53 protein-coding genes and 2 pseudogenes (2 of these 55 only partly in view) are annotated in these 57,083 nt (G+C 55.7%); 26 read left to right on the forward strand and 29 right to left on the reverse strand.

The features are described from left to right. Positions 1–298: the 3' portion of an O-methyltransferase gene (locus EGY08_RS01790; RefSeq protein WP_049115430.1), read on the forward strand. The gene continues 362 nt to the left of window position 1, outside the view; only the last 298 of its 660 coding nucleotides appear in the window; the start codon falls outside the window, past its left edge; its stop codon occupies positions 296–298. A gap of 144 nt (positions 299–442) precedes the next feature. On the opposite strand, the gene EGY08_RS01795 is transcribed toward EGY08_RS01790, so the two are convergent. After that, positions 443–1,288 carry a hypothetical protein gene (locus tag EGY08_RS01795; protein ID WP_123828116.1) on the reverse strand — a complete coding sequence of 282 codons (846 nt, stop codon included), beginning with the start codon at positions 1,286–1,288 and terminating at the stop codon, positions 443–445. Between the two features lie 199 nt (positions 1,289–1,487). Continuing rightward, positions 1,488–5,333 (reverse strand): ATP-dependent RNA helicase HrpA, encoded by a 3,846-nt coding sequence (gene hrpA, locus EGY08_RS01800; RefSeq protein ID WP_232391414.1) that lies wholly within the window; start codon positions 5,331–5,333, stop codon positions 1,488–1,490. A gap of 261 nt (positions 5,334–5,594) precedes the next feature. Between hrpA and azoR the strand changes: the two genes are divergently transcribed. Further along, positions 5,595–6,200 (forward strand): FMN-dependent NADH-azoreductase, encoded by a 606-nt coding sequence (gene azoR, locus EGY08_RS01805; protein WP_004120936.1) that lies wholly within the window; start codon positions 5,595–5,597, stop codon positions 6,198–6,200. Between the two features lie 35 nt (positions 6,201–6,235). On the opposite strand, the gene EGY08_RS01810 is transcribed toward azoR, so the two are convergent. From EGY08_RS01810 to paaA, 14 genes are all read right to left on the reverse strand, one after another. After that, positions 6,236–6,646, reverse strand: a complete 411-nt coding sequence (locus tag EGY08_RS01810) for a GFA family protein (protein ID WP_029669679.1) — start codon at positions 6,644–6,646, stop codon at positions 6,236–6,238. An 8-nt stretch (positions 6,647–6,654) separates the two neighbouring features. After that, positions 6,655–7,251, reverse strand: coding sequence for a phenylacetic acid degradation protein PaaY (gene paaY / locus EGY08_RS01815; RefSeq protein ID WP_004120943.1), 597 nt, complete (start codon positions 7,249–7,251; stop codon positions 6,655–6,657). A gap of 9 nt (positions 7,252–7,260) precedes the next feature. Further along, complete coding sequence (gene paaX, locus EGY08_RS01820) at positions 7,261–8,187, reverse strand: phenylacetic acid degradation operon negative regulatory protein PaaX (protein WP_177447568.1); 927 nt, start codon at positions 8,185–8,187, stop codon at positions 7,261–7,263. A gap of 236 nt (positions 8,188–8,423) precedes the next feature. Next, positions 8,424–9,740 (reverse strand): phenylacetate--CoA ligase PaaK, encoded by a 1,317-nt coding sequence (gene paaK / locus EGY08_RS01825; protein ID WP_004120947.1) that lies wholly within the window; start codon positions 9,738–9,740, stop codon positions 8,424–8,426. Positions 9,741–9,768: 28 nt separating this feature from the next. Then, a complete protein-coding gene (pcaF, locus tag EGY08_RS01830; protein ID WP_112165183.1) occupies positions 9,769–10,974 on the reverse strand; it encodes a 3-oxoadipyl-CoA thiolase in 1,206 nt (401 codons plus the stop codon). Continuing rightward, positions 10,974–11,396, reverse strand: coding sequence for a hydroxyphenylacetyl-CoA thioesterase PaaI (gene paaI, locus EGY08_RS01835; protein WP_004120952.1), 423 nt, complete (start codon positions 11,394–11,396; stop codon positions 10,974–10,976). The genes pcaF and paaI overlap by 1 nt, the downstream gene beginning before the upstream one ends. Continuing rightward, entirely contained in the window at positions 11,386–12,807 is a 1,422-nt protein-coding gene (locus tag EGY08_RS01840) for a 3-hydroxyacyl-CoA dehydrogenase (RefSeq protein WP_123828118.1), read from the reverse strand. The genes paaI and EGY08_RS01840 overlap by 11 nt, the downstream gene beginning before the upstream one ends. A 3-nt stretch (positions 12,808–12,810) precedes the next feature. Continuing rightward, positions 12,811–13,599, reverse strand: a complete 789-nt coding sequence (gene paaG / locus EGY08_RS01845) for a 2-(1,2-epoxy-1,2-dihydrophenyl)acetyl-CoA isomerase PaaG (protein WP_123828119.1) — start codon at positions 13,597–13,599, stop codon at positions 12,811–12,813. 2 nt (positions 13,600–13,601) lie between these two features. Continuing rightward, positions 13,602–14,369: a 2,3-dehydroadipyl-CoA hydratase PaaF gene (gene paaF, locus EGY08_RS01850; RefSeq protein ID WP_049115392.1), complete on the reverse strand. Its 768-nt coding sequence runs from the start codon at positions 14,367–14,369 to the stop codon at positions 13,602–13,604. After that, positions 14,366–15,436 (reverse strand): 1,2-phenylacetyl-CoA epoxidase subunit PaaE, encoded by a 1,071-nt coding sequence (gene paaE, locus EGY08_RS01855; protein WP_004120966.1) that lies wholly within the window; start codon positions 15,434–15,436, stop codon positions 14,366–14,368. The genes paaF and paaE overlap by 4 nt, the downstream gene beginning before the upstream one ends. 7 nt (positions 15,437–15,443) lie before the next feature. After that, positions 15,444–15,941 carry a 1,2-phenylacetyl-CoA epoxidase subunit PaaD gene (paaD, locus tag EGY08_RS01860; RefSeq protein ID WP_049115389.1) on the reverse strand — a complete coding sequence of 166 codons (498 nt, stop codon included), beginning with the start codon at positions 15,939–15,941 and terminating at the stop codon, positions 15,444–15,446. A 12-nt stretch (positions 15,942–15,953) separates the two neighbouring features. Beyond that, the gene (paaC, locus tag EGY08_RS01865; RefSeq protein ID WP_087829489.1) at positions 15,954–16,709 is read right to left on the reverse strand and encodes a 1,2-phenylacetyl-CoA epoxidase subunit PaaC; all 756 of its coding nucleotides are present in this window, start codon (positions 16,707–16,709) and stop codon (positions 15,954–15,956) included. 7 nt (positions 16,710–16,716) lie between these two features. Then, positions 16,717–17,004: a 1,2-phenylacetyl-CoA epoxidase subunit PaaB gene (paaB, locus tag EGY08_RS01870; RefSeq protein WP_004120976.1), complete on the reverse strand. Its 288-nt coding sequence runs from the start codon at positions 17,002–17,004 to the stop codon at positions 16,717–16,719. Between the two features lie 11 nt (positions 17,005–17,015). Beyond that, positions 17,016–17,945: a 1,2-phenylacetyl-CoA epoxidase subunit PaaA gene (paaA, locus tag EGY08_RS01875; RefSeq protein WP_049115385.1), complete on the reverse strand. Its 930-nt coding sequence runs from the start codon at positions 17,943–17,945 to the stop codon at positions 17,016–17,018. Between the two features lie 286 nt (positions 17,946–18,231). Between paaA and paaZ the strand changes: the two genes are divergently transcribed. After that, the gene (gene paaZ, locus EGY08_RS01880) at positions 18,232–20,277 is read left to right on the forward strand and encodes a phenylacetic acid degradation bifunctional protein PaaZ (RefSeq protein WP_087829491.1); all 2,046 of its coding nucleotides are present in this window, start codon (positions 18,232–18,234) and stop codon (positions 20,275–20,277) included. Positions 20,278–20,482: 205 nt separating this feature from the next. Then, positions 20,483–22,741, forward strand: a complete 2,259-nt coding sequence (tynA, locus tag EGY08_RS01885) for a primary-amine oxidase (protein WP_049115381.1) — start codon at positions 20,483–20,485, stop codon at positions 22,739–22,741. A 144-nt stretch (positions 22,742–22,885) separates the two neighbouring features. On the opposite strand, the gene EGY08_RS01890 is transcribed toward tynA, so the two are convergent. Next, positions 22,886–23,761 (reverse strand): LysR family transcriptional regulator, encoded by an 876-nt coding sequence (locus EGY08_RS01890; protein WP_004120983.1) that lies wholly within the window; start codon positions 23,759–23,761, stop codon positions 22,886–22,888. 120 nt (positions 23,762–23,881) lie between these two features. Here EGY08_RS01890 and gstA point away from each other — a divergent pair, with 120 nt between their 5' ends. The 3 genes from gstA to EGY08_RS01905 all read left to right on the forward strand — a co-directional run bounded on the left by gstA (position 23,882) and on the right by EGY08_RS01905 (position 25,841). Beyond that, positions 23,882–24,487: a glutathione transferase GstA gene (gene gstA, locus EGY08_RS01895; protein ID WP_123828120.1), complete on the forward strand. Its 606-nt coding sequence runs from the start codon at positions 23,882–23,884 to the stop codon at positions 24,485–24,487. 452 nt (positions 24,488–24,939) lie between these two features. Beyond that, a complete protein-coding gene (locus EGY08_RS01900; protein WP_087829498.1) occupies positions 24,940–25,335 on the forward strand; it encodes a prolyl endopeptidase in 396 nt (131 codons plus the stop codon). Between the two features lie 281 nt (positions 25,336–25,616). After that, positions 25,617–25,841 (forward strand): hypothetical protein, encoded by a 225-nt coding sequence (locus tag EGY08_RS01905; protein WP_071988219.1) that lies wholly within the window; start codon positions 25,617–25,619, stop codon positions 25,839–25,841. Here EGY08_RS01905 and EGY08_RS01910 read toward each other — a convergent pair. Continuing rightward, positions 25,828–26,169: a DHCW motif cupin fold protein gene (locus tag EGY08_RS01910; protein WP_123828121.1), complete on the reverse strand. Its 342-nt coding sequence runs from the start codon at positions 26,167–26,169 to the stop codon at positions 25,828–25,830. The genes EGY08_RS01905 and EGY08_RS01910 overlap by 14 nt on opposite strands. Before the next feature lie 184 nt (positions 26,170–26,353). Beyond that, on the reverse strand, positions 26,354–27,343 hold the full coding sequence (locus EGY08_RS01915; RefSeq protein WP_123828122.1) for an NAD-dependent epimerase/dehydratase family protein: 990 nt from the start codon (positions 27,341–27,343) through the stop codon (positions 26,354–26,356). Positions 27,344–27,439: 96 nt separating this feature from the next. Here EGY08_RS01915 and EGY08_RS01920 point away from each other — a divergent pair, with 96 nt between their 5' ends. The 3 genes from EGY08_RS01920 to EGY08_RS01930 all read left to right on the forward strand — a co-directional run bounded on the left by EGY08_RS01920 (position 27,440) and on the right by EGY08_RS01930 (position 29,622). After that, positions 27,440–28,351: a LysR family transcriptional regulator gene (locus EGY08_RS01920; RefSeq protein ID WP_004120988.1), complete on the forward strand. Its 912-nt coding sequence runs from the start codon at positions 27,440–27,442 to the stop codon at positions 28,349–28,351. Between the two features lie 233 nt (positions 28,352–28,584). Then, entirely contained in the window at positions 28,585–28,665 is an 81-nt protein-coding gene (locus EGY08_RS31380; RefSeq protein WP_416381355.1) for a hypothetical protein, read from the forward strand. A 36-nt stretch (positions 28,666–28,701) separates the two neighbouring features. Then, positions 28,702–29,622, forward strand: a complete 921-nt coding sequence (locus tag EGY08_RS01930; protein WP_049078941.1) for a LysR family transcriptional regulator — start codon at positions 28,702–28,704, stop codon at positions 29,620–29,622. Here EGY08_RS01930 and EGY08_RS01935 read toward each other — a convergent pair. Further along, the gene (locus tag EGY08_RS01935; RefSeq protein ID WP_004120992.1) at positions 29,619–31,313 is read right to left on the reverse strand and encodes a thiamine pyrophosphate-binding protein; all 1,695 of its coding nucleotides are present in this window, start codon (positions 31,311–31,313) and stop codon (positions 29,619–29,621) included. The genes EGY08_RS01930 and EGY08_RS01935 overlap by 4 nt on opposite strands. 304 nt (positions 31,314–31,617) lie before the next feature. On the opposite strand from EGY08_RS01935, the gene EGY08_RS01940 reads away from it, so the two are divergent. Continuing rightward, a complete protein-coding gene (locus EGY08_RS01940) occupies positions 31,618–32,601 on the forward strand; it encodes an alpha/beta hydrolase (RefSeq protein WP_112165206.1) in 984 nt (327 codons plus the stop codon). 169 nt (positions 32,602–32,770) lie between these two features. Here the strand turns inward: EGY08_RS01940 and EGY08_RS01945 are convergent, their stop codons facing one another. Continuing rightward, complete coding sequence (locus tag EGY08_RS01945) at positions 32,771–33,418, reverse strand: GntR family transcriptional regulator (protein ID WP_049115550.1); 648 nt, start codon at positions 33,416–33,418, stop codon at positions 32,771–32,773. Between the two features lie 122 nt (positions 33,419–33,540). Here EGY08_RS01945 and EGY08_RS01950 point away from each other — a divergent pair, with 122 nt between their 5' ends. From EGY08_RS01950 to gap, 3 genes are all read left to right on the forward strand, one after another. Beyond that, positions 33,541–34,017, forward strand: coding sequence for an OsmC family protein (locus EGY08_RS01950; RefSeq protein WP_123828123.1), 477 nt, complete (start codon positions 33,541–33,543; stop codon positions 34,015–34,017). 273 nt (positions 34,018–34,290) lie between these two features. After that, positions 34,291–35,271: a GlxA family transcriptional regulator gene (locus tag EGY08_RS01955; protein WP_123828124.1), complete on the forward strand. Its 981-nt coding sequence runs from the start codon at positions 34,291–34,293 to the stop codon at positions 35,269–35,271. A gap of 78 nt (positions 35,272–35,349) precedes the next feature. Continuing rightward, a complete protein-coding gene (gene gap, locus EGY08_RS01960; RefSeq protein WP_123828125.1) occupies positions 35,350–36,360 on the forward strand; it encodes a type I glyceraldehyde-3-phosphate dehydrogenase in 1,011 nt (336 codons plus the stop codon). Positions 36,361–36,652: 292 nt separating this feature from the next. On the opposite strand, the gene EGY08_RS01965 is transcribed toward gap, so the two are convergent. Both EGY08_RS01965 and EGY08_RS01970 read right to left on the reverse strand, forming a co-directional pair. Next, entirely contained in the window at positions 36,653–37,624 is a 972-nt protein-coding gene (locus tag EGY08_RS01965; protein ID WP_004121006.1) for a hypothetical protein, read from the reverse strand. A gap of 596 nt (positions 37,625–38,220) precedes the next feature. After that, positions 38,221–38,988 (reverse strand): arylamine N-acetyltransferase family protein, encoded by a 768-nt coding sequence (locus tag EGY08_RS01970; protein WP_004121008.1) that lies wholly within the window; start codon positions 38,986–38,988, stop codon positions 38,221–38,223. 98 nt (positions 38,989–39,086) lie between these two features. On the opposite strand from EGY08_RS01970, the gene EGY08_RS01975 reads away from it, so the two are divergent. Then, positions 39,087–40,523 carry a PLP-dependent aminotransferase family protein gene (locus tag EGY08_RS01975; RefSeq protein WP_370516904.1) on the forward strand — a complete coding sequence of 479 codons (1,437 nt, stop codon included), beginning with the start codon at positions 39,087–39,089 and terminating at the stop codon, positions 40,521–40,523. A gap of 201 nt (positions 40,524–40,724) precedes the next feature. Then, entirely contained in the window at positions 40,725–41,621 is an 897-nt protein-coding gene (locus tag EGY08_RS01980; protein WP_004121011.1) for a LysR family transcriptional regulator, read from the forward strand. A gap of 78 nt (positions 41,622–41,699) precedes the next feature. Here EGY08_RS01980 and EGY08_RS01985 read toward each other — a convergent pair whose 3' ends face one another. The 3 genes and pseudogenes from EGY08_RS01985 to EGY08_RS01995 all read right to left on the reverse strand — a co-directional run. After that, a complete protein-coding gene (locus tag EGY08_RS01985; protein WP_004121012.1) occupies positions 41,700–42,287 on the reverse strand; it encodes a LysE family translocator in 588 nt (195 codons plus the stop codon). 415 nt (positions 42,288–42,702) lie between these two features. Further along, positions 42,703–43,011: pseudogene (locus EGY08_RS01990) on the reverse strand (sigma factor); the annotation flags it as partial. A gap of 28 nt (positions 43,012–43,039) precedes the next feature. Then, positions 43,040–43,285: pseudogene (locus EGY08_RS01995) on the reverse strand (tetratricopeptide repeat protein); the annotation flags it as partial. 129 nt (positions 43,286–43,414) lie between these two features. Between EGY08_RS01995 and EGY08_RS02000 the strand changes: the two are divergent. From EGY08_RS02000 to EGY08_RS02010, 3 genes are all read left to right on the forward strand, one after another. Further along, complete coding sequence (locus tag EGY08_RS02000) at positions 43,415–43,804, forward strand: DUF4440 domain-containing protein (RefSeq protein WP_211172091.1); 390 nt, start codon at positions 43,415–43,417, stop codon at positions 43,802–43,804. Positions 43,805–43,873: 69 nt separating this feature from the next. Beyond that, positions 43,874–44,494 (forward strand): histidine phosphatase family protein, encoded by a 621-nt coding sequence (locus tag EGY08_RS02005; protein WP_004121014.1) that lies wholly within the window; start codon positions 43,874–43,876, stop codon positions 44,492–44,494. Between the two features lie 268 nt (positions 44,495–44,762). Further along, positions 44,763–45,242: an RrF2 family transcriptional regulator gene (locus tag EGY08_RS02010; protein WP_004121015.1), complete on the forward strand. Its 480-nt coding sequence runs from the start codon at positions 44,763–44,765 to the stop codon at positions 45,240–45,242. Positions 45,243–45,306: 64 nt separating this feature from the next. Here the strand turns inward: EGY08_RS02010 and oqxB are convergent, their stop codons facing one another. Both oqxB and EGY08_RS02020 read right to left on the reverse strand, forming a co-directional pair. Then, positions 45,307–48,459 (reverse strand): multidrug efflux RND transporter permease subunit OqxB, encoded by a 3,153-nt coding sequence (gene oqxB, locus EGY08_RS02015; RefSeq protein ID WP_004121016.1) that lies wholly within the window; start codon positions 48,457–48,459, stop codon positions 45,307–45,309. 23 nt (positions 48,460–48,482) lie between these two features. Continuing rightward, on the reverse strand, positions 48,483–49,658 hold the full coding sequence (locus tag EGY08_RS02020) for an efflux RND transporter periplasmic adaptor subunit (protein WP_004121017.1): 1,176 nt from the start codon (positions 49,656–49,658) through the stop codon (positions 48,483–48,485). Between the two features lie 334 nt (positions 49,659–49,992). Between EGY08_RS02020 and EGY08_RS02025 the strand changes: the two genes are divergently transcribed. Further along, the gene (locus tag EGY08_RS02025; RefSeq protein ID WP_004121018.1) at positions 49,993–50,388 is read left to right on the forward strand and encodes a helix-turn-helix domain-containing protein; all 396 of its coding nucleotides are present in this window, start codon (positions 49,993–49,995) and stop codon (positions 50,386–50,388) included. A 57-nt stretch (positions 50,389–50,445) separates the two neighbouring features. Here EGY08_RS02025 and EGY08_RS02030 read toward each other — a convergent pair whose 3' ends face one another. Then, positions 50,446–51,267, reverse strand: coding sequence for an AraC family transcriptional regulator (locus tag EGY08_RS02030; RefSeq protein ID WP_004121019.1), 822 nt, complete (start codon positions 51,265–51,267; stop codon positions 50,446–50,448). A gap of 77 nt (positions 51,268–51,344) precedes the next feature. Between EGY08_RS02030 and EGY08_RS02035 the strand changes: the two genes are divergently transcribed. From EGY08_RS02035 to EGY08_RS02060, 6 genes are all read left to right on the forward strand, one after another. After that, on the forward strand, positions 51,345–53,384 hold the full coding sequence (locus EGY08_RS02035) for an FUSC family protein (RefSeq protein WP_123828127.1): 2,040 nt from the start codon (positions 51,345–51,347) through the stop codon (positions 53,382–53,384). Further along, positions 53,374–53,589 carry a DUF1656 domain-containing protein gene (locus tag EGY08_RS02040; RefSeq protein WP_004121021.1) on the forward strand — a complete coding sequence of 72 codons (216 nt, stop codon included), beginning with the start codon at positions 53,374–53,376 and terminating at the stop codon, positions 53,587–53,589. Before EGY08_RS02035 ends, EGY08_RS02040 begins: the two co-directional genes overlap by 11 nt. Next, on the forward strand, positions 53,586–54,458 hold the full coding sequence (locus tag EGY08_RS02045; RefSeq protein WP_087829520.1) for an HlyD family secretion protein: 873 nt from the start codon (positions 53,586–53,588) through the stop codon (positions 54,456–54,458). Before EGY08_RS02040 ends, EGY08_RS02045 begins: the two co-directional genes overlap by 4 nt. A 162-nt stretch (positions 54,459–54,620) precedes the next feature. Beyond that, positions 54,621–55,421, forward strand: a complete 801-nt coding sequence (locus EGY08_RS02050; protein ID WP_049114494.1) for a hypothetical protein — start codon at positions 54,621–54,623, stop codon at positions 55,419–55,421. Positions 55,422–55,861: 440 nt separating this feature from the next. Next, complete coding sequence (locus EGY08_RS02055; RefSeq protein ID WP_004121027.1) at positions 55,862–56,431, forward strand: XRE family transcriptional regulator; 570 nt, start codon at positions 55,862–55,864, stop codon at positions 56,429–56,431. Positions 56,432–56,873: 442 nt separating this feature from the next. Continuing rightward, positions 56,874–57,083, forward strand: the 5' portion of a protein-coding gene (locus tag EGY08_RS02060) for a cupin domain-containing protein (RefSeq protein WP_004121031.1). It continues 153 nt past the right edge of the window; only the first 210 of its 363 coding nucleotides appear in the window; the start codon lies at positions 56,874–56,876; its stop codon lies off the right edge, out of view.

Genomic DNA, 57,083 nt, shown 5'->3' on the forward strand with positions numbered 1-57,083 from the left:
GGAAAAGCTGGGCGATCGCCCGCCGTTCGATCTCATTTTTATCGACGCGGATAAACCGAATAATCCTGGCTATCTGCGCTGGGCGTTGCGCTATTCTCGCCCGGGGACAGTGATTGTGGGCGATAACGTGGTGCGCGACGGCGAAGTGACGAACCCGGATAGCGAGGACGACCGGGTGCAGGGCGTCAGAGCGTTTATCGACATGATGGGCAGCGACCCGCGGCTGACGGTCACGGCCCTGCAAACGGTGGGCAGCAAAGGCTGGGACGGGTTCACCCTCGCGTGGGTGAACGAATAATGAGTCTGAAAATCCGGATTGCGGCGCGAAGCTACAATCCGGATCATGTTAGCTATGGTGATGGGTTAATTCTGATAATGGATTACATATCAGATTGCACATGTCTTTTGCATCAGTGAGTGACATCCTTGTTTACAGAACAAATCATTGAGAATGATTCGGCTGATATTCAATCTGATAATTTACCTCTATTTCCCTGTCGGCCCCCGCGCGAGCTGTATCAGCTTCCCACCTGTTCTCCTGCGTGCAGTTTCCGACAACATCCCACCTTACGCATTTTTCCTCGAAACGGGAGCGATTTTCAGCCGTCAGTCCCAGAAGCAGGCTCGACAGCCAGCGCCCTTGTCCGTCCCAGCGCAGGAGTCGGGAACGTGACTCTTCGGTAACATGTGCTAAACGCCCATTGATATCGTGGTAATAGTCGACGATGATTGCCGCCGGAGAACCCGTGGGCTTTATCACTTCACGAATCAGGCGATTTTGATCGTCATAAAGATATTCCCAGGTCGTGGTTTCCAGCAGTTTGTCATCCATTTTATATTGGCCTTCTGCGCGGACAATTCGGCCCAATTCGTCGGTATAGTAATGTCGGCTATCGATGCTGGCCTTATTCGGATAAAAGCCGTCGATTCTCATCTCCGTCAGCCAGCCCTTTTGTTTATCACGGATGACAGTCGTTGTGCTTCGCATTGTCTTATTATTACCAATATCACGCTCTTCCGTTTCAGCGCGACTTTCCAGTTGCCCGCAGTGAGAAAGTGACATCGTGCCGGATGATTCATAACGATAAAGTTTTCCTTTACCGGAAAAGTGCACGCTAAGAGACTTCTCGCCCGGCATCATGGGCGGCATTTTTGTCAGAATCATATAGTTTGAACTATTGATAAATAACTGTTTTTCTGCACAAGTCGTCGTGGTCTTTTCATTAGCAAAGGCCGAAGAGCACGCTGCGGTTAAAATTGAAATCATCGTGACGATTTTTATATTCATATAATATTTACATCCCTTTAAATAATTAGTTTTAGCAATACTTTATTTCATCCGAATTTATATGTTTTATACTACAGCATTAGCCGTTCTGGCTGTCGTTAAGATCAATAATATTAAGACGAACGCATAATGGATATTTAATAATTTGGCATGACGTTTCCATTCCCTGAAAGAGAATGAAAACGCCATTGCCGTAGTATCAGGCCACAATCGCGTCCATTGCCTGCAGCACTCGCTTGTCGGATATCGGATACGGCGTGCCGAGCTGCTGGGCGAACAGGCTGACGCGCAGCTCTTCAATCATCCAGCGGATCTCCTGCACGTCGTTATCCTGACGGCGCTGAGGCGGCAGCTTATTCAACCACTGCTGCCACGCCTGCTGGATGCTCTCCACCTTGAGCATCTGCGCGCGGTCACGGTGCGGATCGATCGCCATTTTCTCAAGCCGCTTTTCAATCGCCTGCAGATAGCGCAGCGTATCCCCAAGGCGGCGGAAGCCATTGCCGGTGACGAAACCGCGATACACCAGCCCGCTCATCTGCGATTTGATATCCGACAGCCCAAGCGCCATGGTCATATCCACGCGGCCTTTCAGGCGTTTATTGATATTGAACACCGCGGTCAGGATCTGCTCAACCTGTTTGGCGATTTCCACCACCGTCTCGTTGAGTTCAGCGCGCACCTTTTCATGCAGCGCGGCAAAGCCCTCTTCGGTCCATACCGGGCCGCCCGCTTCATCGATCAGCTTATCCACGCCGCAGGAGATACAGTCATCGATCAGATCCAGCACCTTGCCGTAGGGGTTGAAATAGAGCCCCAGCTTGGCTTTATTCGGCAGCTTCTCATGCAGGTATTTAATCGGCGACGGGATATTCAGCAGCAGCAGGCGACGCAGGCCGCGCCACATCTCCTGCTGCTGCTCCAGCGGGTTATCAAACAGCTTGATCGCCACGCTGTCGCGCTCGTCCACCAGCGCCGGCCAGGCCTTAACTTTGTAGTTGCCGCGCTTCTGCTCGTAGCTCTCCGGAAGCCGGCCAAAGCTCCAGATATGCAGCCCGCTCTGCTCGATACCGTCATCGGCAACCGCGGACAGCGTCTCCTGCACCTTACCTTTCAGCGCATCTTTCAGATCCTGCAGCGAGCGCCCTTCCTGCAGCTTCTTGTTTTTCTCGTCCACCACCCGGAAAGTGATTTTCAGATGATCGGGTACCTGATCCCATTGCCAGGCCTCGCGGTCGATAGTCACGCCGGTCATCCGCCGCAGCTCACGTTCAAGGGAATCCAGCAGCGGCAGCTCCAGCGGCGTCGCGCGGCCTAAAAACGCCTCCGCGTAGTTCGGCGCTGGAACGAAGTTACGCCGTACCGGCTTCGGCAGCGATTTAATCAGGGCGATAACCAGCTCGCGACGCAACCCCGGGATCTGCCACTCAAATCCGGCTTCTTCCACTTGGTTGAGCAGCGGCAGTGGAATATGCACCGTTACGCCGTCAGCGTCGGCGCCCGGTTCAAACTGATAGGTGAGACGCAGCTTCAGGTTGCCCTGGTGCCAGAAGTTCGGATAGTCGAGCTTACTGACCTGCTCCGCGCCTTCCTTAATCAGCATGCTCTTTTCAAAGTTGAGCAGATCCGGCGTCTCGCGGCTGGCCTGTTTCCACCACTTGTCAAAATGGCGCGCGGAGATGACGTCATGGCTGATACGCTGGTCGTAGAACTCAAACAGCGTTTCGTCGTCGACAAGAATATCGCGGCGGCGCGACTTATGCTCCAGCTCTTCAATCTCGTTGCGCAGCTTCAGGTTGTCACGGAAGAAGGCGTGACGAGTCTGCCAGTCGCCCTCCACCAGCGCATGGCGGATAAATAGCTCGCGGCACAGCGCCGGATCAATCTGGCTATAGTTGACCTTGCGGGCCGCCACAATCGGCAGCCCGTAAACGGTGACCTTTTCCGTCGCCATCACCGCGCCCTGCCCGCGCTCCCAGTGGGGTTCGCTGTACGAGCGTTTGATCAAATGCTGCGCCACCGGCTCGACCCACTCCGGCTCAATGCGCGCGGCGATACGCCCCCACAGGCGGCTGGTTTCCACCAGTTCGGCGACCATCGTCCATTTTGGCGGCTTTTTGAACAACCCCGATCCAGGGAAGATGGAGAAGCGAGCGTTGCGCGCGCCGGTAAACTCCTGCTTGTCGGCGTCTTTCATACCGATATGCGACAGCAGACCGGTCAGCAGCGCGGTGTGAATTTCGCGATACTCCGCCGGCTCGCTGTTCACCGGCAGCCCGAGCTCTTTCACCACCTGACGCAGCTGGGTATAGATATCCTGCCACTCGCGCACGCGCAGGTAGTTGAGGAAATCGACCCGGCACTGGCGGCGGAACTGGTTCGAGGAGAGCGCTTTTTGCTGCTCGCCCAGGTAGTTCCACAGGTTGACGAACGCCAGGAAGTCGGACTCTTTATCGTGGAAACGGCGATGTTTCTCGTCAGAGGCCTGCTGCTTGTCCATTGGCCGCTCGCGCGGGTCCTGAATGGAGAGCGCCGAGGTGATAATCATCGCCTCGCGCACGCAGCCGTGTTTTTGCGCTTCCAGCACCATGCGCGCCAGACGCGGGTCCACCGGTAGCTGGCTAAGCTGACGGCCCATCGGCGTCAGCTTATAAGCGGTCTGCTGTTCGTCGGTGGTAATCGCCCCCAGCTCTTCCAGCAGGCGAACGCCGTCCTGAATATTGCGTTTATCCGGCGCTTCAACAAACGGAAACGCGGCGATATCGCCCAGGCCCAGCGCGGTCATCTGCAGGATAACGGATGCCAGGTTGGTGCGCAGAATCTCCGGGTCGGTAAATGCCGGGCGCGACAGGAAGTCATCTTCCGAATAGAGACGAATACAGATCCCTTCCGACACGCGACCGCAGCGGCCTTTACGCTGGTTAGCCGACGCCTGGGAAACCGGCTCAATAGGCAGGCGCTGCACTTTGGTACGGAAGCTGTAGCGGCTGATACGCGCGGTACCCGGGTCAATAACGTACTTGATGCCCGGCACGGTCAGCGAGGTTTCGGCGACGTTGGTAGCCAGCACGATCCGCCGCCCGCTGTGGGCCTGGAACACACGGTTCTGTTCGCTATTGGAAAGCCGCGCATACAGAGGCAGCACTTCGGTATGGCGCAGATTCAGCTTATTGAGCGCATCGGCGGTATCGCGGATTTCACGCTCGCCGCTCATAAAGATAAGGATATCACCGGGGCTTTCGCGCCCGAGTTCATCAACGGCGTCAAATATCGCCTGCAGCTGATCGCGCTCGGTGTCGTCGGCGTCTTCAACGATGGGTCGATAGCGCACTTCTACCGGGTAGGTGCGCCCGGACACTTCGATAATCGGCGCGTTGTTAAAGTGGCGCGAGAAGCGTTCCGGATCGATGGTCGCCGAGGTGATTATAATTTTCAAATCCGGGCGACGGGGCAGCAGTTCCCGCAGGTAGCCAAGCAGGAAGTCGATATTGAGGCTGCGTTCGTGCGCTTCATCGATAATGATGGTGTCGTACTGCATCAGCAGCCGATCCTGCTGGATTTCCGCCAGCAGAATACCGTCGGTCATCAGCTTAACCATGGTGTTATCGCTGACGTGGTCGCTAAAGCGGACTTTATAGCCAATGCAGCCGCCCGGCTCCGTTTGCAGCTCTTCGGCGATACGGTTGGCGACGGTACGCGCGGCCAGACGACGCGGTTGCGTATGGCCAATTAAGCCTTTAACGCCGCGCCCCAGCTCCATACAAATTTTTGGCAGCTGGGTGGTTTTCCCCGAACCGGTTTCCCCCGCCACAATCACCACCTGGTGATCGCGCACGGCTTCGAGAATCTCCTGTTTTTTCTGGCTAACCGGCAGATTCTGCGGATAATCGATAGCCGGTCGGGCGGCTTCGCGCAGCAGGACTCTCCCTGCCGCCTGTTCAATTTCTTGCGCCATCTCCTGAAGGATGGCCTGCTGGGCATCAGGATTTTTAACCTTCTTCACGCCGTGCAGGCGACGGGCAAAGCGCGACTTATCGCGCAGCATCAGGCCATCCAGCCGTGCAAAGAGCTGAGAGAAGGTTATTTTTTGTTGTTCTGTCATAGCGTTATCGGGCAGCGCACTGCCGGGAAAAATCTCTTTTGATGTATTGCGTTAGAGTACCACATCCGCGCAATTCGTGCCTTGTTCAAAAAAACTGAATACAGAGTTCGATTTATTGCGCTTTCTCTGCGACATGATTGTGAATAGAGTGTCAACAAGCACCAGGGCAACGGCCCGTCAATCACATTAAAAAAGGAAACACCCATGAGCAAAGTATTAGTTCTGAAATCCAGTATTCTGGCAGGGTACTCGCAATCTGGTCAGCTGTCCGACTATTTTGTTGAACAATGGCGTGAAAAGCACGCGCAAGACGTTATCACCGTGCGCGACCTGGCTGCAAACCCCATTCCGGTTCTGGACGGCGAACTGGTTGGCGCTCTGCGTCCGAGCGATGCGCCGCTGACGCCGCGTCAGCAGGAAGCGCTGGCGCTTTCCGACGAACTGATCGCTGAACTGCAGGCGAATGATGTGATTGTTATCGCGGCGCCGATGTACAACTTCAACATCCCTACCCAGCTGAAAAACTACTTCGACCTGGTAGCACGCGCTGGCGTGACCTTCCGCTACACCGAGAAAGGGCCGGAAGGTCTGGTGAAAGGTAAACGCGCTGTCGTCGTCACCAGCCGCGGCGGTATCCATAAAGATACCCCGACGGACCTGGTAACGCCGTACCTGTCTACCTTCCTTGGCTTTATCGGCATCACCGACGTGAACTTCGTGTTCGCTGAAGGCATCGCCTACGGCCCGGAAGTTGCAGCGAAAGCGCAGACCGATGCGAAAGCCGCTATCGACAGCGTTGTTGCCGCATAAGAATTGACTCCTCCCGCCCCGGCGGGAGGAGAGTTTCACTTTTTCTCGTAGCGCAAATACCCCACCACGCCACCGCCGCCATCTTTTGGATGATTCACGCCGTCGTTGACCTCCACGCAGGGAAAATCAAAAGGCGACACGCCGTCTATGCAGGCCACATTCACGCCATATTGCTGCGGGTTTGAACGCCGTTGATGAAAAGTGTAGATCCCACACACGGAGCAGAAAAAGTGCACGGCTTGACCGGTATTAAAACGATATTCCGTGAGCTTATCCCGTCCGCGTATAACATCTATTCCTGAAAGCGGCGCGGAGACCGCGACCGCCCCACGCATCCGGCAATATGAACAGTTACAGCGGCGAACGGTGTTGAAGCCATCGCTAAGCTCAACGGTAAAGGCCACCGCGCCGCAGTGGCACTGAGCGGATAATTTCTCTGCCATGATTTACCCCCTCAGGATGATGATTTCGGCCGCAAATTCTCATCAAACGCCAGCCGCTTTCTGTCCGGCTCTGCTTCTTTGAGCGGTTCCACCTGATGCAGCGTCTGTTTGCAGCGCTCCACCAGCATCTGATACTCCCGCGTCCCCTGCTTCTTCCAGGCCAGCTCCCGTTCGCTTAATGTACGAATGGCTTTTGCCGGACTGCCGACAATCAGATGGTTAGCGGGCATTTCGGCGTTGGCTTTCACAAAGGCCGAAGCGCCGACAATGCTGTTTTCCCCAATGCTGGCCCCATCAATAATCACCGCGCTCATGCCCACCAGCGCGTTGCGCCCGATGGTGCAGCCGTGCAGAATCGCGCCGTGGCCGATATGCCCCTCTTCTTCCACGACCGTATCCTGGCCGGGAAAGCCGTGCATCACGCAGTTATCCTGAATGTTGGCGCCATCTTTCACCACGATACGGCCAAAATCGCCGCGCAGGCTGGCGTTAGGCCCGACGTAGACCCCTTTACCGAGGATCACGTCGCCAATTAGCACCGCGGTGGGATGAACGTAGCTCTCGTCCGGTACCACCGGCGTCATACCGTCAATTTGATAAATGGGCATAGCCTCTCCTTATACGCCTGTGAGTCCGCCAAAGCGCTGGAAATAGAGCGGTCCCGGCGCGGGAAGATCCCCCACCGAGCTTTCGCCCTTCTCGCTGACAAACGCCAGCGCGCCGGGCGCAACGCGTTGATAAATATTGATGCACAGCTGGCGCGCGGTTTGTCCGGCCCAGTGCGCGGGGAGCAGCTCTTCAGGCAGCAGCGGATCTTTCAGCACCACCCGGCGATAGAAGTGAATCAGCAGCAGCTGAATCTGGAAACTGCGTTCGGGCGTCAGCTCCGCGGGCTCGCAGTCGCGAAGCAGCGGCAGCAGCGGTCGAAACAGGGCGATAAACGTTTCATACATTGCGTTCTGGTCGGTAAGATGCCAGCACTCTTCAACGCGAGCGCGCAGCGCCGCCCGAGAGAGCGCCAGCGGGGAATGCGCTTCGAAACAGATAACGTTTTCCGCCACGCCCGCTTCATGCAGCAGAGACTGTACGTCCGCCAGCTTTTGTGATGGCGAAGCCAGCAGGCTCGGCGCAAGCGCGCCAAATCCCTGCCATAGCAGCTGTTTTTTGACTTCCGCCAGGGTGCTTTTTTCCAGCCCTTCCGACAGCAGCAGCAGCCAGGTCCCATCCCACTCCGGCGCGCTGGCGCGATAGATTTTATGCTCCGCCCGGCGGGTCAAACGCAGGCCTTTGTCGCTGAGGCGGTAGAAGCTGCGGCGGCCAATGCGCACCACATCGAGCCACTCTTCTTTATTCAGGCGGAACAGCGCGGTACGCACGAATCGTTCGCCGAATCCAAGCCCTTCCAGCAGCGCCGCCACGCTGCCGAGCCAGACCTCTCCGCCGCGCTGGAGCAAGGCGTCGCCATATAAAGAAGCAATAAGCGAGGTCCCGCTGATGGGCATCGCGGCGACGGCCTGCTGAATAAAGGTGTCGAGTTTACTCATCTGATTCATTCTGTTGTGATTTTTGTCCTTTTTGAATCATAGCACAGGAAATCGCGAGGCGGTGCTGCGCACCTGGCCGGGCTACCGGCCCGCAGACGACCATGGATACATCAACCCCGGCACACTCCCCGGGTCGCGGCGTAAACGCCATACCCGGGCTGCCACTGTCCGGGCTACGGGAGTTGTGTCGTCGGGTAGCCCGGACAGGCGCAATGCGCCGCCTCCGGGAGAAGGTGTTATCCGTTAGCGGCCGCCTTGCGCAAATCGAACACGCGGCAGGCCTTGCCCTCAGAGCGCGGGATGCTGCCGCAGTTAACAATGCTGATATCGGTCGAAATCCCCACCATCGACTTGATCCGGTGGCGCAGCTGATGACAAATCTGACAACGTTGTTCGTGGTTCAGCGCCAGACCGCTCTCTTTTAACTCCACGCGCACCGAAAGTGAATCAAGATGGCCCCGGCGGTTAACCTCCAGCTGATAGTGCGGCGCCAGATGTTCGAACTTGAGGATCTCCTCCTCCAGCTGCGACGGGAAGACATTCACGCCGCGGATAATCAGCATATCGTCACTGCGCCCGCTGATGCGATCCATCCGGCGCATAGTGCGGGCAGTCCCTGGCAGCAGACGGGTCAGGTCGCGGGTACGGTAGCGGATCACCGGCAGCGCTTCTTTGGTCAGGGTGGTGAACAGCAGCTCGCCATGTTCGCCGTCCGCCAGCGGCGTGCCGTTGTCCGGATTCACCACTTCAGGGTAGAAGTGATCTTCCCAGATCGTCGGACCGTCGGCGGTTTCCAGGCACTCCATCGCTACCCCGGGCCCCATCACCTCCGACAGGCCGTAAATATCCAGCGCCGAAATCCCCAGACGACGCTCGATTTCCGTACGCATCGCGCGGGTCCACGGCTCCGCGCCGAACACTCCCACCCGCAGTGAGCAGCCGCTGGCGTCGCCGCCCATCTGACGCTCCAGCTCTTCAATCAGATTCAGGCAGTAGGACGGCGTCACCATAATCATATCCGGCTTAAAATCGCGGATTAGCTGGGCCTGCTTTTCGGTCTGCCCGCCGGACATCGGTATCACCGTCGCGCCTAAACGCTCCGCGCCGTAGTGGGCGCCTAGCCCGCCGGTAAACAGACCATAGCCGTAGGCGACATGAATTTTGTCTTTTGCCGTCCCGCCCGCCGCGCGCAGGGAGCGGGCGACAATATTGGCCCAGTTATCAATATCGTTTTGCGTATAACCCACCACCGTCGGCTTGCCGGTGGTGCCCGAAGACGCGTGGATGCGCACCACCTGCTCCATCGGCACCGCAAAGGTATCAAACGGATAGTTGTCGCGCAGATCCTGCTTGGTGGTGCAGGGAAACTTGCTCAGATCGCTCAACTCATGAAAATCGTCCGGATGAACGCCCGCCGCGTCGAATTTGCGGCGATACATCGGCACATTGTCATAGGCGTGCTTCAGGGTCCACTTCAGACGCTGGGTTTGCAGGGCCTGCAGCTCGTCGCGCGATGCGCTTTCAATCGGGTCTAATTGCGTTATCGTTGTCATTTTGTAGGGTACTCGCAGGTAGATTCGCTCACACTCGCTCAAGGATCATGGCAATGCCCTGACCCACGCCAATACACATCGTACACAGCGCATAGCGCCCATTGCGGCGCTGTAGCTCCAGGCTGGCGCTCAATGCCAGCCGGGCTCCGCTCATCCCCAACGGGTGGCCTAAGGCGATGGCGCCGCCGTTGGGGTTAACATGCGGGGCGTCATCCGCCAGCCCCAGCTGTCTGAGCACGCCCAGCGCCTGGGCGGCGAAGGCCTCATTCAGCTCAATCAGATCCATATCGTTTATGTTCAGCCCGGCGCGCTCCAGCACTTTACGTACCGCCGGTACCGGTCCGAGCCCCATCAACTTCGGCTCGACGCCCGCCGTCGCCATCGCCACAATTCGTGCCCGCGGCGTCAGCCCCTGGGCGGTGGCCTGCCGCGAGCTGGCGATAATCAGCGCCGCGGCGCCGTCGTTGACGCCAGAGGCGTTTCCCGCGGTCACTACGCCGCCCTGGCGGAACGGCGTTTTTAGCCGCGAAAGCTGTTCAAGGGTGGTGTCCGCCCGCGGATGCTCGTCGTCACGCACGACGTTTACCGCCCCTTTCCGGTCGATAATCGGTACCGGCACGATCTCCTGCGCCAGAATGCCGTCGCGCTGGGCCTGGGCCGTACGCTGCTGGCTGCGGTACGCAAAAGCGTCCTGATCGGCGCGGCTGATATTTAACAATTCAGCTACATTCTCCGCCGTTTCCGGCATGCTGTCAGTGCCAAATCGCTGCTGCATGAGCGGGTTCACAAAACGCCAGCCGATAGTGGTATCAAACAGCTCGGCCTGGCGCTGATACGGGGCGCTGGCTTTGCCCATCACAAACGGCGCGCGCGACATCGACTCGACGCCGCCGGCGATCATCAGATCCGCCTCTCCGGCTTTGATCGCTCGGGCGGCGAAGCCGATAGCGTCGAGACCGGAGCCGCACAGGCGGTTAATAGTCGTGCCGGGTACGGTGTGCGGATAGCCCGCCAGCAGCGTCGCCATATGAGCCACATTGCGGTTATCTTCGCCGGCCTGGTTGGCGCAGCCGAGAATCACATCGTCAATCGATGCCGGGTCAAATTTCGGGTTACGGTTCAGCAGCTCGCGCAACGGGATAGCGGCCAGGTCGTCAGCGCGCACGCTGGCCAGCGCCCCGCCGTAGCGGCCAATCGGCGTGCGGATCCCGTCACAAATAAAGGCGTCGCGCATCAGACTTCTCCTGTGATTGTGCCGCCGATGCGGTGCGATTTACCGCGAAACAGGGCGACCACTTTTTGCTGTTGGTTAACGATTTCAATGTCATAGACCCCGGTCAGTTTGCCCTGATGCTTAACTCTCGCCGTCGCGGTCAGCAGCTCGCCGACAAAGGCTGGACGAAGAAAATCGATGCTCGCCGCTGAGGCGACCGCCGCCAGCCCCTGACTGTTGCAGGCGTAGGCAAAAGCGGTATCGGCGAGCGAAAACAGCTGTCCGCCGTGGCAGGAGTGGTGGCCGTTGAGCATGTTCGGGGTGACCGCCATGGTCATCTGCGCGTAGCCCTGGTCCATCTCGATAATTTCAATTCCCAGCGCTTTCGCACAGTTATCGTTCTCATACATCGCGCGGGCGTTGCGCCAGGCTTCATTGCTCATGATGTCTCTCCATCAGCGCCTTCTGACGCAGCAAGGAACAGGGGCGATAGCGCTCTTCGCCGTAATGCCGCTGCAGGTTTTCCAGCAGCCGCAGTACCCGGCCCCAGCCAAGTGATTCTCCCCACGCCAGCGGGCCGCGCGGGTAGTTGACGCCCAGACGCATGGCGGTATCGATATCCTCCGCGCCGGCGACGCCCTTCTGCAACGCGTCCAGCGCTTCGTTAACCAGCATCGCCACCGTCCGCCATACCAGCAGGCCGGGATAGTCGGCGATCCGCAGCACCTTTTTGCCCTGCTGCTGAAAATAGAAAGTTGCTTTATCGATCGCCGCCTGAGAGGTGGTTTCCGCGCTGGCCAGCACCACCGTATCGCCTGCGCTATGGTCGTAGACCACCACCGGACGGCCGTGCTTAAGGCTTAACGCCAGGGCGGTTTCACCGGTTGTTTCCAGCAGCAGCACCTCATCCAGCTCGGTGACAACGTCACGTTTTATGTGCTTTGCTGCGCGTTCTGCTGATACGGCGGCCAGCGCCAGGTCAGGCAGTGCGTCAGCAGGCCAGCAGTAGACCCCCTGCCCGCTTTTTTTGCCCAGCCGTCCGGCCAGCGCCAGCTCCTGCTGCAGCAGCGACGGCAGATAGCGACGGTCCTGCCAGAAGGCGTTAAATACCGAACAGGTCACCGCAAAGTTGACGTCCTGGCCAATCAGGTCGGTCAGCGCCAGCGGCCCCATGGGGAAACCACCGCCGTCGCGCAGGGCGGCGTCAATCACCTCCGGCGCGGCGACCTGCTCCTCCAGCGCCCGCCACGCTTCGGCATAAAACGGCCGCGCTACGCGGTTGACGATAAAACCGGGCGTTGAGCGGCAGCGAACCGGCTGTTTTCCCCAGTGGCTGACCCGCTGGCAGAGCTGTTCGACGACTTCCGCCGAGGTAGCCAGACCGCTGACCACTTCCACCAGCTTCATTACCGGGGCCGGGTTAAAGAAGTGCAGCCCGGCGACTCGCTCCGGGTGTTGTATCCCCGCGGCGATGGCGGTGATCGAAATCGATGACGTGTTGCTGACCAGCAGCGTCGACGGGGAGCAGATCGCCGCCAGTTGTTCGAACAATGCCTTTTTGACCTCCAGACGCTCGGAGGCCGCTTCGATAACCAGTTGCGCGCAGGCCAGAGCGCTCAGCGTCTCCGCCGGGGCCAGACGCGACAGCAGCACCCCGGCCTGTTCCGCGGCCAGCTTGCCGCGGCTGACGCGGGAGGCCAGCCGCTGGCGAATCCCGTCGATGGCGCGAACCACCGCCCCAGGAGCGATGTCGTAAATCAGTACCGGATGCCCTGCGGCGGCGGCCACTTCGGCAATGCCGGCGCCCATGGTGCCGCTGCCTATCACCGCGACGGTAGGTAACGTTGTGCTCATCGGCTATTTCCCGCTGAATTGAGGTGGACGCTTGGCCAGAAAAGCGCTGACGCCTTCGCGATAGTCTGCGCTGCGCCCGGCCAGACGCTGATAGTCGCGCTCAAGCTCAAGCTGCTGGTCCAGGGTCTGCGTTTCCGCCAGCCGCAGGGCTTTCTTAATCAGCCCGAGGCCATAGGTCGGCTGGGCGGCCAGATGACGCGCCAGCGCCAGGCCGGTGTCTTTCAGATCGGCGTCGTCCACCACCTGCCAGATCATCCCCCACTGCGCCGCCTGCTCTGCGCTCAGGCTATCGCCCAGCAGCGCTAACCCCATTGCGCGCGCGCGTCCCGACACCCGCGGCAGAAACCAGCTGCCGCCGCAGTCAGGTACCAGGCCGAGTTTGCTGAAGGCCATGACGAACTTCGCCGAACGCGCCGCCAGAACGATATCGCAGCCCAGCGCCAGCGTGGCTCCCGCGCCCGCCGCGACGCCGTTTACCGCGCAAATGACCGGTTTCGGCAGCGCCGCCAGACGGCGTACCAGCGGGTTATAGAAACGCTCGACCGATAGGCCGAGATCCGGTGCAGGACCGCTGGGGTCAACGTTGCGGTCATTTAAATCCTGTCCGGCGCAAAAGCCGCGCCCGGCGCCGGTCAGCAGTAAACTGCGCACGCTGTCGTCACGCTCGGCCTGTTTCAGGCACGCCGCCAGCTGCTGATGCATCAGGTCGTTAAAACTGTTCAGACGGTCCGGGCGATTAAGGGTAATCGTCATCACGCCCTGTTCCACTTCGCTGAGAATGAAAGCTTCCACGATTAGCGTCCTTTAAATTCCGCAGTACGTTTATGTAAAAAGGCGTCGATGCCTTCACGGCGATCTTCGGTCGCGCTCAGCAATGTAAACAGCTGGCGCTCCTGCTGAAGCCCGGCCTGCAGGCTCACCTCCTGCGACAGCCGCAAAGCCTGCTTAGCCGCGCGCAGCGCCAGCGGCGAGTGGCGAGCAACGGTTGCCGCCAGGCCAAGCGCATATTCATCGGTGAGCGCTGGCGGATAAACCTCGCATACCAGCCCCGCCCGTTGCGCCTGATGAGCATCAATGCTTTCGCCGCTCAAGACCATCCGGCTGGCCAGCGCCTTACCGACGGTGCGGATCAGACGCTGGGTGCCGCCCGCGCCCGGCATAATGCCGAGGGTGATTTCCGGCAGGCCGAAGCGGGCGTTATCGCCGGCAACAATCAGATCGCCCAGCAGCGCCAGCTCGCATCCGGCGCCGAGGGCATAGCCGTTAACCGAAGCAATCAGCGGTTTGCTGAAGGCGTCGATACGCGCCCACAGCCGCGGGCGAATATCATCGAGCGTGGCGGACAGATCTTTTTCCGCCATTTCGTTCAGGTCAGCGCCTGCGGCGAAAAAATGTGGGTTGCCGCTGATGACGCAGACGCCAACCGTCGGATCCAGCGCCGCCGCGTCGAGCGCGTCGGCGATCTGCGTCAGCAGCGCGTTATTCAGCGCGTTGCGCGCCTGCGGACGATTGAGCGTCAGCTGCAGTACGCGCGCGTGGCGAGCAATCAACAGTTCACTCATGCCATCCCCCGCGCGTCGAAGTCGACGATCACGTCGCCGCTGGTGGGAAGCGCCTGGCAGCTCAGCACGTAGCCTGCCGCCACTTCGTCGGCTTCAAGGCTGTAGTTAGCGGCCATCGCCACCTCGCCGCGCAGCACTTTGCATTTACAGGTGGCGCACACGCCGCCCTTACAGGCAAACGGCAGGTCCGCCCCCTGGCGTAGCGCGGCGTCAAGAATGCTGTCGTCCTCAGCGCTCAGGGCAATGATGCGGTCGCGGCCATCCTGACGAATCGTGACCGAGCGGCCCTCCGCCTGTACGCCAGCAGCCCGCCTGGCGCTGCTGCCCGGCGTATTGAAACGTTCCAGATGGATGGCTTTCTCCGGGACGCCCAGCTCGCGCAGGGTCATTTCCGCTTCATCCATCATCGCCGCCGGGCCGCAAATAAAAGCATGGTCAAAGCGGCTGAAGTCCAGCAGATGGTCGGCCAGTTCGCGCAGCTTGTCGCCATTGATGCGCCCCTGCAGCAGATCGCTGTCCATCGACTCTTGGCTGAACAGGTGCACCACCTGCAAACGCTGCGGATAGCGGTCTTTCAGGTCGGCCAGCGCCTGACGGAACATCATGCTGTGGCTGCTGCGGTTACCGTAAATCAGCGTGAAGCGGCTGTCGGTTTCGCTGGCGAGGGTGGCATCGATAATCGCCATCATCGGCGTAATCCCGGAGCCGGCGGCAATCGCCAGGTAGTCGGCCCGACGCCCGGCCTGCGGCTGGTAACCAAAGTGACCCTGCGGCACCATCACCTCCAGCGCCATCCCCGGTTGAATGTCGCTTTGGGCATAGCGCGAGAAGCGCCCGCCGTCGATAGCCTTCACCGCCACGCTGATTTCACCCGGCGCGCGGCTGCGGCAAATGGAGTAGCAGCGCCTAAGCTCTTCGCCGCCGAGGCGGGCTCTCAGCGTCAGATGCTGGCCCGGACGAAAGGCATAGGCGTCGCGCAGCGCGTCGGGTATGGCAAAGGTGATGGTGACCGCGTCGCGGGTTTCCGGTTCCACTTTCGCCACGGTAAGCGAATGAAATGTCGTCATCGCAACCTCAAATACATTTAAAGTAATCAAAGGGTTCCCGGCAGCTGTCGCAGCGATACAGCGCTTTGCAGGCCGTGGAACCGAATTCGCTAATTAGCGAGGTGTGTCGGCTAGCGCAGCGCGGGCAGATCACCTCGTCCGGCATATGGGCATGGCAGGCATGAGCCTGCGGCGGACTGATGCCGTACAGGCGCAGACGTTCCCGGGCCTCCGGCCCCATCCAGTCGGTAGTCCACGGCGGGTCCAGCTGCAGCACGATATGCACCGGCGCGTAGCCGTTTGCCGTCATCGCCGCGCGGATTTCTCCCAGCAGATGTTCGGTGGCCGGGCAGCCGGAATAGGTTGGCGTGAAGCCAATCACCCAGCCATCGCCTCGGCGTTCCACGCTGCGCACCATACCGAGGTCGGTAATCGTCAGCACCGGAACTTCCGGGTCAGGAATGGCGCTTAATACGTCCCAGACGGCGTGGATCTCCGGGGGAGCGATATCTACCAGACGTTGCATAATCCCCTCCTGCTACCAACGCTGACCGGGATAGGCGCGCTGTAAATACTGCATCTCCGCCAGCAGCGGCCCGAGATGCTCGCTGTGCAGCCCCTGCTTGCCGCCGTGGCGAAACGGCGCTTCCTCGGGGATCGACAAACCGGCATCGCTTAGCGCGGCGCGGACCGTCGCCTGCCATTCAGCCTGTAACTCGCGCGGGTCGACGGCGATGCCCTGCATGCTCAGCTCAATCTCCAGCGCATCGGCCTGGAATAGCTCGCCGGTAAAGCGCCACAGGTTATCGACCGCGTCCTGCGTTCTCTGCGCGGAAAGCGCCGTGCCGTTGCCCAGGCGTTCCAGCCAGCCGCGGCTAAAGCGCTGGTGATAACGCACCTCTTTCAGCGCCTTGGCGGCGATGGCGGCGAGCTGCGTATCGCGACTGCTGACCAGGCGGCCATAGAGCGCCACGTGCCAGACATCGATAAAAAACTGGCGAGCAATGGTGTCGGCAAAGTTGCCGTTTGGCTGCTCCGCCAACAGCAGATTGCAAAACTGGCGTTCGTCGCGGCCAAAGGCCAGAGTGTCTTCATCGCCGCTGCCGGCCAGGTCGGCGGCGTAGCTAAGAAAATTGCGCGCCTGCCCCAGCAGGTCGAGGCCGATATTGGCCAACGCCAGATCGATCTCCAGCTCCGGCGCGTGGCCGCACCACTCGCCAAGACGCTGAGCCAGCACCAGGCCGGTATCGCCGAGGCGCAGAGCATAAGCGGCAACGGGGTTGTCGTTGTTCATCGCCGCCTCACATATGTTCCATGCCATCGGGCACGGTGTAGAAGGTCGGATGGCGGTAGATTTTGCTCTCCGCCGGATCAAAAAATTCTTCACGCGCTTCGGGCTGCGAGGCGATAATTTCGCGGGCCTTCACCACCCAGATTGAGCAGCCTTCGCTGCGGCGGGTGTAGGCATCGCGGGCGTTTTCCAGCGCCATCCGGTCGTCGGCGGCGTGCAGGCTGCCGACGTGGCGGTGCGACAACCCCTGCTTGCTGCGAACGAACACTTCATATAACGGCCAGTCGTTTTTGCTCATCTTCCTTCTCCTTACGCGGCATCGCGGGCCCGTTGTTTTTGCGCGTGCGCCAGCGCGGCTTCCCGCACCCACGCGCCCTCTTCCCATGCCTTGCGTTTAGCGGCCAGGCGTTCGTGGTTGCAGATCCCGCGCCCGGCAATCGTCTCGTTAAATTCCTGCCAGTCGATGGCGCCAAAGCGGTAGTGGCCGGTGAACTCATCCAGCTGCAGATCCGGGTCCGGCACGGTCATGCCGAGGATCTCCACCTGCGGAATGGTGTTATCAACAAAGCGCTGGCGCAGTTCGTCATTCGAGTGGAGCTTGATTTTCCACGCCATACTGCGGGCGCTGTTTGGCGAGTTATCGTCGTTCGGCCCGAACATCATCAGCGCCGGCCACCAGAAACGGTTGATGGCGTCCTGCAGCATCTGCCGCTGCGCGTCGCTGCCCTGCGCCAGCGCCATGCAGGCTTCAAATCCCTGGCGCTGGTGAAAGCTCTCCTCTTTGCAGATCTTGACCATTGCCCGGGCGTAGGGTCCGTAGGAGGTCCGGCACAGCGCCACCTGATTGACGATGGCTGCGCCGTCCACCAGCCAGCCGATCACGCCGATATCCGCCCAGCTCAGGGTCGGGTAGTTGAAAATGGAGGAGTACTTCATCTTGCCGTCGAGCATTTTCTGATACAGGTCTTCGCGGGCGCAGCCGAGGGTTTCCGCCGCACTGTAGAGGTACAGGCCATGCCCGGCTTCATCCTGCACTTTCGCCAGCAGAATCGCTTTGCGCCTAAGGGTCGGCGCGCGAGCGATCCAGTTGCCTTCCGGCAGCATGCCGACAATTTCCGAGTGCGCGTGCTGGCCTATCTGGCGGATCAGCGTTTTGCGGTAGGCTTCCGGCATCCAGTCCTGCGGTTCAATGGCCGTCTCCTGCGCAATGCGCTGGTCAAAGCGTTGTTCTTCTGTCACGTCATCACCTTTATGATTCCAATAAATTCGATTTAAATTAATTTTCGAATCACTTTGTTTTATAAAAGTTACATTCGGGTTAAATAAAACCACAAATTTTGTTTATGTTTTTTGTGACAGTTACCGCAAAAGCTTTTGTAAAAACCATTATTAACAATTAATTAAGCCAGCCTCACCGAAAGACGGCGATCGCATTGTTAATAAATTATTAAATTCGAACTTGATTTTTATGATTCACCAAAGAACTATTTATAGATATTTCATGTAACATATCTGGAGATAAACCATGCAGCAGTTAGCCAGCTACTTGTCCGGCACGTGGCAGACCGGCCGGGGCCACGCACGCACCATCCATCACGCCATCAGCGGTGAAGCGCTATGGGAAGTCACCAGTGCGGGTCTGGATATGGCACAGGCGCGACGCTTCGCGATCGAGCGCGGCGGCAAGGCGCTGGGGGCGATGAGCTTTATTGAGCGCAGCGCGATGCTGAAGGCGCTCGCCAGATATTTGCTGGAGCAGAAGGCGGAGCTGTACGCGATCTCCGCCGAAACCGGCGCCACACGCGCCGATAGCTGGGTAGATATCGAAGGGGGCATTGGCACCCTTTTCACCTACGCCGGTCTCGGCAGCCGCGAGCTGCCGGACGATACCCTGTGGCCGGAAGATGAGCTGATCCCGCTGTCAAAACAGGGAGGCTTCGCCGCCCGCCACGTCCTGACCTCGAAGTCCGGCGTGGCGGTGCATATCAACGCGTTTAACTTTCCCTGCTGGGGGATGCTGGAAAAGCTGGCGCCCACCTGGCTTGCCGGGATGCCCGCCATCATCAAACCGGCTACCGCCACCGCGCAGTTGACGCAGGCGATGGTCAAAATGATTATCGACAGCGGACTGGTGCCGGAAGGCGCAATCAGCCTGATCTGTGGCGGCGCGGGCGATCTGCTCGACCATCTCGATGGCCAGGATGTCGTCACCTTTACCGGATCGGCCCATACCGGACAGCAGTTGCGGGTGCACCCCAACCTGGTCGCGAAGTCCATTCCCTTCACCATGGAAGCGGATTCGCTGAACTGTTGCGTACTCGGTGACGATGTCACGCCGGAGCAGCCGGAGTTCGCGCTATTTATTCGCGAAGTGGTACGAGAGATGACGGCAAAAGCCGGGCAAAAGTGCACCGCCATCCGCCGGATTATCGTGCCACAGGCGCAGGTGAAAGCGGTGAGCGACGCGCTTATTGCACGCCTGCAAAACGTGGTGGTTGGCGACCCGGCGCAGGAAGGCGTGAAGATGGGGGCGCTGGTGAACAACGAACAGCGTCAGGACGTGCAGGATAACGTCAATCGTCTGGTGGCCGCCGGATGCGACGTGCTGCTAGGCGGCCAGGCCGATCTCAGCGCCGCCGGGGCCTTCTTCCCGCCAACGCTGCTGTACTGCCCGCAGCCGGACGAAACCCCGGCGGTTCACGCTATTGAAGCGTTTGGTCCCGTCGCCACCCTGATACCGTATCAGACCGTTGAGCACGCCATGACCCTGGCGCGGGCCGGCGAAGGTAGCCTGGCCGGAACGCTGGTGACCGCTAGCGGCGAACTGGCGCGGACGTTTATTCTCGGCGCCGCCCGCGCCCACGGACGTATTCAGATACTGAACGAAGCCTCTTCTGCAGAATCGACCGGCCACGGCTCCCCGCTGCCGCAGCTGGTTCACGGCGGCCCGGGGCGCGCCGGCGGCGGCGAAGAGCTGGGCGGTCTGCGGGCGGTGAAGCACTATATGCAGCGCACCGCGATTCAGGGCAGCCCGACGATGCTCGCCGCTATCGGTCAGCAGTGGGTACGCGGCGCGCAGGTGGTGGAAGACCGCATTCACCCGTTCCGTAAATATTTTGAGGAGATCCAGCCGGGCGACAGCCTGCTGACGCCTCGCCGCACCCTGACCGAGGCGGATATCGTCAACTTCGCCTGCCTGAGCGGCGATCACTTTTACGCTCATATGGATAAGATTGCCGCCGCGGAGTCGATTTTTGGCGAGCGGGTGGTGCACGGCTATTTCCTGATTTCCGCCGCTGCCGGGCTGTTTGTTGACGCCGGAGTCGGTCCGGTGATCGCCAACTACGGGATGGAAAATCTGCGCTTTATCGAGCCGGTGAAGCCGGGCGATACCATCCAGGTACGCCTGACCTGCAAACGCAAAACGGTGAAACACCAGCGCAGCGCGGAGGAGAAAGCGACCGGCGTCGTCGAGTGGGCGGTAGAGATTTTTAACCAGCACCAGCAGGCGGTCGCGCTCTATTCCATTCTGACCCTGGTCGCCCGCCAGCGGGGAGATTTTGCCGGGTAAATATTGGAAATTCGCGCATTTTTGTCGCCCGGCAGGGCTTCGCCATATTCATGCCTCTGCGGAGGCATTTTTTGTAACTGGCAAAACTGACAAACAACCTGGCAAAAGCAGGCAAACGCCTGGGAGCAGAGCGCTGTTAGGTTAACGATACACAAGCCGACATTCGCAGCGGCACAGCACAACACAACAATAAGGTGAGGTCTCAATGGCGATTCTTTCTCCCCGCAAAACGGCTCTGGCGTTAGCTGTCGCTCTGTTCTGCGCCTGGCAAAGCCCGGCGTTCGCCCACGGCGGCGAAGCCGATATGGTCCCGATGGACAAAACCCTGCAGGATTTTGGCGCGGACGTTCAGTGGGATGACTACGCGCAGATGTTTACCCTGATTAAAGACGGCGCTTACGTAAAGGTAAAACCGGGGGCGAAAACGGCCATCGTCAATGGTAAAACCCTGGAGCTGCAGGTGCCGGTAGTGATGAAAGACGGCAAAGCGTGGGTTTCTGACACCTTTATCAACGACGTGTTTCAGTCCGGTCTTGACCAGACCTTCCAGGTGGAAAAACGCCCTCACCCGCTGAACTCGTTGTCAGCGGCGGAAATCAGCGCAGCGGTCGCCATTGTTAAAGCCGCGGTGGATTTCAAGCCCAATACCCGATTCACCGAGATCTCCCTGCGCGAGCCGGATAAAAAAGCGGTGTGGGATTTTGCCCTCAACGGCACGCCGGTCAACGCCCCGCGCGCCGCCGACGTGATCATGCTCGACGGCAAGCACGTTATTGAGGCGGTGGTGGATTTACAGAATAAAAAGGTCCTTTCATGGACGCCGATTAAAGACGCCCACGGCATGGTGCTGCTGGATGATTTCGCCAGCGTGCAGAACATCATCAACGCCAGCAGCGAATTTGCCGAAGTGTTGAAAAAACACGGCATCGACGACCCGAGCAAGGTGATTACCACCCCGCTGACCGTCGGCTACTTCGACGGTAAAGATGGCCTCAAGCAGGACGCGCGGCTGCTGAAAGTGGTCAGCTATCTCGACGTCGGCGACGGCAACTACTGGGCGCACCCGATTGAAAATCTGGTGGCGGTGGTCGACCTCGAGCAGAAGAAGATCATCAAAATCGAAGAGGGTCCGACGATCCCGGTGCCGATGGCGGCCCGCCCCTATGACGGCCGAGACCGCGTTGCGCCTACGGTGAAACCGCTGGAGATCATTGAGCCAGAGGGCAAAAACTACACCATCACCGGCGATATGATTCACTGGCGGAACTGGGATTTCCATCTGCGGATGAACTCCCGCGTCGGGCCGATTTTGTCTACCGTGACCTGGAACGATAACGGTAAAAAACGCCAGGTGATGTATGAAGGTTCGCTGGGTGGGATGATCGTCCCCTACGGCGACCCGGACGTGGGCTGGTATTTTAAAGCCTATCTGGATTCCGGCGACTACGGCATGGGCACCCTGACCTCGCCTATCGTCCGCGGTAAAGATGCGCCGTCCAACGCGGTCCTGCTGGATGAAACTATCGCCGACTATACCGGCACGCCAACCACCATCCCACGCGCGATCGCCATCTTCGAACGTTACGCCGGGCCGGAGTATAAGCATCAGGAGATGGGCAAGCCGAACGTCAGTACCGAACGCCGCGAGCTGGTGGTGCGCTGGATCAGCACCGTCGGCAACTACGACTACATCTTTGACTGGGTATTTCACGAAAACGGCACCATCGGCATTGATGCCGGGGCCACCGGCATCGAAGCGGTCAAAGGCGTACAGGCGAAGACCATGCACGACCCGAGCGCCAAAGAAGATACCCGCTACGGCACGCTGATCGACCATAATATTGTCGGCACCACTCACCAGCATATCTACAACTTCCGCCTCGATCTTGACGTCGACGGCGAGAACAACACGCTGGTGGCCATGGACCCGGAAGTGAAGCCGAACACCGCCGGCGGCCCGCGTACCAGCACTATGCAGATCAATCAGTACACCCTTGATAGCGAGCAGAAAGCGGCGCAGAAATTTGACCCGGGCACCATTCGTCTGCTGAGCAATACCACCAAAGAAAACCGGATGGGTAACCCGGTGTCGTATCAGATTATCCCCTACGCGGGCGGCACACATCCGGTCGCCACCGGAGCGAAATTCGCCCCAGATGAGTGGATTTACCATCGTCTGAGCTTTATGGATAAACAGCTGTGGGTCACCCGCTATCATCCCACCGAGCGCTTCCCGGAAGGTAAGTACCCTAACCGTTCGATTCACGACACCGGCCTCGGCCAGTACGTGAAAGATGACGAGTCGCTGGACAACCATGATGACGTGGTATGGATCACCACCGGTACCACCCACGTGGCCCGGGCTGAGGAGTGGCCGATTATGCCGACCGAGTGGGCGCATGCGCTGCTGAAGCCGTGGAACTTCTTTGACGAGACGCCGACGCTGGGCGAGAAGAAACAATAAGCACGTCACGGCCTCAGCGATGGGGCCGTTTTTACTTATCCGCGGTCAATGCACATGTCCCGGGCAGCAGGACCGGTATACCCTGTTTTTCAACTTCTTTTGCCATATATTCATCGCTGACGCTCCGGTTCGCGGCGTTCCCGCTCATCCTCGGTTACGTAGCGCGTTAAGTAGCGCCTGCGTTGCGCTGGAAGACGTTCCGGATGACGAACAAACCAGCCGAAACTCACGGTGTATGGCAGGCGTCACTGGCACCACGCACAGATTGCGCAACGCCTCTGGCAGAGCTGATTCAGGTACAAGGGCGACGCCCATCCCTTCCGCGACCAGCTTACAGGCGCTAATCCAGTCGCGCACCGTCACGCGTATATCAGCAAGTTGCAGACCCGCCTTTTCCATCAGGCTTTTGCCATTAACGGCGCATCCGCCTGTCGCCAGAATAAAGGGCTGGTCTGCCAGCGCCTTTAGCGTTATGCCAGACGTCCTGGCATGGTGTGCCAGCCGATGAGTGGCTGGCAGTACCGCTACCCATGCATCCTGCCCTAATACAACGTCTGCACGGCCGGGGTCGGGATTCATGACCACCCCCAGCTCAACGGTATCTGCGGCCAGCCACTCCTCAACCTCCTCGTCAGAGCCTTCCAGGATGACGACATCAATACCCGGATGCAGGCGCTTAAAGTCCCGCAGCAGACCGGGCAACAAGGTGGACGTCACGGATGGAAAGCTGGCCAGGCGAATGCGCCCGCGATTTAAACCCCGGCTCTCATCGGCCAGTACGCGGATAGCATTCAGCTGCGAAAGCATGTTTCTTGCGTGTTCAACAACCTGCCCACCCAGCGCGGTCACACCGATATATCGTCGCTCACGTATAAATACCGGAAATCCCAGTGAAGCTTCTAGTTGGGCGATTGCCTGGCTGGCGCCGGACTGAGTCATTCCTATCTCCTCTGCGGCGCGCGAGATGTTGCCGGCATCCGCCACGGCCACCAGTAAGCGCCAATGTAAAAGATTCATCATGATTGTCAGTAGCTCAGCTAATAGTTAGTTTCTTTATCATTAATTTTACAGCGCAACCCGCCTCAAATACAGTGAGTTCAGGATGTTCCCCGACCGCTTTTCCCCTTTAACGGAGACAAAATGAAACTCTATTACGCCCCGGATACCTGTTCGTTATCACCGCACATCGTGCTGCGCGAACTGCAACTTGAGTTTGAACTGGTTAGAGTCAACAACAGAAGCAAGATCACCGCTGATGGTCGTGACTTCCGAACGATTAACCCTAAAGGCTATGTCGCGGCCCTTGAACTCGATGATAGTCAGATACTCACTGAGGGGCCGGCCATCGTACAGTACCTCGCCGATCTAAAACCAGAGCACGACCTGGCGCCCCGCGCTGACAGCTGGGCTCGGGTGCGTCTGCAGGAATGGCTTAACTTTATCACCAGTGAGATACACGCTGGCTCGGCACCGTTGTTCAACCCCGCGCTGCCCGAAGAGGTCAGAGCGATTTTTCGTGAGAAGCTGTTCCGACAGTTCGATTACCTTCAGGCGACTCTCAACGAAAAAACCTATCTGACTGGCCCATCCTTCAGCGTGGCTGATGCCTACCTTTTCACTGTGCTGGGCTGGTGTAGATTCTTCTCAATCTCACTGGAGCGCTGGCCTGTGCTATTGGCGTACAGGGAAATGATCAATGCCCGTCCTGCGGTACAGGCCGCATTACTGGCCGAGGCATCGCTTTAAGGTTGGTATGGGGATTACGGTTCAGGCATTACTGCGTAAAAACGTAACGCCTTATAAACAGGGCATTCACCAAAGAGGACGACAAGTATTCTGATTGTTAGAATGACGACGGCGGGCGAGAAAAAGCGGTAATGCGGCTCAGACGCTGAGCGGCGTTAAAACCGGGTTCGAATTTGTCGCCGTTGTTCTGTTTATCCGGGGGAATGCGCCTGCCGCTCTTTCATGTTCAATCGGGTGCAACACCTCAGGAATATATTTTACCCTCACAGCCTTAACGCTATAACTAATGGGCGTTGGTGGAGTTTGGTAGACAGCTTTGCGCCAGAAGCGGGCCGTCAGCAAGCCGAAGCAGGATATTTCGGAAGCTCTTATGGACAAATGAAATGTATAATCACATGTAAACTCAGGCGGGATTTTAACATTAAAGCAGTATCTTTCCCTGGAGAACACAGATGTTTACTCATATGCGTATTGCTAAACCCGTCGCCAATCTCGAAAGATCATTTCTGATGTACAGCAAGGGGTTAGGTCTGCATAAAATTGCTGAATTCAACGATCATGACGGTTTCAATGGAATAATGCTAGGGAGGGGAGACTTAGACTGGCACATAGAATTCACTTTTTGCCGAAGCCATCCCGTACAACCTTTACACACAGAAGAAGATTTACTCGTTCTTTATTACTCTGAAGAAAAAGAATGGGGAATTGCCTGTGAAAGAATGATCGGTGCTGGCTTTAGAATGACCACGTCATTCAATCCTTACTGGGATGTGATCGGAAGGACATTTGTTGACTTCGATGGATATAGGGTGGTTATACAAAACAAGGCGTGGGTATTGCCCCAATAAATATGGCAATGCTGCCACCGTCCTGCCGTAAGATAAACATTCGTTTCTCGCTCAAAGCTGACCTCACGGCGCTTCAGGCGGTCCGCTTCGTGCCAGGAGCGGACGTAATGGAATTGGCATCGCGTTATATCGTTCTGGGATAAAAAGCAAAATCCAATAATAAATAACTCAATGATTGAACGGAAATTGCCCAGCAGAGATATTATCATGCTCATTATGTACAGCTGTTCTATAGTTCATGAAGACCTCCGCTAAAACAATCAATTGAGTGGGATTTCGCTATGCCAATAACACGCAGGGACTTTTATAAACTGGCGCTGGGCTCCGCCGTTGGTCTTGCAGTACTAAAGAACAGCCCAACAGCGCTTGCTCAGGGGATTTCCCTGAAGAAGCCACTTCCCTACGGCGCAGGGCAAAAAGGGGAAACTGCAGGTGGTTTACCACCTGAAGGTTCCAGAATCGGACGCCGCAATCGCAACAACAACGAATCCGTCAGTCCACAATAAAGAGTTTTGCCCCTGTCTCCGTTCTGGACTGATGTGGTTCTGCGTTATCACCCACCTGATAGCTCATTCCCGCAGTTAAACTGAATTTACGGCCATCTGCGAGCAGTGTTTCGAGTTCTCCCTCCATGCATAAAAGGACATGGCCTTTACTGCACCAATGATCCGCGAGGTAACCAGGGGTATATTCAACCATTCGCACACGAATTTGATTTGGCTTCTGACCAAAAAGTTGCGTGCGCCAGTAAGCCATGCCCGTTTCCCCTGGATGTTCTGTTATTTCGATTTCACCCCAGTTGGTGGTGCCAAACGCAAATGCCTCGATATTCATTTTATGGCCTTTCGTTATTAAGAAAGAGCTCTTGAGCTCAGGTTAGAGTGAATTAAAATAAGAAAAAATAATTTATACATCAATGAAAATCGATGGGTGTCGGTAACGTCCGCTCCTCGCTCATAGCGGACCTTTAGCCCAGTTAGCTTGTCCGCTTCGTGCCAGAAGCGACCATGGCGCGTCTCTATACCGTTGTGCGAGGTATCTCGGTATGATCAATGCAACCCTGGCCCTGTAACGTCGTATGGACAGCTACATCAAGAGGGGTGTGAGGCTCGGCACCTAAAAATTTCACCAGTTTCGTATTGTCCAGGCGGACCGACTTGCGCCACAGGTACCGCATCTCCAAAAGCTCGCGTAAGGTTGCGTTGAAAGGCGCAGCCAGGTACGCGAACCACCACGGAAATGATTGTATTTTGGCAACGCCGCCGTAGCGCGCCGCAGTGCGTTGAATCGCACTGACCATTTCGCTGCCGTCGGCATCCCAATGGCCTTGCATATGGAAGCGCGCAAAGGGCTCAAGTTCCTCGCGTCGTTCTAGCAGCGCAGCTATCGTTTCCGCTACATCAGGTAAATAAGCCCACTGGTGACCCGTTTCATGCGAACCAGGATTGCTAATGACGCCAGGCAGCTTGCCGGGTTTAATCAAACCTTGAGAAAACCAGTTATTACCGGCGCGTGGACCAAAAAAATCCCCTGCACGGAGGATTAATACCCGCCCGCCCCGCTGCGAATAGGCCTCAAGTTCGTTCTCCATTTGTACCCTGATCGCTCCCTTCTTTGTGACCGGCATCTGCGGAGCATCTTCCCGTACTAGCGGAAAAGCGTCAGGACCATAGTTGTAAACGGTACCGGGAAGCACGATCAAGGCGCCGGTTCGTTCTGCTGCGCCGATCGTGTTGCGCAGCATAGGCAGCACCAGATGCTCCCAGTTTCTGTAGCCGGGCGGATTGACGGCGTGAACGATCGCGCTACAGCCTGCCGCCGCCGCGGCGACTTGGTCCGGGTCGAGAACGTCGCCCCCTATCCACTGGATGTCATCACGTTGTTCACTGCCATGAAGTCCTCGTTTTAGTGCACGTACGTCCCATTTTTTCTGAATGAGCCGGCGAGCAGTTTCACCACCGATACCGCCGGTTGCGCCAAGTATCAGTACTTTGCCTCGGGTTTCCATAATATCTGCCTCTTCGCTGATTTGACCTTGACAGCGTACGTACAGGCAGAGCTAAATGGAATTGCATATCTTTATAGGGCAGCTATACAAATTTGTATGAATAAATCTATCCCATGGGAGTGGTACCGAACATTTCTGGCTGTGCTCAGGGAAGGTTCGCTTTCCGGCGCATCACGCAGGCTTTCGATTACGCAGCCTACGGCAGGACGCCATATCGCTGCGCTGGAGTCCGCTCTGGGCCAGGTGTTGTTCACGCGGTCGCAGACGGGCCTGCTGGCGACTGAAACGGCGCTGGCGCTGAGGGTGCATGCCGAAGCGATGGAGAGCACCGCGAATACGTTAGCGCGTACAGCCTCCAACTTTAGTCATAACAGCGCGTCCATTTGTGGCGTTGTCCGCGTCTCCGCAAGTGACGTTATCGGCGTTGAGGTTCTGCCACCACTTATTGCCAGGCTCAGGAAGTCTCACCCACAAATAACGATTGAATTAGTTCTGTCGAACCGGGTTCAGGATTTACTGCACAGAGAAGCCGATATTGCTGTACGCATGACTACGCCAGTACAGGAGCAGCTTATTGCGCGTCGCGTTGGGCGCATTGAGCTCGGTCTCCACGCATCGACTTCCTATCTCGCACGTCATGGCACACCTGAAAATAGCGAAGATTTGCTGAACCATGCGCTGGTTGGCTTTGATCAGGATACGCCTTTCATCCGTAAGGCCCTGGAAAAATTCCCTCAGCTAAGCCGCGATGCCTTTTCCATGCGCACCGACAGCGACGTGGCTCAGCTGAATCTTATTCGCGCCGGTGCCGGCATTGGCATATGCCAGGTGCAGTTGGCCAATGGCTATATTCCATTGCAGAGGTTACTGCCGAATGTCTTTTCTTTCTATCTTGATACCTGGATCGTCATGCACGAAGACCTGCGTAATAGTCTGTGCTGCAAATTGGTTTTCGATGTTCTGGCAAAGGGATTAGGGGAATATATCGGCCAGAGACAGGAACAGTGAATCGCCATGGAGAAAAGGCCGCTAGTTCGAACTCCGTCTGTTAACGACCTTCAATACATCATTTATGAGACTGAAAATAATATTCAGCCACACTTATTCCCCTTTGCGGCCAGAGCAGAAAAAAACCACTATATTAAAGGGATATGTTTGTTCTGTAGCATTTAAATCAAGAACATACATGGCCTTTAATAATGTAAGTGATACCTGTTCGACACGCGGAAACAGAGTGCAATGTGAAGGGTATTATTCAGGGACAGAGTGATAGTGCGTTGACCCTGCGACTTCATGTGCATCTCCGCCCTGCAAACAAGTGATACCATAGAAGGTATGAACCTGCTTCAGGAATGCTCATGAAACCGACCCTTAATCAGTTGATTAACTTTTGCACTGTTGCTGAAACCGGAAACATCGGCAAAGCCGCCAATAAACTCAATATTTCGCAGCCCCCCTTAAGCCGGCAAATTGCCCAGCTGGAAACCATCCTCGGTGCAAAGCTATTTAACCGGGCCGCTAAAGGTGTCAGTTTAACCCTTGCCGGAGAGCAATTTCTGGTGGACTGCCAGGCGGTGCTGGCAATGCTGGAGCAGGCTTGTAATAACGTACGGGCAGTAGAATCAGGGCAGAAAGGTGTTCTGAAGTTAGGTGCAACAATGTATGCCAGCTATAGCGTTGTGCCTCATGTTGCCATACAGCACCGGGATACCTATTCTGATGTGGAATTGCATTTTCAGGAGATGGTCCCCTCTGATTTACACGCCGCATTACAGGATGGCAGATTAGACGCGGCAATCAGCTTCTCCGAGACGGCCACTCCGGGAATTCATTCACTGGTGCTCTTGCGTGAGCCGCTAATCGCCGCCCTTCCTGCCAATCACCCCCAAGTTCAAAGCGAGCATTTCAGGCTTGAATCACTCAGTGATGACCCGTTCATCACTGTTCCGCGCCAGAGTGCACCGATGCTCTATGATTCCATCCTTCATCAGTGCCTCAAGGCCGGATTTAGCCCGAAAATAGGACTGGAAGCCTCCATACAGCAGACCGTAATGAATTTTGTGGCCCATGGCGTTGGCGTGGCGCTTATTCCCGCAAGTATGGAGAATGCCCAATTGCGTGGTGTAGTTTACCGGAGGCTGGAAAATCCGAATATGGTGGAGAATATGCTGATGTGGTCGACAAAGAACAAAAACCCGGCTTTACCGGGTTTTGTGAACCAGTGCCGCAGTATCAGGGATAAACTGCATGCACCGCAGGCCGAACGGATTAATGATTAACTTTTACTGATAATGATTTCGATCACATTAGGTTTGCCACTCGCCAGTGCGGCCTCAACTGCCGGGGCGATATCCCCGGCACGAAGAACTTTTCTGGTTTCCAGTCCCATCGATGCACCCAGCGCCTGATAATCAACTGCCGGATTAACCAAATCCATTGCGATAAAGCGTTCTGTTTGTGCCGAAGTATAATCCGCCTGTGAACGCATGAAGTTTTTCAATACGTTATATTCCGTGTTATTCATTACAATAAAGGTTACCGGCAGTTTTTCATGTGCGGCCGTCCAGAGAGCCTGAGGAGAGTACATTGCAGCGCCGTCGCCCACAAAGCACACCACAGGCGCTCTTCCCAAACCGAGTGAATAGCCCACAGCTGCAGGCATCCCCCACCCCAGACCACCGCCGCGTAAAAAGGCATATTGATCCGCGCGGGGGCTGTTGAGTGATTTACGAAGCGAGCCGCTGGTTGCAATCGCTTCGTCAACAATTGCCACATCGGGTCCGATCGCCCTTGCGGCCTCAAAGGCAGCCACGAGTGGCGTAATTACGGTAGCAGATTGTTGTTCCTTAACCTGCTCTAGCAGACTATCTCTGCTCAATTCAAACTCATTAACCGCGCTTTCAAAACGACGTTGATAATCACTTCGATGGTTTGCCGTGGCTTTTTCCAGCTCGGGCAGTAGCACCATTAACGATGATTTAATATCGCCAACCACTGAGAGTTCACTACTGTAAGTGCGTCCCAGGTCGCCCGCATCGGCTGATAACTGGAACACTTTACACTGCTCCGGTACTGCCTGACCTTCTGTATAAAGAATGGTGATAAGCGACTTACCACCAAGTGCGAAAATAGCATCGTACTGGCCTAATGCTCTGTTAATTTCCGTCGCTTTAGTGGACAGGTTGCCCCGCCAGAGAGGGTGTGCTGTTGGGTAGGGGATCCGGTTTGGCCATGTTGAACCGTATACGTCAGCGGCAAGCATCTCAGCAAGAGCAACAACCTCGCTGGCCGCTCCACTTTGGTAAATTTCGTCGCCGGCAATCAGTGCGACTTTACCTGGAGTAAATGCCGCCAGCTTACTTGCCAGCAAAGGTAACGAACCCGCGACTGCATTGCGGTCAATAGTGGAAGGCGCCCCGATCCCGATAGAACTCATCGCCTCCATTACATCCATCGGAAGCGACAGGAAAACGGAGCCTTTCGGTGCAGCGTCTGAATCGTGGAAAGCCCGGCGAACTAATACCGGTAGCTGGTCAACGTGAGTCACCTCCTGTGACCATTTAGCGAACGTTTTACCCATTCCCACCAGATCACCCAACAATAGCGGATCGGCTGTCGTGTGGCGTAAATCTTGCTGCCCCGCTGTCACCACGAGTGGCGTCTGTGAACATTTTGCATTCAACAGGTTTCCCATGCCGTGGCCTAAACCACCGGCGGTATGCAGATTCAGGAATCCTGGTTTTTTTGCTGCCTGCGCATAACCGTCCGCCATGGCTACTGCGCTCGCTTCCTGCAGAGCTAACACGTACTGAATTGACGGTTTTCTTAACAGCGCATCCATGAAGGGCAGTTCGGTTGTGCCTGGATTACCAAACACATATTCCACCCCTTCACTTTCCAGAACTTCTAACAATACATCACCGCCACGACGTGCATTGGCGTTGTGGACTTTAGTTATTGCGTTACTCATAGAATGATCACCTCTATCTGCATATTCGTTCGCCCTGTCTGGCGGGTGATTCAATCTTAATAACAGGTATGACATCCTTTCCAATACTATAATGATGCCCAGCCATACCCTTTTAGGTATGGAAAGTCATTCGTTTTCCATTAGGAATTGTAAAGTGTTCTGTGTCGAAGAACTGGCTCCGCGCCGCTTCAACACAGTGCCGGATCGGACTTTTCTACCGCCGCTGATGTATTAATCAATGGAGAACAGGTCCTATTTATCAAATAAATTAGCGGACACGCTGAGTTTTACAGGAATATCACCGATGAATACTGCCGCCTCCATTGCCCTTTTGAGCGCTTGCCCATTTGTGAGTCTGGCGGCAGTGCCGGTGACCTTTTCCGAAACTGTCCTGGAGGCCGCTGGGCCGAAAGGTCCTTTGAAGGGTACGTTACTCACCCCAAATTCTAAACCAACCACGGTTGTTCTTATCATTCCTGGCTCCGGGCCGACCGATCGGGATGGAAACAACCCGCTTGGTGTGAATGCATCGCCTTACCGACTTCTTGCTGAAGGTCTGGCGGCAAAAGGCTTTGCAACGCTTCGTATCGACAAACGTGGAATGTTCGCTAGCGCAATGGCCGTAGAGGATGGCAATGCGGTGACGATGGCTGACTATGTTGACGACGTTCGATCCTGGGTAGAAGTGCTTAGACGTCAGATGCACGCTTCCTGTATTTGGGTTTTAGGACACAGCGAAGGAGGCGTAGTCGCCCTTGCCTCGGCTCAAGAAGAGGATCTGTGCGGGGTGGTTCTTATTGCAACGCCCGGGAGGCCGATGGGCGAGGTGTTGAGGGGGCAACTTTACGCTAATCCGGAAAACGAAGTGCTATTAAAGCAGGCACTGCCGATCATTGATGCTCTCGAGCATCGGCGCCGGGTAGATATTTCGAATATGCATCCAGCACTGCAAAATCTCTTTAATCCTGGGGTGCAGGGATTTTTGATCAATGCGTTTTCATATAATCCGGGTCAGCTCATTTCGCGTATTTCCAAACCCGTGTTAGTGCTACAAGGGCTACGCGATCTTCAGGTGGAAGAAACGGATGCAAGACTGCTTAAGGCCGCGAATCCTCAAGCGTCCTTAATTATACTGCCCGATATGAACCATGTTATGAAGGAGGTGACTTCGGACGATAGCAAGGCGAATATCGCTTCATACGCTGAACCAGCGCTCCCCTTAGCTCCCGGTTTAATCGACTCAATTGAGCATTTCCTCATCCACAACTCACCTTTTCCCGAAAAGTAACAGCTGCTCTGGTCCCTGTGTACTGCAAAAAAACGATGTACTTTTAAAGCGTTCAGCATCCTTTAAAGCATTCATCTGCTTTCGTTCTCGGCAGTCTCCCCCCTTAAATAGGGTCTGCTTCGTGCCAGCAGCGAACATCCTCAGGATAACTTACCTGTCTTCTGGTCGATTAACTTATTTGTCTACTTACCAGGTCTTGCAACATTTTTCCGGCAATCTGAATATGTCGCTTAACTTCAGTTCGCGCTTGTTCGGCGTTTCGTTGCTGGCAGGCAATAAGAATACTCGCGTGGTCATCCTGAAACAGGGATGTCTCAGAGAGTAGCTTTCGCTGGAGGTATTCATACCGCTCAATCTGATTGCGAGAATCATTAATCATGGTCAGTAGACGATGATTTTCGCACCCGCTATAGAGAAGATCATGAAACTCACGGTTTAGTTGCCCTTGCAGTTCGAATTTGGTACATGAAGCAAGAAGACTGTGCGTCAGCCCCGCTCTCGCCAGATTATCAGCACTCAAATTATTGACGCTCTGAAATATTGCTTCGCCCTCGAGCAGAGAACGCAGCTGGTAAATTTCATTAAGATCATCAACAGATAACGTTCTGACAATTGCTCCGCGATTTCTAAAAATCTCCACCAGACCCTCATGTTCAAGTTGTCTGATCGCCTCCCGCATTGGAATACGGCTTACATCAAAATGACTTGCAAGGTCTCTTTCGACAAGCCTTTCACCATCACGAAGACTACCGTTGTTAATCATTTCTCTTAACTTATTAGCGAGTAAGTCTGCGGTTGAAACAGCTCTAAAGCTCATAAACGACTCCGAAAAAAACGATGGTATAATGGTATACCATTTGATAGATTGAGTCCAGAAATGCGGCGGCGAGACAAATCTAATATTTCCAAAACAATAAGTTAATGCACACGGAGACAAAAATGATCGAGAGAGAGCATCACTACCAGGTGAACGTTAAATGGACGGGAAATAAAGGTAATGGCACGCAGTCTTACAAAGACTATGAGCGAAGTTATGAGATTTCAGAGGACGGAAAACCTGTAATTTTGGGGTCATCAGACCCCGCATTTCTGGGCGATGCCAAATGTTGGAATCCGGAGGACCTGCTCGTTGCTGCTGCTTCAGCATGCCATAAATTATGGTATCTGCATCTCTGCTCGGAAGCAGGGATAAGCGTTATAAGCTATGTTGACCGAGCACATGGAACGATGCGCGAAGGGAAAAAAGGATGTTTCACCGATATTACTTTAAAACCTGAAATAACGATCCGTCCCGGAGATGACATCAATCGAGCGCAGGCTCTCCATCACCGCGCGCATGATCTTTGTTTCATTGCAAATTCCCTTAATTTCCCGATTACATGCCAGCCAGTTATTACTCACAGCCAAAATGGCTAACGAAATCTGCAGGCAGGTAACCGTGTGAAATAGCGTGCCGGTACAATAGGGCGTCATCCAAACTGAATGGTAGACGTCCGCTCCTCGCTCAAAGCAGATATTCGGTACTATTTTTCCAGTCCAGTTTGTACGAAACCTACCTCAGCAGGTAATCCCATCCCGTCGACGTCAAACCATCAGCGAACGAGAGAACAGCGTCGCTGCGGGGGTAAAAATTATCTCTCCCCCGCCTGTCCGGTTGACTTATTCTGTAAAAAGATTACTTTTCAAGACATGAAGAAGATACTTATTATCGTCCCCGATGGCGGCATGCTGTTTGAATCCGCCGGTATTGCCGACATTCTGATGCAGGCCAACCGCCTGCACCCGGAAGGCGCCGGGGAGCTCTGCTACCAGGTCCAGCTAGCGACCACCCAGCCGCATCAGGTGATCCATGGTCAGTCCGGATTAAATCTGCTGGCCGATCATCGCCTGCATGAGATAGATCCTCGCGAGCCGCTCGATACCATCATGATTACCGGCAGAGGTCAAAACCCGCAGGAAGGGATCGCGGTGGTTGACTGGCTGCGCCTTGCCGCACCCCATGCCCGCCGCATTGCCTCCATTTGCGGCGGAGCCTTGCTGCTTGCGCAAACCGGGCTGCTGGACGGCAGACGAGCCACTACCCACTGGAAGCTACTGGATACCCTGCAGGCGGAATTTCCGCAGGTACGCGTTGAAGGCGGTCCACTCTATATTCAGGACGAACACATCTGGACCTCTGGCGGAGTCAGTTCCGGCTTCGATCTCACCCTGGCGCTGGTTGAAGAGGACTACGGCTTCAGCCTTGCGCGCGATATTGCCCAGGATTTCGTCATGTACCTGCGACGTCCCGGCGGCCAGCTGCAGTTTAGCCGCTACAACCTCCAGCAGACCAGCACCCTGGGCCCCATTAACGATCTGCTGGCGTGGTTGCTCGAAAACCTCACCGCCGACCTCAGCGTGGATAAACTGGCGGAAAGAGTCGCCATGAGTCCAAGGAATTTCACCCGCGTATTTACCCGGGAAACCGGCGCTTCGCCGGCGCGCTACGTCGCCGAAGCCCGCCTGGCCGCCGCGCGGCAGCGTCTGGAGCAAACTAACGAGACGCTGGATCGTATCGCCGAACAAACGGGATTTGGCAGCAGCATTAACCTGCGACGGCTGTTTGAAAAACAGCTTCACCTCACACCCGGGGAATATCGACAGCGATTTCACTGTCGCAAAATGGCGTAAAGTGATCCTTTTTTGTCATTTACGCCAAAGCCTACCCGGCCTACTCTGACGCCAGAGACAATGGATAAGGAGTTAATTATGGTAAAGGTCGGTATTAACGGTTTTGGCCGTATCGGACGCAACGTACTGCGTGCTGCACTGGGTCATCCGGATATTCAGATTGTGGCGATCAACGATTTGACGGACAGCAAAACGCTGGCGCATCTGCTGAAATACGACTCGCTGCTTGGTAAGCTCGACGCCGACGTCACCGCCGGTGAAGGGCAGCTTGTGGTTGACGGTCAACCCATTACCGTATTCAGCGAACGCGATCCGGCCAATATCCCGTGGCGTCAACGTGAAGTCGATATCGTCATTGAAGCCACCGGATTCTTCACCGATCGCGACAAGGCGTCTGGGCATATCCATAGCGGTGGCGCAAAGCGCGTGATTATCTCCGCCCCCGGCAAAAACGATGATTTAACCATCGTGATGGGCGTTAACGATGGCCTCTACTCCCCGGATAAACACTACGTGGTCAGCAATGGTAGCTGCACCACCAACGGTCTGGCGCCTGCCGCGCAGGTTCTGCACCAGCATTTCGGTATTAAGCACGGTTTGATGAACACCACCCACGCCTACACCAACAGCCAGGCGCTGCACGACCAGCCGGAAAAAGATCTGCGCGGCGCTCGCGCCGCTGCGCTGTCGATTGTGCCTTACTCCAGCGGCGCAGCGAAGGCGCTGGGCAAGGTTATTCCTGAGCTGGATGGCCGCTTAACGGGATACTCGCTGCGCGTCCCCGTGCCGGTGGTATCCATTGTCGACCTGACCGTGACGCTGGCGCGAGATGTGACGGCTGATGAAGTGAATAATGCCTTCCGCGAAGCCGCCGCGGCGGGACCGCTGAAAGGGATCCTCGGCTATAGCGATGAACCGCTCGTCTCCAGCGACTACCAGGGTGACCCCCGCTCGTCGATTATCGACGGTCTGTCAACGCTGGTGATTGGCGGCAATATGGTCAAAATTCTGGCGTGGTACGACAATGAATGGGGATTCTCCAATCGCCTCGTTGACCTGGCGCTGATGATGGCAAGGCGTGAACGTTAATTCACTGCGGGTGTTATTGATAGTTGACATCACTCTGTCGCGGAGAACTTCTTTGGTGACGCGCAGCAGGCCCCTCTGAGCGCCTGATAAAAAGCATAAATGCCCTCGAAGGGCATTTATGCTTTAGCGGTAATGCGCGACGGGTCAGTATTTTTTTAACCACTATTCCTGCCGTTCCGGAAAATAGTTAGTGCACAAATAACGCGATTAAAATAATGATAGGGATTGGCACACCCAGAAAGAAAAGCAATATTGAACGCATAGGTTCCTCCCGTATAATGAGTATTAGACGTTATAAATCACGCTGACGGCCGCCATAGGTGGCACAAAGGCTGGCAACAAAAGCGCCAATTAACAGAGAAATAAATGACCACAGGGTAACGTAGCTGGTGGTTTTTCTGGCGGCGTCAGCGGCCTGCTGCGCTTTATCTTTCGCCTCTTTCAAATTAGCCTGGGCTTTATCATAAACCGCCTGTACCCGTTGCTCGGCCTCTTGCTGACTTATACCGGTATTCTGAGCAACCAGCTGCGCCACATAGTTCAGATCATCCTGGGGAAGCGCGCCAGAATAAATACTGTTAGCAAATATGCCCGTCACCTCGGCTAATTGAGCGGGAGACTCCGCCTTTGGCGGCACAGGATGATTCATGGCCATGACATCATTGCCTGATGCGTTGCTGTTATCTGCCGGAGTGGAGCCGCTCGCCCTGAACAGTGAGCGGGTAAAATATTCCATCGATGACTTCGATAACATCGAGGATCCGTCCCCAGCCTTATTCATGGCAGTAGCCGTCGCGCCCCCGGCAACGGAACCCATGACTTTTGCGCTGCCGCCGATCAGGGAACTGATGGTGGTGGTTAAAAGAACGGCTGATACCAGCAGCGCCACCGCCCATGTCAGAAAGCCATGCGCCGTGTCGCGGAAATAGATTTCATTGGTATGCGTATCAACCCATTTAGTCCGCAGCCTTCCGGCCAGATACCCCCCCATTCCTGAGGCCACAATTTGGGTAAATGTCAGCCAGGCGATGGCGGCAATACCGACGGTCCCCGCCGCAAGGCCTTGATTTTCCCACGGTGAAATTGAAGTAAGGCCCAATCCGGCACCAAGCATGAGCAGCATAAGCGCCAGCGAGGCGGCAGCGGCGGCGCCTGCAAATATCGCCCCCCATGATACCGCGCTCGCGCTGTTAACTGCGGCCGCGGGCACCTGCCTGGCGGTTTCCTGACTGCTAATAGAGGTAGAGTCGTAGATATTCGTCATTTACGTTGTCCTTTGAAATAACTCATTAGTCCTGAAGTCGTTTGGCATAAACGTTCACCGCAGACATTAACCCGCCAGATCTGCGATAATATCGAGCGGGATAATTATCGTCAGCCGCTATCGCTCGCCGCTTAAATAGCGGGCGGTCGACCAGGGACTAATTATCTAAATGAGTACGAATTGCTAGCGTATGAATTTAATCAACAATTCTATTTTAGTAGATGATTTTGTTTTAACCATTTTTAATCGCCAAAAATATCACCGCACAGCCATAACAAACTGTAAACAAAGGAAATGTCGGGGAGAATAGATTTTATCGACAATATTTTTCACAGGACTATACCGCCCAGTCTTTATGGAATTATCTTAATTTTACGCGGGTAATTGACTGAATGGACTTGGTTATTAAAAGTGGCGTACATTTTCGATTTGCATTATCGATGATTTAATATCCCGGCCTGAACCGTAATACATTGCTGGCGGCCGATGGGGGTATATCAACTGAACAAAGGGAATACAGGGAAGGTTCGCTTCCCTTCCCCGTTATATCGGCTTCGTATTCGTCTCGCCGCGGGCTAGCTTGCCCGTTTGACTAATTAGCGAGCAGACAAAGCAAAGCGGTTCTCAAGCGCATGCGCAATTTCATCTTCCGCCAGCCACTGCTTCTCTACGCGGTCGGCGGTAATACTCTTAAGCATATTGCCCAGCAGAATAAAGCGCCCCTCGGGCTGATGCTGTATCACCAGCAGCTTTTGTACAAAGACCGCATCGGGATGCGTGGAGTTAAGAAAATTGGCCGGAACAAAATCAATCCACTCCTGAGGTGACAGGTCAAAACCGTATTGATTGGCCCAGCTTCCCTCAACTTTTGCCTGCAGCAGGTAGTCTCCATGCGCATCGCAGCTAAGCCGGAACGCATCGAAATCCTGGATAATGTCCGTATCAAGTTCGTCCAGGGCCAGCGGCGCGCGGATACCGTAGCTCCCAAAGCCAAGGTCGCAAAGCCACTGACGCCCCTCCACTTCCGCGACCACCGCCATATGGGTTTTAGGCCGGCGCGCAGGATAGAACATGGGCCGCGCCGCGACAAACCGCCAGGCAATACCCAGCGCTTCCAGCGCCATGGTAAACAGCCCGTTGAGTTCATAGCAGTAGCCGCCCCGTCTCTGCCGTAAGAGCTTATTGGCAATATCATCGGGCTCCATCGACACGATTTTACCTGCCTGTACGTCCAGATTTTCGAAGGGGATGGCAAAGAGCTGGTGACGCATCAGCGCGTGTAGCGTTGCGGTATCCGCTGCCGCAGGCCCGCTATAGCCTATGCGGCGGAAGTAAAGTGAAAGGTCGAAACTGTCGCTGTGCATGTGATTTCCTTGGCTGGATTGTGTTGAACCCACTATAGATGGCGCCCCGCAACGACTGTATAGTCAGATTTATCAAAAATCAGACTATACAGATGACGATGTCCAACCCACTCGCGCCGATTCCTCACTACCGCCGAATAGCCGATATGCTGCGGCTGACGCTTGCTTCAGGCGCTTTGCGGGCAGGCGATCGCATTATCTCCGCGCGCAAACTGGCCGAGCGCGAGCAGGTCAGCCTCCCCACTGCGCTCGAAGCCCTGCGTCATCTTGAGGCGGAAGGCCTGCTCATCGCCCGACCGCGTTCAGGCTACTTTGTCCGCCAGATAAACACCTCCGGAGACGTACAGCGCGCAGCATCTTTATCCGGCCCCGTGCCGGTGACCATGTCCGCCATCGCCCGCTCGTTGTTCGGTAGCACTGAAGCGCGTCTGGTGCCGCTTGGCGCCGCGCTACCCGATCCCGCCTGGCTTCCCGTCGATGCCTTGCAGCGGGCGTTGCACACTGCCGGACGTCGGCTTGACGCGCGCGGGCAGAGCTACAGCCTACCCCCGGGAAGAGCGGACCTGCGCAGAAAGATTGCCGCCCGCGCGGCACAGTGGGGGGCCCTTTTTGGCGCTGATGACCTTATCATCACGGCAGGCGCAACGCAGGCGCTACGCCTGGCGCTCCGCGCGGTATGCCAGCCGGGCGATGCGGTGGCGATTGAGCGGCCCGCCTATTTCGGCACGCTTCTGCTGTTGGAGGATCTGGGGCTGAAGGCATTACAGATCCCCACGGACCCGATTGAGGGATTATTGCTGGCGCCGCTTGAAGAGGCCATCAAGCGCCACCGTCCGACAGCCGTTCTGGCCTCACCCACGGTGCAAAATCCGCTGGGCGCCAGCATGCCCGTCGCGCGCAAGCAGGCGCTGGTGGCCCTGCTTGCCGATCGGGGCATCCCTTTAATTGAAGACGATGTCTACGGCGATCTGGCCGGTGGCGCGCAGCGTCCGCCCGCGTGTAAAGCCTTCGACAAGGGCGGAAATGTGATTTATTGCAGTTCTCTGTCGAAAACCCTGGCGCCGGGCTGGCGAATTGGCTGGATTGCTGCCGGACGCTATCACCCAGCGGTGTTGCAGGCCCGCATGGCCGGGGAATGGGCAGGCGCGCCGCTGATTGAAGCCGCGGCGAACGAGATCCTCGCCAGCGGAGATTATGACCGGCACCTGCGCCACCTGAAGCTGCGGATTGCGGAAGGTATGCGGGCCATCATCGCCAGGGTTGACGCCTGCTTCCCACCGGGCACGCGCGTAGCGGCTCCCGAAGCCGGCTTTCTGATTTGGGTCAAACTGCCCGCCGGGATCGATGCGCTGGAAGTCCATCGTCGCGCCCTCGCCCTGGGAATTGGCGTCAGCCCAGGGCCGCTGTTTTCCCCTGGCGCGGCGGAACTGCAAAACTACCTGCGCCTGAACGGTGCGAACGATCCCACGCCCGCGCTTTTGCATGCCGTGGAGCAGCTCGGGAGCTTATGCCATGAATTAATCAGGGGCCAATGATGGCGGATATTGCCTGAAGCGGTAAATTATACATCGTCATATTGTCTCCATTGACTTCCTTAAGCTGATGGACAGGCCTGCCGCGCTCGGGGCTTTCTGGCAAAAGAGATGTTTTTTGGAGATGAAATCAGGATATGCTAACTGTATGATTGACTGGATAAATCTCAGTCTTAGCGCTACTTTGCCGCCACAGGAATGTAAATGATCGATGACATCCGTTACCTGATTGTTTTTGCAAAAATTGTAGAGGCAGGTTCAATTTCAGGTGGTGCAGACGCTTTAGGGCTGACTACCGCGACGGCAAGCACGCATCTCTCTAAGCTTGAGCGAAATCTTGGCAGCGCGTTGCTCTACAGAAATACCCGCAAGCTCTCCCTGACTCACGATGGCGCAAGTTTGCTCGAGACAGCAAATGCTATGCTCGAGCTCTATGAAAAGGGATTTATCGAATTTAAACAGCGTACCATTTCAACAACCAATAAACTGCATATTTCGCTACCTGCCGTTTTTCAAAATAGTGTATTTACGCACCATCTTGCCGCTTTTATAAAAGAATATCCGGATGTTTGTCTGAATATTTCCTATAGCGATACGCGTAAAGACATCATTGCGGAAAGTATTGATGTGGCATTTCGTATTGGCGATCTGCCGGACAGCTCGCTCAAAGCACGGCATCTTTTTGTATTGCCGCGAAAAGTGGTGGCATCAAAGCAATGGTTAAGCAATTACAAACCTGTCAACCATCCTGATGATCTAGCAAAAATGCCCTGGATTGGTCTGACTATGCGACAGAACAGCCGAGAGTTCAGACATACTAATGGTGAAGTGGCCATCATAAAGTACACCCCAACGGTTTACGTTGATAATGTCGAGGCCGCCTATGCGCTGGCAAAACAACAGGTAGGGTTAGTTGCTCCTCCTGCCTATCTCAGTAAAGAGGATATTCAGCGCGAAGAAATGCAGGAGGTACTCCCCGACTGGTCATTAGAACCACTGAAAGTTTATGCCATTTGGCCCTCCAATATCTCGACCAGCAGCATCGCCTACACCTTAATAAATAAAATTTACCACGCTTTTGAGCATCATATATTAGATTAACTAACAAACAGGCGAACGACTATACGCCTGGCGTTCATTGCCAGGCAGTTAAGCCGGCATCAATAAATGGGAAGCCGATCATTGAAAAGAGAGCATATAGCAAGCGGTCATGATCAGTAACCCACCCATCAGGACGTTAAATACACGGATCCGCTGAGCGCTACTTAGTAATGTTGATACTTTATTTCCCAGTATTGCCCATGCAGCCAGAGAGATGTAACACACTGAAAAATAGATAATTATAAAGGTAATCAGCATTGTGTGGGTTGACGAATCAGAAAATAGCGCCACCCCAGATGCACAGGCGATCCAGGCTTTAGGATTGAGCCACTGGAGTAAAAAACCCTGAACGAAACCTGGGGTATCTGTTTTTTTCAGAGATAACTCAGGTTGGGACGAAGCTATCTTATAACCCACAAATATAATAAATGCTGAACCGGCGACATTAAGATATTTTAAGAAGAGTGGATACGACTCGATAACGGCATAGAACCCAAAACCGACAAGGATAAGTAATAGCGTAAATCCTATAGTAGCACCTGAAACAAACGGAAGGGTTTTTCTAAATCCATGGTTCGCCCCTGAAGATATAATAACCATATTCACCGGACCTGGCGAAATGGACATCGTCAGAGCGAACATAAACATTGCCAAAATCAAACTCATTTTCTCTCCATACTCTTATGAATGCATAATAAAACAGCGTCGAATTTTCTTGCATGACCGTATTTTGTTATAGTGACAGGTTACAGAAAAAATCGAGTGAGATTAAGTGGGTTTTCTTTAAGGGTGTATTAGATTTTTTATGTGATAATTTCGATAAAACATGAAATTTAATAAAACAATAAAGATTTGATAGTTAATCACCGGGAAATAAGTCACGTTAACCGTATTGATACAAGGGCCATAAACCTTGAATCCTATAAAAACCAGCGTGCACGTTTACCCGCTAAACACTGCAAGGATTATCACCATGATGCGTATCGTGCCTGTCTTCGCTCACGGATCGTTAATCAATCCCCTTTTGTTATGTGCCAGCCCGGCCAGCAACAGTATCAATGCCAGGAAAACACCCATTGAACTTCACATAGTGCAGACGAGCCTCATCCTGTTCGTCTGTATCCGGCGCCAGTAAATCATCGCTTTCGACGAACCCCCGCCCCTGACGCACCCGGCGGGCGCGCACTTCTGATATTCAGATGGAATGCAGAATTGTAAATAACCAGCGATCTATGCGTGTGCCAGGGGTGAACTGCGCGCTTTTTTCAAGCGCGCGGACACAGGTACACTGAACCAGTTCTTCGGCAACTTCACGGTTACGCGTCAGAACCAGCCCATAACGCCACAGGCGTGTCAGATGTTCAGCAAGATGCTGACGGACGTCGCTGATCGTGATTTTTTTATCCTCATCTCCTTATTCAGGACTCAGGATGACCGTCGATCGCAGCCTGGAGATCCCGGTACTCCTCGCAGCTATGGCCGCACAGCGCGGCGATAGTTTTCAATTGCGCTTTTGCCAGGTCAGGACGACCTTTCGCCAGCCATGCTTCACCAAGATATTCACGTACTTTGGCATAGGTCGGATCGAGCGCGATTGAACGCTGATAGTAGCCGATGCCCTCATCGGTACGTCCCAGCTTACGCGTGGCATAGCCCCGTTTATTCCTGCATCTTTCTGTCAGACCATGATGGCGACGCAGTGAAGCGGGTTATCTGGTCGCCAAATAAGTGATAGCCAGGAGCGGATATTGCTTTCCAGCGATTATTGCCCTAAGAGTTAATGACCGAAGGTTATGAGGACAAACACTGTGCTTCTGGAGACGCTTAAAGGACTCGAATGTTCTCTTCATGGCGACAAGCGCAAAGAGCGGGAATGGCTTGAGCAGATACTTCATGAGGAATTTAGAGAAATAACACGATCGGGTGTGCTAGTTGATCGTGCTGAAACAATAGCGGCACTTTCTACTGAAGAATATGTTCCGCCTCTTCTCAGTCGAGATTTCAGACTTATCAGCGTTAGAGATAATTTCGCAATCTTACACTACAGGACTTTTCATCAAGATGGCAGCCGTGCATCTCTTCGTTCCTCATGCTGGGAAATGTCAGGGAATGGCCAATGGAAAATGGTATTCCATCAGGGTACTCCGGAGTCAAATGGCAAGAAGCGGACACTCTCGCCCTGAGCCTGGCGAAGCATTTCGCTAAAGCAAATAACAAACGGTCGTCACGTTGGATAACGGATCTCAAATACGATGAAAGTGATATGGGTGAGGCACGCAGAAACCGAGTGGAATCAAAAAGGAATTATTCAGGGACATCGCGACAGCGTCGTAACCCACCGCGGTATGCAAGAAACAGCGGCGTTACTGACAGCGCTGACGAAAGAGGCATATCCGATAGAATGTGTTTACAGCTCCCCGCTTGGGCGCGCCTGGCATATGGGGCTGAAGCTGTCTCAAGGTCTTGGCTGCCCGCTAAAAGTTGAAGCATCTCTTAAGGAACAGTCATTTGGTTGCTTTGAAGGGATATCTTTCGAGCACTTCAGGCGAGACAATCCGCATGATGCAGATGCGTTGCTCGCCCGTGATGCAGCGTATTGTCCCCCGGAGGGAGAGTCGTTAGCTCAGGCCACAGGACGCGTGATAAATTTCTTACAACACCTGCAAAATACCAATGAACATCAGATCGTCTGTGTTGTTTCTCACGGGCATGTCAGTCAGGGCGTACTGGCGATACTTAAAGAAGGGACTCTCGATAACTTCTCTCGCTATGCTCACCCCAATGCGAGTTACTCTGTTCTCGATTTTATGGACGGCAAAGGCGCCGCGCTCAGTTGGGGGATGGCTACCCACCTTATTCAACGTCAAAGGTAAACTGCCATTAAGACCACAGCGGTCCTATATGCCCGAGCGGGTATTAGAAGTGATGAACCCATGATTTTGCTGATACATTTTTCATCAATGCCTCACGCCATGGCGTGAGGCGTCAGCTAGCCCCCGATCTCACTCACGCTTTTTTACATAGTGGCTAAAGCGCAGATTGCTTCAAAAAAATTACCGTATTTGGTATATTGTTGTTTATTGCTTACTCACCTCTGCGGTGCCAAAAAGAACAAGATTCACCGCTACCCAGGATAAAAAAATGTTAGATTACCGCTTCCCGACAGCTTTGCAGATGGTTCTCAGCGTAGCAATGGCGGAGCAGTTGGGTGAACGTTCGACGAGTGCGATTCTGGCCTACGGTCTGGAAGCCAACCCGAGCTTTATCCGCAAACTCATGGTTCCTCTCACCCGTGACGGCATCATCGTCTCTACGCTTGGCCGCAACGGCTCTATTCATCTTGGCCGCCCGGCGGAAGAGATCACCCTACGCGATATCTACGTCTCCGTCATCGAAGATAAAAAGCTCTGGGCGTCGCGTCCTGACGTCCCCGCCCGCTGCGTGGTCAGCGCGAATGCGTGCTGGTACTTCAAATCTATCGCCGATGAAGCGGAACAGGCTTCGCTACAGGTACTGGCGCGCCACACCGTGGCAAGTGCGCTGGAAGAAGTGAAAAAAGCCGATACCAGCGGGTGCGATCCGGTGCCTGAACTTATCGCCAAGTATAAAGAAGCCCATTAATTTTCCTTGAGCGCAAAAAAAACCGCCTTCACTGTGAAGACGGTTTTTTGTTATCTGCCGCACCCTACGCCGGCGAAACGTCCTCTACCGGTTTACCGCGCGTCACGAATTTACGCAGCGTCACATAGAACACCGGAGTCAGGAACAGACCAAACAGCGTCACCCCCAGCATCCCGGAGAATACCGTAATCCCGGTGACGCCACGGACTTCCGCGCCCGCGCCGTGGCCGAGGATCAGCGGGATGGTCCCGGCGATAAAGGCGATGGAGGTCATCACGATCGGGCGTAAACGCAGGCGGCACGCTTCCAGCGCCGCTTCCATGATCCCTTTCCCCTGCATTTCCAGCTCGCGGGCAAACTCGACGATCAGAATCGCGTTTTTACAGGCCAGCCCCATCAGCACCACCAGACCCACCTGCACGAACACGTTGTTATCGCCCCCGGTCAGCCAGACGCCAAACAGCGCAGACAGCATCGTCATCGGTACGATAAGGATCACCGCCAGCGGCAGCGTCCAGCTTTCATACAGCGCCGCCAGCACCAAAAACGCCAGTAGTACCGCCACCGGGAAGACGATCAGCGCCGTATTGCCCTGGGTGGCCTGCTGGAAGCTCAGGTCCGTCCATTCAATATTCATCCCGTTCGGCAATATCTGTTTAGACATCTCGTTAAGCTGCGTCATCGCTTGCGAGGAAGAGAGTACGCGAGGGTCGGCGTCGCCAATCAGATCCGCTGCCGGATAACCATTGTAGCGAATCACCGGGTCCGGTCCGTAGGTGGTGCTGATATTTACCATACTGCCGATCGGCACCATTTCGCCCTGATTATTGCGGGTGCGCAAATTGGCAATATCCTCCACGCTTTCGCGGAACGGACCGTCGGCCTGCGCCATGACGCGCCAGGTACGCCCGAACTGGTTAAAGTCATTGACATAAGAGGAGCCCAGATAGGTTTGCAGCGTACCGAACAGATCGGTCAACGACACGCCCTGCGCTTTCGCCTTATCACGATCGACCTGCACATCCAGTTGCGGAACGTTAGCCTGGTAGGTGGAGATCGGGAAATGCATCCCCGGCGTCTGCATAATCGTACCGGACATCGCGTTCACCGCGCTTTGCAGCGCGCCGTAGCCAAGACCTGCCCGGTCCTGAATATAGAGCGAATAGCCGGAGCCCTGACCCAGCCCTAAAATCGGCGGCGGCAAAATCGAGAAGCCAAAGCCCTGCTGGATTTGCGCGATTTTGGCGTTAATCTCGGCGTTAATTTCCGCCGCCGAATGTTTACGCTGGTCGAACGGCTTCAGGCCAAAGAAGACCGTCCCGGTATTCGGCGTATTGGTGAACTGCAGCGCATTCAGCCCCGGGAACGCGACCGCATAGTCCACGCCTTCGGTATTCATCCCGATTTCGCTCATTTTACGGATCACCGCATCGGTGCGCGCCAGCGAAGATCCTTCCGGCATTTTCACGCCGCCGATTAAGTACAGCTTATCCTGAGTCGGAATAAACCCGCCGGGGACGATTTTAAACATGACGCCTGCGGCGCAGAGCAGCAGCAGATACACCGCAAACACCGCCCCGCGTCGTCCGAGCGTTTTACCCACCAGCCCCTGATAGCCGTTCGAGCTGCGATGGAAAAAGCGGTTAAACGGACGGAAGATCCAGCCGAACAGACGATCGATAAGCCGGGTCGGGAAGTCCTTCGGCGCGCCGTGCGGCTTCAATAGCAGCGCGGCCAGCGCCGGAGAGAGCGTCAGCGAGTTGATGGCCGAAATCACCGTGGAAATCGCGATCGTCACCGCAAACTGCTTATAGAACTGACCGGTCACGCCCGAGAGAAACGCCATCGGGACGAACACCGCGCACAGCACCAGCGCAATGGCAATGATCGGCCCGGACACTTCACGCATCGCCTGATGCGCCGCGGCAAGGGGAGCCAGCCCCTCCTCGATATTTCGCTCGACGTTTTCCACCACTACGATGGCGTCATCCACCACGATGCCGATAGCCAGCACCAGCCCGAACAAGCTCAGGGTATTCAACGAGAAGCCCAGCAGGTAGAGAATGCTGAAGGTTCCCACCACCGAGACCGGCACCGCGATCAGCGGAATAATCGACGCGCGCCAGGTTTGCAGGAACAGGATCACCACCAGCACCACCAGCACCACCGCTTCCAGCAGCGTTTGCACGACCGCGCGAATGGAGTCGCGAACAAACACCGTCGGGTCGTAAGGCGCCGCCCATTGCATATCCTGCGGGAAACGCTTCGACAGCTCGTCCATTTTGGCGCGCACCGCGTTCGAGAGATCGATGGCGTTCGCCCCCGGCGACTGGAAGATACCAATTCCGACCGCATCTTTATTGTTCAGCTGAGAACGCAGCGCGTAGCTGCCGGAGCCCATTTCGATACGCGCCACGTCGCGCAGGCGCACCAGCGAGCCGTCCTGCGCCGTTTTGAGAATAATATTGCCAAACTCTTCTTCGGTATGCAGACGCCCCTGGGCATTAATGGAGATCAGGAAATCGCTCTCTTTCGGCAGCGGCTCGGCGCCAAGCTGCCCGGCGGAAACCTGGACGTTTTGCTCCTGCATCGCCGTGACCACATCCGATGCTGTCAGCCCGCGCGCCGCCACTTTATTGGGATCGAGCCAGACGCGCATCGCGTATTCGCCCGAGCCAAAAATCTGAATTTGGCCGACGCCGGGTAGGCGCGCCAGTTCATCCTTCACCTTAAGCGTGGCGTAGTTACGCATATACAGAGAGTCGTATTTACCGCCGGGCGAAAACAGATGCACCACCAGCGTCAGTGTCGGCGACTGCTTCTGGGTGGTGATCCCTAAACGCCGCACATCTTCCGGTAGACGCGCTTCGGCCTGCGATACCCGGTTTTGCACCTGGACCTGCGCCTGATCCGGGTCGGTACCCGGACGGAAGGTGACGGTGGTCACCAGCACGCCGTCGGATCCGGCGACGGATTTCATGTACATCATGTTTTCAACGCCGTTGATCGCCTCTTCCAGCGGCGTCGCCACGGTCTCAGCGATCACTTTCGGGTTGGCGCCGGGATACTCCGCGCGCACCTGCACGCTGGGCGGCACGACGTCAGGATATTCGCTGACCGGCAGCAGCGGGATGGCGATTAATCCGGTGATAAAAATCAGAATCGACAGCACCGCGGCGAAAATTGGCCTGTCGATAAAAAAGCGGGAAAAGTCCATGGGTCGGATTCTCAGATAAGGGATCAGTTAAGGGCGGTGCTGGCGGTCATAGCCACGGTTTTCGCGTTAACCGGCATCCCCGGCATAAACACTTTTTGCAAACCCTCGACGATGACTTTATCGCCAGGCTTCAGCCCCTGCTGCACGATGCGCAAACCGTCCGCCAGACGCCCCGGCGTAATATCACGACGCTGCGCTTTACCCTCTTTATCAACGACATAAACATATTTACGATCCTGATCGGTCAACACCGCTTTGTCATCGATAAGCGTGGCGTTGAACTCCGCGCTGCCCGGCAGGCGGACGCGGGCAAAGAGCCCCGGCGTGAACTGACGCTGGGCGTTATCCAGCAGCGCGCGCATCCGGATCGTGCCGGTACTCGGCGTTAACTGATTATCAAGAAAATCCACTTTCCCCTGATGGGGGTAACCCTCTTCGCCAACAAGGCCAATCTCAACCGGCAGCGCCAGGTGATTGCTCGACGCGCCCTGCCCGCTGCGGGCGAGACTTTGATAGTGAAGGTAGGTCGACTCGTCCACGTCAAAGTAGACGTAAACCGTCTTTTGCGATACCAGCGTGGTCAGGACGCTGGCGCTGTCGCCAGCCGTGACCAGGTTACCGCTGGTGATCAACGCGCGGCTGGCGCGGCCATCGATAGGCGCGGTCACTTTGGTGAAATCCAGGTTAAGCTGCGCGGCGTCGACCGCCGCCTGCGCGGCGCGGATGTCGGCCTGCGCCTGGGTGGCCGCCGCACGGCGCTGCTCCCACTCTTCGCGGGAAACCAGATTGGTATTGACTAATTTATCGGTACGATTAGCCTCGCTTCGCGCCAGGCTGGCCTGGGTTTTGGCTCTCGCCAGCGTCGCCTGCGCCTGTTCCAGCGCGGCGCGATAGGTTCTGTCATCGATAGTGAACAGCACCTCGCCCTTTTTCACCTCCTGGCCGTCGGTGTAATTCACTTTATCAATGTAGCCGGAGACGCGGGGTCGGAGCTGAACGCTTTCCACCGCTTCAATCCGACCGTTGAAGCTATCCCACTGGCTGATGGATTTGACGACCACGTCAGCGGCGCTGACCGCGGGCGCTTGCGGCGCGGCGTTTTGCGCGACTCCCTCATCGCATCCGACGAGGAGCGCGGAGAGTAACATCACGCCCGGCACAGTCAGATGAAAGTTACCCCAGGTTTTTTGCAGGCTCATTATTTTTATTCCGGTATTGGTAGCCGCCGGGCAAGACGCAGCGGAAGACGCCGCGCCACTTCCTTTGTCCGGGCTGGCTTAAGGCCATTTGTGTCGTTCATCGCCACAAAACTGTAACAATTGCAAATACACTATCGCGGCGATTGTAGGAAGGCGCTAAATTTAGTGCAAGAATAATTGTTGCACTTTATGTGCTATTCCTGGCACAGGAAAAAGGCGCGTTTTCACCGGGGATTTAAATGCAACAATAAAACTTGCAATTAACGCAAAAACGGGCCACCTTTAAATGCAACAGATAAAGATGCTTTTTAATACACTGCGTTGAGGAGACAAGATGAACACTGGCGCATTCATTCACGATTTACTCGACTGGATCGACAACAATCTTGATAGCCGGCTTGACATTGGCACCGTCGCCAGGCGAGCCGGCTATTCGAAATGGCATCTGCAGCGGCTATTTAAGGAGCATACCGGTTATCCCCTCGCCGAGTATATTCGGGCGCAAAAGTTACAAAAATCGGTCGAGCGCTTAGCCCACAGCGACGAACCGATTTTGAACGTGGCGATCGCCCTCGGCTTTGACTCCCAGCAGTCCTTCAACCGCAGCTTCAAGCGTCAGTTCGGCCAGGCGCCCGGCGCATGGCGACGCAGTATCGGCTGCGCGCAAACGCAGGGGTTACGCCAGCAATCCGCTCCCCTGTCGGAAAAAGGCTTACGCTCTCAGCGTTGATCCCATTGCAGTCTCTGCCCCGAACAGTTTGGCTGGCGGCATACTGCCAGCTTCACCTCACACCTTATCAAGGCCAGGCGTCACTGCGGGCTCCGCCGTTCTTCGACCGGCAAAATAGTGCGCGGGCGTGCTGCCCATCGTTTTTCTGAACATAGTGATAAACGCGTTTACCGACTCATAGCCCAGATTAGCCGCCACGTTTTGCACCGATACCCCGCTTGCCAGCTCCCGAAGGGCAATAATCAAATGCAGCTGCTGACGCCATCGCCCAAAGGTCAGCCCGGTTTCGCGCAGCATCAGGCGGGCTAATGAGCGCTCGCTGAGCGCCAGCCGTTTCGCCCAGACTTTAAAGGTGCTGCGATCCTCCGGGTGGCTGACCAGCGCATCCGCCATAGCGCGGATCTTAGGGTGCGCCGAAACCGGCAGGCTTAATTTCTGCTGCGGCATGGCGGCAAGTTCATCAAGCGTCACTCTGATCAATCGGCCGACATGGCTCTCCGCCGGATAATCAACCTCCTCAGTCGTTAGGCGGTCGACGAGCTCTTTAATCAGCGGTGAAATCGCCAGGGTGCAGCATTTCTCCGGCAGCGCGGCGGCGCCGGGTTCAATAAACAAATAGTTGAGATGCGCATTCCATGTCGCTTTGGCACTGTGCGGGATCCCGCCGGGGATCCACACCGCGCAGTCTGGCGGCACTATCCAGATATCGTTTTCCGCGCGACAAATCACCGCCCCATAGAGGGCAACGATCAGCTGGCCTTTGCGGTGGGTATGAACCGGCACTTCTGCCGCATAATCAACGAAATCAATATGCCGCGCGACGGCCGGGTTCGACGTGCTATCGGGATCAAACAGGGTATGGGCGAGTCTGGATGGCATTTTATTGGCAACATTTAGGTATTTTTTGACAGAATAGAGTATTTAAGGACCTACGCAAAGCGGGAATAATTCCCGCCATGAGCAAATTATCTTTCCATCACAGCCCTCTTTTGCACGCGATAAGCCGTTGGTCAGGTCGCATGGCCACGCCCGCGCTGCTGAGCGATGCCCATGCCCTGCTCTATTCGATCAGGAGTTTTGCCGCCGCGATGCTCGCGTATTACCTCGCCCTGGCGATTGGCCTTGAACGGCCCTCGTGGGCGATCATCACCGTCTATATCGTGTCGCAAACTTCGGTAGGCGCCTCCCTGAGCAGGAGCCTCTATCGCCTGGCGGGTACCGTGGCCGGCGCGGGGGCCACGGTATTGATTGTGCCCACGTTTGTGAATACGCCGATTTTATGCAGCGTGATGCTGACAGGCTGGATCACCTTCTGCCTCTATTTGTCACTACTTGAACGCACACCCCGCGCCTATGCCTTTGTGCTGGCCGGTTATACCGCAAGTCTGATTGGTTTTCCCGCCGTCGCCGATCCCGGCACGGTGTTTAACATCGCCATCATCCGGGTACAGGAGATCGTGATTGGCATCGCCTGCGCCGCGCTGATCCACCGCTACATTCTGCCTACCCGGATATCAGGATTGTTCAACAGCAAATTAGCGCAAACGCTTGACGCCGCGCGACAGCGGATTGCCGACACGCTGGCAGGCAAGTCCGATGCGCAGTCAGAACCGCTGCACCTGGCGCTGGCGCTGCAGTTCCTGCAGGGTATCAGCCACCACATCCCATATGATTTCGCTCTTTCGGTGCCGGTCCGCCAGGCCAGGAAAGCGCTCCATGACCGGCTGGCGCGGTTAGTCATTGTCAACGGTGAATTACGCGACCGTTTGCAGGCGATCGCGCAGATGCCCGCCGATACGCGGACGCTGCTGGATGACGTTCAGGCCTGGCTGAATTGCGGCGATAGCGGAAAACGCAAAAACACCGCGAAAACGCTGCAACAGAGCAGCGCACAGTTAGCACAGCGATACGCCGCGCAGACGCTGACCTTTGAGGATGCGCTGCAGGTGAATTTCTTACGCTACATCGCTGAGTCGATTGCCCTCCTGCAGCAGTGCGAACGGCTTTCAGAGGCCATCCATCACGCCAGACCCGCGACAATGCAGGCGGAAGACCGTACGGCGAAAGGATATGTATTCCATCGCGATCCCCTCAGTGCCGCCCGAACGGCGCTGGGCGCGTTTGTCATCATCCTGAGCGGCTGTCTGGCATGGATTTATTCCGCCTGGCCGGATGGCGGCACGGCGGTGTCGATTCTGGGGGTTTGCTGCACGCTGTTTGGCAGTTTCGACACCCCGGCCCCGCATATTGTGAAATACATTATCGGCTCGGTCTGGGGCGTAATAATAAGCCTGATCTATAGCTTCGCCCTGCTTCCCCCGATCGGCGATTTCCCCGTGCTGGTGGCGGTACTTGCCCCAGTCTATCTGCTTGCCGGATCGCTGCAGGCGCGCGCCCCCACCACCTTTATGGCGATGGGGATCACCCTGACGCTGCCTGTGCTCTGCGAGTTGGGCGCGCGCTACAGCGGGGACTTCGCCGACGCGGCCAACACCGCTATCGCCCTGTTTTTGGCAACCGGCTTTGCGGTTATCGGCATGAGTCTGCTGCAAACCGTGCAGGCGGACGCGGCGATAAACCGTCTGCTGAAACTGTGCCAACGCGATATTCGTCGCAGCGTGAACGGCGCGTTTAGAGGCGATGAAACGCACTGGACCAATCTGATGATCGACCGGGTCGCCCTGCTGCTGCCACGCTTGCCGCGCAGCGGGCAATCCTCCGCACGGGCGCTCGATCGCCTGGTGCACTTTCTGCGCATAGGTCTCTGCGTGATGCGCCTGCGCCGCTGCGAAACGCCCGCCGGCAGCGATATCCACGAGGTGCTTTATCGTCTTACCCACACAACGGAGACCGAAGCCTTACGCGAGCGCATTGCCGCCATGGCGGACAGCTGCTTGCCCACGACGGATGAACATTCACGCCAGCTTGTCGACAGTCTGGTCGATCTGCACTGTGCGTTACGAGCGCAAAACGAGGAACCGACGCATGATCAATGACATCAATATCGGCGGGGTTTTTATCCCCGGCCTGCTGCTAACCGCACTCATTGCCCTGGTCTGTACGCTGTTACTCGTGCCGCTTTTCTCTGTCAGCAGGCTTTACCGCCGCCTGCCCTTACGCCCGTTGCTTGATGTCTCAACCTATATCGTGACCTTTTTCCTGCTTTTGCAGGGCCTGACCACACTGGGGTTATTCGCATGAAATCTTTATTCTCTTTGCTCGGCCGTTACGCGCTGACGTTAATCGCAGTAGCGGTGGCGGCTTTCGTGGCGTTTATTTTCTGGAAACAGTATGCGCAGACGCCATGGACGCGCGATGGCCGCGTGCGGGCAGATGTGGTGCAGATTGCGCCGGACGTTTCCGGGCCGGTGAGCAGCGTGGCGGTGCGGGATAATCAGTGGGTTAACCGTGGCGATGTACTTTACGCCATCGACCCGCGTTGGCTAAAGCTGGCGGTGCTCAGCGCGCAGGCCGACGTCGAGGCAAAGCGTCATGAGATGGTGATGCGCCAGGATGCGGCCCGGCGACGCGCGCTCATCAAAGGAGTCATTTCCGGCGAGGACATCCAGCAAACAGGCAGCGCAGCGCGCGTCGCGGCGGCCAATTACCAGGGGGCGCAGGCTGCGCTGGAACTGGCGCAGCTGAATTTATCCCATGCGACTGTGCGCGCACCGGTTGCCGGCTACGTCACGCATCTTCGGCTTCGCCCCGGCGACTATGCCACGGCGGGAGAGACCAGGGTCGCCATTGTCGATGCGCACAGTTTCTGGGTGGTGGGCTATTTTGAAGAGACCAAGCTGCATCATATCCGCGTCGGCAGCGCTGCGCACATTTCGCTGATGGGGTTTGACCCGCTCATCACCGGGCATGTGGAAAGTATCGGCCGGGGGATCGACGATAACAATGACGAGACGGGCGGGCTGGGGCTGCCGGATGTCAATCCCACCTTCAGCTGGGTGCGGCTTGCGCAGCGAGTCCCTGTCCGTATCCAGCTAGACAAAATTCCGGAAGGGATTGAGCTGGTGGCGGGATTATCCGCCAGCGTTTCCATCCTGCCTGAAAAGCCCTGACGGCAGGCGTAGCGGAGGATCGGGCTACGTGGCTCAGGCTCTCCCCCCATAGTGGACACGAGACTAAATGAGGAAACGATGCGTCCTTCAAAAATATCTGGCCCGAATATACCGAACTCGATATTCTGTAATGCTTTGTATTTTTTGTGAACAGGAAAAAGTATGCTTAATGCGTTACCCGATTTACATAGAAGTTTTGCAGAGCAAATCAAGCTTAACGTTCAGTCTGACGCCCGGATTCACTCCCTGCTCGCGGGCGGCTCGCTTATTCATGGCGGATTTGATAAATACTCCGATTTGGATTTTGTCATTGTAGTAGACCCTCTCTACTATGATGAAATCATGGCGCAGCGTGTGGCGTTCGCCGAAACACCAGGCAACCTACTGCATGCGTTCACCGGGGAACATGTCGGAGAGCCTCGCCTGCTGATATGCCTGTATGGCCCTGAACTCCTCCATGTCGATCTGAAATTTGTCACCCTGGACATGCTCACTCAACGTGTTGAGGAGCCGGTGGTGTTATTTTCTCGCGATCGCCATGCCCTGGAGCGACAGCTGGCAAAATTTAGTGCCCACTGGCCTGACATGACGCCGGAGTGGTTTGAGTCCCGAGCCTGGATCTGGCTTCATTATGCGGTGGTTAAACTGGGAAGGGGCGAACTTTTCGAAGCGATTGGTATGCTGTCATTCTTCCGTGAGCAAGTGCTGGGACCGATGCTGTACCGTCGCGCCAATCTACCGCAACGTGGGGTTCGCCGCATTGAATGTCACAATATCGATCCTGAAGGCCTGCTGACCTCCACGCTGGCCACGCACGATCGTGACTCCGTCAGCATCGCCATCAGAAAGGCGGTTGATGCTTATATCAATCTGCGCGCTGATGCGCTGCCGGAAAATATCGCGGACGATGCGGCACGACGGGCGCTCCTTGCCATGCTGAAAGTGTATTCGGAAAGGGGTTAAGCGAGACTTCCGGCCACTTACCTGGCCGGAATCTAAAACCATCGTGGAAGATGCCGCCAATACTCAAATCCCAGGACAAACATCGCTATCCGGGAAACTACTCGTGACAACTGGAATTCTCGTCAGAGAGTCTGACACAAATCATTGAAGGCCCGCTTATCGTTCAAAGCAGTCCATCAACATCTGAGCGCTAAAATTTAACTTGAGGTGCAATATTTCCCGTTTTCCAGACGGCCCCCGTGAAGCCTGTAAACCCCAAAGTGGTTCATCTGAATGGATAAATAGAGTATCCAGGCATCGCGGGCGCGTGATAAATTGCTGCCTGTTGATGCAGCTATGATATATCAGGCCGGCGACAGCATTGTTATGTCCTTACCGCAATCACAACTGGGCGGGCATTTATTCATATGAGAAAACCACACTCGGGGAGGGTCGCAATAATGGCTGATTCAGGACACGATAAACCTGCTGCGTTGTCATTAAATATCGGTAATAAAATAAGACGACTGCGGCAGTCACGGGGGGTTTCGTTAAATGACCTGTCTAAATTGTCAGGGGTTTCAAAGGGGGCATTATCCAAACTGGAGTCAGGATCCTCCAGCCCCCGTGTCGATACGCTGGACGCTATCGCCACAGCATTACGTTTACCGGTTGGCGATTTACTGAGCGGCGGCAGCAGGATATATCCCTGTTTTGATAAATATCGTCCCGCGCCGGGCGAATATTCGCAAATGATGAAATTCCGCATCGGCCCCGGCAATACCTCCGAGATATGGTTGCTGCAAATGGAGCCGCAGGTCACCATCCACAGTCCCGGGCATTCAGACGGGTCGCATGAACATATACTGGTTCACAGCGGCACCCTGCATCTGCGCTTTAGTCAGTACGAAGTCATCACATTAGAAGCCGGGGATTTTTACGCTTTCTCCGCGCAGGTTGCGCACACATATAGCTCAAAGGAGACGGCGATTAGCGCAACGGTGGTGATGAGTCACCTCGAGCCAGGTTAACTCCTCCATGTGATTATCTGGCCAGGCGCCCTCTGATAAAATGCCGAAGAGCGGGCATGTGTTCACTTAAAGAAACAAAAACGCTCTCCTGAAAGCCAGGCGGAAAATTCTTTTATAAATAAAATGAAGTAAATTCAGCCGATTGATTTTGTATTGATAAATTATTCCGCCCGTAACCGGGAAACCCATTGTTCTGCATGCGGGCTGACTGTATTGTTATTTCGAACAACAGCACCGGCTTCCCTACGCTGTATTTTTCCGCAATGCGAAGCAGTTGTTAGCGCCAGAAAGCTGGCCATGTTACGGCCAATTTATCTTTGGTCTGCCGGAGTTTTTTTTGCAATGAATATCGACCTTCCGGTGGCGCGCCGCGCTCCCATTGTCGGTTCTTTTTTTATGCCAAATAAATCCATCTGGATTATATATGTGACGGAGAAGATGAGTGCGTAAAGTTAATTTAAAAGAAAGTTTTGCTCTATTCAGCGAATGCTGGAGCCCCAAAATTGTCGGCGAAATTAATAACGAGTATGTCAAACTGGCTAAATTAGCCGGAAAGTTTGACTGGCATCATCATGAACATGAGGATGAGCTTTTTCTTGTTATCAGCGGCCGCTTGCGAATGGGGTTAAGAACGGGCGATATCGTGCTTGAA

It is taken from the genome of Klebsiella sp. FDAARGOS_511, assembly GCF_003812845.1.
GTDB classification, from domain to species: domain Bacteria; phylum Pseudomonadota; class Gammaproteobacteria; order Enterobacterales; family Enterobacteriaceae; genus Klebsiella; species Klebsiella grimontii.

Excerpts from the sequence above, each read along its gene's own strand:
- EGY08_RS01795 (WP_123828116.1), bottom strand. The coding sequence starts at position 1,288 with ATGAATATAAAAATCGTCACGATGATTTCAATTTTAACCGCAGCGTGC.
- hrpA (WP_232391414.1), bottom strand. The coding sequence starts at position 5,333 with ATGCTGCGCGATAAGTCGCGCTTTGCCCGTCGCCTGCACGGCGTGAAG.
- azoR (WP_004120936.1), top strand. The coding sequence starts at position 5,595 with ATGAGCAAAGTATTAGTTCTGAAATCCAGTATTCTGGCAGGGTACTCG.
- paaY (WP_004120943.1), bottom strand. The coding sequence starts at position 7,251 with ATGCCCATTTATCAAATTGACGGTATGACGCCGGTGGTACCGGACGAG.
- paaX (WP_177447568.1), bottom strand. The coding sequence starts at position 8,187 with ATGAGTAAACTCGACACCTTTATTCAGCAGGCCGTCGCCGCGATGCCC.
- paaK (WP_004120947.1), bottom strand. The coding sequence starts at position 9,740 with ATGACAACGATAACGCAATTAGACCCGATTGAAAGCGCATCGCGCGAC.
- pcaF (WP_112165183.1), bottom strand. The coding sequence starts at position 10,974 with ATGCGCGACGCCTTTATTTGTGACGGGATCCGCACGCCGATTGGCCGC.
- paaI (WP_004120952.1), bottom strand. The coding sequence starts at position 11,396 with ATGAGCAATGAAGCCTGGCGCAACGCCCGCGCGATGTATGAGAACGAT.
- EGY08_RS01840 (WP_123828118.1), bottom strand. The coding sequence starts at position 12,807 with ATGAGCACAACGTTACCTACCGTCGCGGTGATAGGCAGCGGCACCATG.
- paaF (WP_049115392.1), bottom strand. The coding sequence starts at position 14,369 with ATGAGTGAACTGTTGATTGCTCGCCACGCGCGCGTACTGCAGCTGACG.
- paaE (WP_004120966.1), bottom strand. The coding sequence starts at position 15,436 with ATGACGACATTTCATTCGCTTACCGTGGCGAAAGTGGAACCGGAAACC.
- paaD (WP_049115389.1), bottom strand. The coding sequence starts at position 15,941 with ATGCAACGTCTGGTAGATATCGCTCCCCCGGAGATCCACGCCGTCTGG.
- paaC (WP_087829489.1), bottom strand. The coding sequence starts at position 16,709 with ATGAACAACGACAACCCCGTTGCCGCTTATGCTCTGCGCCTCGGCGAT.
- paaB (WP_004120976.1), bottom strand. The coding sequence starts at position 17,004 with ATGAGCAAAAACGACTGGCCGTTATATGAAGTGTTCGTTCGCAGCAAG.
- paaZ (WP_087829491.1), top strand. The coding sequence starts at position 18,232 with ATGCAGCAGTTAGCCAGCTACTTGTCCGGCACGTGGCAGACCGGCCGG.
- tynA (WP_049115381.1), top strand. The coding sequence starts at position 20,483 with ATGGCGATTCTTTCTCCCCGCAAAACGGCTCTGGCGTTAGCTGTCGCT.
- EGY08_RS01890 (WP_004120983.1), bottom strand. The coding sequence starts at position 23,761 with ATGATGAATCTTTTACATTGGCGCTTACTGGTGGCCGTGGCGGATGCC.
- gstA (WP_123828120.1), top strand. The coding sequence starts at position 23,882 with ATGAAACTCTATTACGCCCCGGATACCTGTTCGTTATCACCGCACATC.
- EGY08_RS01900 (WP_087829498.1), top strand. The coding sequence starts at position 24,940 with ATGTTTACTCATATGCGTATTGCTAAACCCGTCGCCAATCTCGAAAGA.
- EGY08_RS01905 (WP_071988219.1), top strand. The coding sequence starts at position 25,617 with ATGCCAATAACACGCAGGGACTTTTATAAACTGGCGCTGGGCTCCGCC.
- EGY08_RS01910 (WP_123828121.1), bottom strand. The coding sequence starts at position 26,169 with ATGAATATCGAGGCATTTGCGTTTGGCACCACCAACTGGGGTGAAATC.
- EGY08_RS01915 (WP_123828122.1), bottom strand. The coding sequence starts at position 27,343 with ATGGAAACCCGAGGCAAAGTACTGATACTTGGCGCAACCGGCGGTATC.
- EGY08_RS01920 (WP_004120988.1), top strand. The coding sequence starts at position 27,440 with ATGAATAAATCTATCCCATGGGAGTGGTACCGAACATTTCTGGCTGTG.
- EGY08_RS01930 (WP_049078941.1), top strand. The coding sequence starts at position 28,702 with ATGAAACCGACCCTTAATCAGTTGATTAACTTTTGCACTGTTGCTGAA.
- EGY08_RS01935 (WP_004120992.1), bottom strand. The coding sequence starts at position 31,313 with ATGAGTAACGCAATAACTAAAGTCCACAACGCCAATGCACGTCGTGGC.
- EGY08_RS01940 (WP_112165206.1), top strand. The coding sequence starts at position 31,618 with ATGAATACTGCCGCCTCCATTGCCCTTTTGAGCGCTTGCCCATTTGTG.
- EGY08_RS01945 (WP_049115550.1), bottom strand. The coding sequence starts at position 33,418 with ATGAGCTTTAGAGCTGTTTCAACCGCAGACTTACTCGCTAATAAGTTA.
- EGY08_RS01950 (WP_123828123.1), top strand. The coding sequence starts at position 33,541 with ATGATCGAGAGAGAGCATCACTACCAGGTGAACGTTAAATGGACGGGA.
- EGY08_RS01955 (WP_123828124.1), top strand. The coding sequence starts at position 34,291 with ATGAAGAAGATACTTATTATCGTCCCCGATGGCGGCATGCTGTTTGAA.
- gap (WP_123828125.1), top strand. The coding sequence starts at position 35,350 with ATGGTAAAGGTCGGTATTAACGGTTTTGGCCGTATCGGACGCAACGTA.
- EGY08_RS01965 (WP_004121006.1), bottom strand. The coding sequence starts at position 37,624 with ATGACGAATATCTACGACTCTACCTCTATTAGCAGTCAGGAAACCGCC.
- EGY08_RS01970 (WP_004121008.1), bottom strand. The coding sequence starts at position 38,988 with ATGCACAGCGACAGTTTCGACCTTTCACTTTACTTCCGCCGCATAGGC.
- EGY08_RS01975 (WP_370516904.1), top strand. The coding sequence starts at position 39,087 with ATGTCCAACCCACTCGCGCCGATTCCTCACTACCGCCGAATAGCCGAT.
- EGY08_RS01980 (WP_004121011.1), top strand. The coding sequence starts at position 40,725 with ATGATCGATGACATCCGTTACCTGATTGTTTTTGCAAAAATTGTAGAG.
- EGY08_RS01985 (WP_004121012.1), bottom strand. The coding sequence starts at position 42,287 with ATGAGTTTGATTTTGGCAATGTTTATGTTCGCTCTGACGATGTCCATT.
- EGY08_RS02000 (WP_211172091.1), top strand. The coding sequence starts at position 43,415 with ATGAGGACAAACACTGTGCTTCTGGAGACGCTTAAAGGACTCGAATGT.
- EGY08_RS02005 (WP_004121014.1), top strand. The coding sequence starts at position 43,874 with ATGAAAGTGATATGGGTGAGGCACGCAGAAACCGAGTGGAATCAAAAA.
- EGY08_RS02010 (WP_004121015.1), top strand. The coding sequence starts at position 44,763 with ATGTTAGATTACCGCTTCCCGACAGCTTTGCAGATGGTTCTCAGCGTA.
- oqxB (WP_004121016.1), bottom strand. The coding sequence starts at position 48,459 with ATGGACTTTTCCCGCTTTTTTATCGACAGGCCAATTTTCGCCGCGGTG.
- EGY08_RS02020 (WP_004121017.1), bottom strand. The coding sequence starts at position 49,658 with ATGAGCCTGCAAAAAACCTGGGGTAACTTTCATCTGACTGTGCCGGGC.
- EGY08_RS02025 (WP_004121018.1), top strand. The coding sequence starts at position 49,993 with ATGAACACTGGCGCATTCATTCACGATTTACTCGACTGGATCGACAAC.
- EGY08_RS02030 (WP_004121019.1), bottom strand. The coding sequence starts at position 51,267 with ATGCCATCCAGACTCGCCCATACCCTGTTTGATCCCGATAGCACGTCG.
- EGY08_RS02035 (WP_123828127.1), top strand. The coding sequence starts at position 51,345 with ATGAGCAAATTATCTTTCCATCACAGCCCTCTTTTGCACGCGATAAGC.
- EGY08_RS02040 (WP_004121021.1), top strand. The coding sequence starts at position 53,374 with ATGATCAATGACATCAATATCGGCGGGGTTTTTATCCCCGGCCTGCTG.
- EGY08_RS02045 (WP_087829520.1), top strand. The coding sequence starts at position 53,586 with ATGAAATCTTTATTCTCTTTGCTCGGCCGTTACGCGCTGACGTTAATC.
- EGY08_RS02050 (WP_049114494.1), top strand. The coding sequence starts at position 54,621 with ATGCTTAATGCGTTACCCGATTTACATAGAAGTTTTGCAGAGCAAATC.
- EGY08_RS02055 (WP_004121027.1), top strand. The coding sequence starts at position 55,862 with ATGGCTGATTCAGGACACGATAAACCTGCTGCGTTGTCATTAAATATC.